Origin of the sequence: Pseudochrobactrum sp. B5, from assembly GCF_001939785.1 — a bacterium.
Classification (GTDB): Bacteria; Pseudomonadota; Alphaproteobacteria; order Rhizobiales; family Rhizobiaceae; genus Pseudochrobactrum; species Pseudochrobactrum saccharolyticum.
This window is the reverse complement of sequence record NZ_MOYL01000001.1, coordinates 1-56,191: the sequence shown is the minus strand read 5'-3', so window position 1 is coordinate 56,191 and position 56,191 is coordinate 1. Positions and strand designations below refer to the sequence as shown.

The window sequence follows — 56,191 nt, the reverse complement described above, 5'->3', positions numbered from 1 at the left end:
CAGTGCATGGACAACGAGACGGCTTTCGGATGTCGGGAACAGCCAGTCGCTGGAGAAGGATGCAACGAAAAAGCGGGTTTTGGTGCCGGTGAAAGCCGAAGCTAATAAGCCGTTATGTTCTGCTGCCATGTCGAAATAATCCATGGCACGGGTCAGATAGAGATAGGAATTGGCGTCAAAACGGTCAACGAAGCTGTTACCCTGATGGCGCAGATAGCTCTCAATCTGGAAATCAGCTTCAAAACCGAAGGTAATATTGGTGCGATCCTGCAGATTACGTCCGAATTTGCGATGCAGTGCGGCTTCCGACAAATAGGTGATATGCGCTGCCATACGCGCTACCGACAGGCCTTTACGCGGCACGGAGTCCGATTGGGTAAGATATTGACCGTTGAGCCACAGCGGATCGGCCATGACCGCCTGACGGCCAACCTCGTTAAAGGCGATATTTTGCGCTGACAAACGCGCGCCGCTGGCCAGAACCACAGCCGAGAAAACCTTGTCTGGATAGCTTGATGCCCATTGCAGCACTTGCATACCACCAACGGAGCCGCCGACAACAGCCAGCAGCTGTTCAATACCGAAATGTTCAACCAGCATCGCCTGAGCGCGCACCATGTCGCCGATCGTTATGATCGGCAGATCAAGCGCATAAGGTTTACCGGTTGCCGGATTAATGGATGCAGGGCCGGTTGAGCCCATGCAGCTGCCGATAACATTGGAACAGAGCACAAAATAACGGTCAGTATCAATCGGCTTGCCGGGGCCGACAAGTGAAGTCCACCAGCCGTCTTTACCGGTGAGCGGATTGGTGCTGGCAACATGCTGATCGCCGGTCAGGGCATGGCAGATCAGGATAGCATTGCTCTTATCGGCATTGAGTGTGCCATAGGACTGATAAGCGAGCTGAAACGGGCTCAGAACGGAACCGCTGTCGAGTTGAAGCGGTTTGTCTTCACCAAAATACACCACAGGACTGTTCGGCTGAACAGCTTCCTGATTGCGGTTGTCTGATAGGGCGGCAGTTTCAGCTGATATTGTCATAAAACATGTCTGCGTCAGAGCATTTTCAGGTCTGTTTGCAACAAACCCAATGCTCTAATTCCCTGATTTTACGCATAATCCTCTCCGAAAGCCGATTTGTTTTTCGGGATTATACGTTAGAATTTGTCCGGTGACCGGAACTGGATGCGGATATGCAGGCAATTTTTGCCTGTTTTGCGCATTTTTGACTAGCCGGCCGCGTTGGTGATTTCAGATATTTTTATCTGAAACTACTGCGATCTAGGGGCTAGAGGGGTTTAAAGTCAAGGTTTCTCTCGACTTGTTCTGCGATGCGGTTTATGCCGCTAAAGTCATTCGGTTTCAGTGGGAATATTTCGCTGGTCACAGACCGGCAAATGTTACTGCAATGCTGTTTCCGTACATAATCTCTATCAACAATACAGGCTCTTAATATTGGATAAGAATGATGAACGATTTCGCGAAAGCTCAACGCCCGACACCTAAAGCCGGCGTCATGGATATTGCTGCTTATGTTCCTGGCAAAGCCACCGTTCACGGTGTTGCCAAAGTGCACAAGCTGTCTGCCAATGAAAGCCCGCTGGGTGCAAGCCCGCATGCTGTTGAAGCCTATCGTGCAACCGATCATTATCTGAGCTCTTATCCGGACGGCGAAGTTATTGCGCTGCGTCAGGCCATTGCGGAAACGCAAGGCCTGAATATTGAGAATATTCTCTGCGGTAACGGTTCGGATGAATTGCTCGGCCTGCTGTGCCAGACTTATCTGGCACCGGGCGATGAAGCGATTTTCACCGATCACGGCTTTCTGGTCTATAAAATCCAGACATTGGCGGCTGGTGCAAAACCGGTGATCGTGAAAGAAAATGATACGCTGATTGATGTGGACGCGGTGCTTGCTGCGGTCACAGACAAGACCAAGGTTGTTTTCATCACCAATCCGGGCAATCCGACCGGCACGTATGTCCCGTTTGAGGAAGTGAAACGCCTGCATGCCGGCCTGCCGCCGCATGTTCTGCTGGTGCTGGATGCGGCCTATGCGGAATATGTGCGCAAGAATGATTATGATGCCGGTGTGGCGCTGGTCTCTGCGAGCGACAATGTGGTGATGACCCGCACATTCTCGAAGATTCACGGCCTGCCTGCGCTGCGTATCGGCTGGATGTATGCACCATTGCATGTCACAGACGCGGTGAACCGTGTGCGCGGACCTTTCAACATGAACAGCGCGGCGATTGCTGCCGGTACTGCGGCAATCCGCGACCGCGATCATGTGCAGAAAGCCTGTGCGTTCAACGCAGAATGGGCGCAGTGGCTGACAGACGAGTTCACCAAGCTCGGCCTGAAAGTTACACCTTCAGTCACCAATTTCCTGCTGGTGCATTTCCCTGATACACAGAACAAGTCTGCCGCTAAAGCTGACGAATATCTGCAGTCCAAGGGATATATTCTGCGTCGCGTGACATCCTATGGCTTCCCTGAAGCCCTGCGGATGAGCATCGGCTCGGAAGAAGCCAATCGCGGTGTGATTGCCGCTCTCACAGAATTTTTGAAGTCCTGATATGTCTGATATTCATTTTAATAAAATTGCGCTGATCGGTATTGGTCTGATCGGTTCGTCGCTGGCTCGTGTCATCCGCCGTGAAGGTCTGGCTGGTCATATTGCTATTGCTACTCGCAGTCCTGAAACGCTGAAACGCGCGGAAGAACTGGGGTTGGGCGACAGTTACACCACGGATAATGCGGTTGCGGTGCAGGATGCCGATCTGGTGATTGTCTCCGTGCCTGTGGGCTCGTCTGGTCTGGTTGCCAGCCAGATTGCCGGCAGCCTCAAAGCCGGTGCGATTGTTACCGATGTGGGCTCCACTAAAGGCTCGGTGATTGCGCAGATGCAGCCGGAATTGCCGGATCATGTGCATTTCATTCCGGGGCACCCGATTGCCGGTACCGAATATTCGGGGCCGGATGCAGGCTTTGCTGATCTGTTTATCAATCGCTGGTGCATTCTCACACCACTGCCGGATACGGATACAGACGCGCTGGCAAAGCTCAATGCGTTCTGGGAAGCCTGTGGTTCCAAGACAGATCAGATGGATCCGCAGCATCATGATCTGGTGCTGGCGATTGTTTCGCATCTGCCGCATATCATCGCTTATAATATTGTCGGCACGGCCAATGATCTGGAGAAGGTAACGGAGTCGGAAGTGATTAAATATTCCGCTTCCGGTTTCCGTGACTTTACCCGTCTTGCGGCATCTGATCCGACAATGTGGCGCGATGTTTGCCTGCATAATAAGGATGCTATTCTGGAAATGCTGGGGCGTTTTTCGGAAGATCTGGCTTCGTTGCAGCGGGCAATCCGCTGGAGTGACGGCGATGCCTTGTTTGACCTGTTTACGCGTACCCGCGCAATCCGCCGTGGCATTATTGATGCCGGTCAGGAAGTGGATGCGCCGAACTTTGGCCGCGAAGCTGCAAGCAAGCAAAAGTAATATGCGAAGCTGCAAACAAGCCAATAAATACGTGAGGCTGTTGCTTTGTTTAAATTAAAAATGAAAAACCCGCCATTCCGGCGGGTTTTTTGCATTAAAGGCGCGGTACGCGTCCCAGCGGGATAAAGCCTGCACTGATTTTTCCCTCTTTAATGATAACCGGAACAATCGTTGCTCCTGTTTCATCTTTCGGCATGGAGCCGAGTGCAAAAACCACTGTATTGATATTTTTAGCCTGATCGGGAAAGGCGGCCTGCAATGTCTGGCCGATTGCCGGAGCATTGGTCAGACGGATTTTCAGATCCGCATTGGCCAGCCCTTCGCTGTCGACTGCAAGCGGGCCGCTGATGCTGATGCTGGCGCCGGAAGGCAGCAGAAACAGCATCTGATTAAGCTGCAAGGATTTTCCGCGCAGCAGACTGCCGCTTTCATCCGGCTCTTTGAATGCCGCGAGGCTTGCCGGAGAGGTGATATCAATCAAACCGTCGAGCTCCGGCAGGGCAGCCAGAGATTTGTCGCCGGTGAGGCGCAGATCATCAAAGGTCATTTTGGCTTGAAGCGGCTCTTCAAGACTGTTGAGATCAAATTGCAGGCCGAGCAAAGAGAGTGTTGCCGGTGCAGCCGCATTTTCAGCGGTCACAGTTTGCACGCGCAGATTATCGGCACTGAGGCTGATATTCTGTGGCGAACGGCCGTCAATGCGCGCAGATGCTTTGAGATTGTCCCAATCTGCTTTCAACGGGTCAGCGCCGGACATCGCAAGTGCCGCAGGGCCGGTGAGCTGTGTCTGCACCGTGCGGAAAGAGAACAGGGAAGCGCCGACATTTACAGCACTGGTTGCAGCATTCAGCGTCTGATCTTTGTCACGGAAGTTAAAGCCGGAACAGCTGATATACATGGAGAAGGGATAGCCGCGTGCCGAGAGGGACTGACATTCCAGCGTTTCGCCCTGACCGGCAGTATTGGCTAGCTCAGTGCGAACGCGGTCTTTGGCCATGGAAGCGAGATAAAACCAACCCGCCGTGTATAAAATGACGATGACCAGAGCAAAGAGAATGCCCCATGTCATGCGTTTTGAGCTTTGCGGGTTAGGACGCGATTTAGCTACCATAGCTATGCCTCTCAGATTTCAAAGGGCATTCTGCTGACAGGGCAGAAGAGCTCTTCTATAATCTTTTTATTCACAATGCCGCGCTGACAACACATCATGCGGTATTGTTTTGCAGATAAAAGTCATTCGGCGGTACATTTTTCTACACAAAATCGTGCCGGAAAAATGTTTGCCTGTTGGGAAATGCGGGGCACAGGGTGTAAACTATATGCCTGTGCATTCTGTGCATTCTGTGCATTCTATGCATTCTATGCATTCTATGCATTATATGAATTTGGCGAGACAAGCAAAAGCAAACAAATGACCCCAATGGATAGTTCACACACGGATTTCGTGTTCCAGAATAATGTGGCTGATTCCGGTTCTGACTTCTGGGTCTTCGGTTACGGGTCACTGATGTGGCGGCCGGGTTTTGACAGTGCCGAGAATATTCCGGCGCTGCTGACAGGCTTCAGCCGGTCTTTATGCATCTATTCTCATGTTTATCGCGGTACGCCTGAATTGCCGGGGCTGGTGCTGGGTCTGAACAGCGGCGGCTTCTGCCACGGACAGGCATTTCGCGTGACAGCGGACAACAGATTGCCGGTGATGAACTATCTGCGTGAACGCGAACAGATCAGCGGTGTTTATGTGGAAAAATGGCTGACGGTTGAGCTGGCAGACGGTCGTGATGTCGAAGCGCTGGTCTATGTGGCCGATCCCTTGCATAAACAATATGCAGGCGGTCTCAGCGCTGAGGATATGGCTTTGCTTGTCCGGCGCGCCAGTGGTCAGGCCGGACCAAACCGCGATTATGTTGCCAATACTGCCCGTCATTTGCAGGCAATGGATATCTGGGATGAGCGGCTGGAAGCTGTTTTAAAGCTGCTGGATAATCATACAGGCTGACAGGATTGGTAGTTTTACCCGATCTTTGACTGACTTTTTCCGGTCTGTGATCTTGTGAATAGCAAGAGCGCTGTTTAAATGTGTCTCAACCTTTGCCCGTGCTGATTGAAGCACCGGTGCAATGAACAGTCCGACTGAGTAGGAGACATTTATGCTCGCAATTTTGCAAACCGTTGATCTGGCGCTGGATATTTATACCTGGATCATCATTGCCAGTGCGGTGTTTTCCTGGCTGTATGCTTTTAACGTGGTCAATTCACGCAACCGCTTTGTCGCCTCGATCGGTGAGTTTCTTTACAAGGTGACAGAACCTGCATTGCGACCTATCCGTAAAATTTTGCCGGATCTCGGCGGTATTGATATTTCGCCGATTGTTCTGCTGCTGGCGATCTTCTTTATCCGCCGCTTCATGTGGACGACATTGGCTCCGATGCTCTTAAGCTAATCAATAAAAAACCCGCTTGAAAGCGGGTTTTTTATTATCTGTGATTGAAAATCCGGCCACTTGGGAGACTGGCCAGTTTTGCAATTATTTCGCGTTTTTAGCGCGTTCGATCGCTTCAACGATGAATTTACGTGCGTAATCTTCATCGCCCCAGTCGCCGATCTTTACCCATTTGCCTGGCTCCAGATCTTTGTAATGTTCAAAGAAATGAGCAATCTGCTGCAGAGTGATTTCCGGCAGATCGGTGTAGTTATGAACTTTTTCATAACGACGGGTAAGCTTTGGTGACGGCACAGCGATGATTTTTTCATCTTTACCGGCATTGTCTTCCATCACCAGAACGCCGATCGGGCGAACATTGATGACACAGCCCGGAATCAGCGGACGGGTGTTGCAAACCAGAACGTCAATCGGGTCGCCATCTTCCGACAGAGTATGCGGAACAAAGCCGTAATTGCCCGGATAGGTCATTGGTGTGTAGAGAAAACGGTCGACGATCAGAGCGCCGGCGCTTTTGTCCATCTCATATTTGATCGGATGACCACCGACCGGTACTTCGATAATGACGTTAACGTCTTCAGGAGGGTTGGAGCCGATGGAAATGGCATCGATATTCATGGGCGTGTCCTTTCATTTGGCGTTCTGATATCGGTTTTCGTGAAACCGTGCAACAAAAACGCAATTTCAGATAAAGCGGCTTATTGTCATGTTCGTGAAATTCTGAGCGCTGTTATGCCTTTGTTTCAGCCTCATTGCGCTGCGTCTGCAATTCCGCGAGGCGGGCTTTGGCTGTCGGCGGCATAGGCGGCGCATTTTTATCCTGTGAGGCCTGTACCAGAAATTCGTCACAAGCTGTTTCTGTGGCTTCAATCAGGCGCTGCAAAAAGACTTCCTTATCCAGACCCGCTTCAATCGGCGGCAGAATACGGCAACGGATGGTGCCGGGATAGCGAAGGAACTTACGGCGCGGCCAGTACAGACCGGCATTATGGGCAATCGGTACGACCGGCAGGCCGAGATTGGCATAGAGATGGACGACACCATATTTATAGGCCGGCGGCGCACCGGGTGCGCGGCGTGTGCCCTCCGGATAGATCATGATCTGGCGCCCGTCAGCAATAGCTTCCTGTGTGCCGCCGGAAATGGAATGCAAAGCCTTGATCCCCGTACCGCGATCAACAGGGATCATTTTCATTTTCTTCAGATACCAGCCGAATAGCGGAATACGCATCAGGTCGCGTTTGAGAATATAAACCGGATCGGGCGTGTAAGACAAAAACGCATAAACATCCCAGAAAGACTGGTGTTTTGGTGCGCAAATATAGGCGCCTTCCGGCAGGTTTTCCGCTCCTTCGACCACAAAATCGGTGCCGACAATATATTTTTGCAGAAACAGATTGGAGCGTGCCCAGAATTTAGGGACGACCCATGCTTTTTTGCGCGGCAAAATCAGAGTGAGCGGTAAAAACAGGATCATCTGTATGATCAGACTGATATAGAAAGCCAGATTAAACAGCACTGACCGGATGACTATGATCATATCTTGTATCAGCCTTTTAATACGTGCATGACAGGTAAAATAGCTCGGTTTTAAACAGAGCGGTTCTTCAAATAGAAGAAAAATCAGCGCTTATCAATTCCGGACATCATTGCGTATCGATCAGCAACTTGTGTTTTAATCATTTTGGCTGAGACTGATATGCGCAAGAGCGCCAATATATTTGACATATTCGGTAAATAACACGCGCAGCGTATCGCCCTGACGCATCCAGTTATTGTTTTTCAGATCGCTGTTAATGACCGGATAGGGCAGGAGTTCGACATTACCGACCTGCCGTGACAATTCCAGAATTGAGCGTGGAATGTGGTAATTATTGGTTACAATGAATATGCGCTTGTAATTATGCTGTTTAATCCATTTGGCGCTTTCAACCGCATTGCCGATTGTGTTGAGTGCCGTACGATCAAGATCCACGCAGCAGGCAAATAAGGCCGGATCTGTTCTGGTAACCCGTTGCAAGGCCTCGCGTTTGGTAGACGGATGAACACCGCTGATCAGCAGCCGTTCGCCGCGTTTCTCTGCCAGCAGTTCCAATGCGACTTCAATACGGGATTTCCCGCCGGTCAGAACGATAATCGCATCGGCTTTCTGATCGGCAGGTGGTGCCTGCAAATTGCTGACATGCTCGCTGAAAATGACAAATCCGATGCCGAGAGCAACGATCAATGAGAACAGGACAACCGCGACCGGCGGGATGCGTCTGCGCAGGCGCTTCAGCCAATGGCGAATAAAGCCGTCTTTAGAGACATGCACGGATGCTTCGCGGCCGGTTGTTTCTGCCGGTCGTTCGTCATTCTGCCGGTTTTGTTCCGCAGTGTCTGAAGCATTGTTTTGCACATGCATTGCCGTTTGGCCTGTTCATTTTCTTGTATCAGCGCAGATTGCTGTAACCTGCGCAAATCAGTCTTATAGTATAGAGCAGACAGGACAGCGGAGGAAACTGCTTTGTCCGCTGACTGCCCTAATCTTTGCTGCCGCTGATACTGTCCATATCTTTGAGCTGCCGGATCACGGTCAGACGGCTGGTCAGCATTGTGAGAATGCTGACAATGATAATTGTGGCGGCAATACCGATATAGCCTTCGCGTCCGATGGCAAAACTGCCAAACAAAGCTGCCGCCTGATCGCCTTCCGGCGTTGCCAGATTGCGGCTGGTCCACCAGGAAACAATCAAAAATACCAGCAAGGCCGCCGCGCCGCCGTAGCAGGCACCTTTGAGTGCTGTACGGAAGAAATGCCACTCAAATTCACGGGCCACAAAGCGGGCTTCCGCACCGATAAAATGCAGCACTTCAATAATATGGCTGTTTCCTGCCATCGCGCCACGCGTGGCAAAAATCACGGTCAGCACTGTGGCAGACAGCATCAGAAACAAGACACCCATACCGATCAGCACGGTTGTGTGCGCCATGGACACCAGACGATCCACCCATGTGCGATGATCGTCAAAACTGGCGCCGGGAATATTCTTCTGCAACTCCGAGCGCAGAGTTTCAAAATCCGGTGGATTTTGCTCGTCAATTGTCACCACCACGAGGCGCGGTACCGGCAATTCGTCAATGTCCAGACCTGTACCGAGCCATGGTTCCAGCAGGCGTGCTGTAGCTGCACGGTCAACAATATTAGTACCTGTGACACCGGCAAAACCGGAAGCAATCTGACTGGCTTGTGCAAGGGCAGCTTCCATATCCTGACCGTCGACCGGCCGGATCTGAATTGTTGCTTCACGTGAAATCTGGCTCTGCCATTGGGCTGCTGATGCGCGCACCAGACTAACCCCGCCGATAGTGATGCAGGCGAGAAAGGTCATAATCGCGATAACGGTAATCAGCGTGGTACCGGAAACACTGACCGGCGGTACAATCGGCGTTGGTCCGCGTTTTTCCCGTTTGCGCTTGCCCAGCAGTTCGAGAAAAATCCCGTGATAATGATCAATCGTTGCACGCAGGTCAGCCATAAATATCCAGCCTTCCCTGATCAAGAATCATACGGCGCGCATCCACCTGATCCATCAATGTCAGATCATGGGTGGCGATAATCACGGCAGTGCCGGAACGGTTAAGTTCCGCGAACAAGCGCAACAGGCGGCGTGCCAGCGGCGGGTCCACATTACCGGTCGGCTCATCGGCCAGCAGAATTTCCGGCTGGTCAATCAGCGCCCGGGCAATAGCGGCACGTTGTTTTTCACCACCGGACAGAACCGGAGGCAGCACATGCATACGATCACCGAGACCAACCCACTGCATCAGTTCCTGCACTTCATGGCGGTAGGTTGCTTCTTCCTTGCCGCGAACACGCAATGGCAATGAAACATTCTCATAGGTCGTCATATGGTCGAGCAGGCGAAAATCCTGAAAGACGATGCCGATACGGCGGCGCAGCAGCGGAATTTCACTGCGCTGCATTGTGGAGATGTCTTTGCCGAAAATTGTAATCAGGCCGCGTGTCGGTTTCAACGCCATGAAAAGCAGGCGCATCAGCGATGTTTTACCGGCACCTGACGGGCCGGTCAGAAACTGAAAGGAGCGCGGCGGAATATGAAAGGAAACATCCCGCAGGATTTCCGATCCCATGCCGTACCGTAATCCTACATTTTCAAAGCGAATCACTGATTATTTTCCCGATGTTTTTTGCCGGTTTTCTTATGGTTGCCGAACATTGACCCTTGTGGTTAATCTCGCGTTAATCTGCATGCAAGTTTGGCATTTTGAGGTTGAAAAAAGAATAGAAATTTTATGGCTCTTTGTGCACAGACCTGCTGTGTGTAACCGGTTAAAACGCAGATTTGATGCGGAACAGGCGTAAATAATGTAAAACTGCCCTTTCAGCAAAAGGCGTAGTACTGTAACAGCTACTTTTTTCTTGCCGGAGATATTTCGGTTCAAGCAGTTTCAGGAAAAGTGGGAACCGCCTCGGCGGGGAAAACAATTCACCGGATTGTTTTCTTTTCCCGCTTCGATCCGTTAGAAACTGCGTAATATAAAATCCTAGTGCGGATTAAGACCGGAGACGTGTTTATGCCTTATGTAGGTGGCAGAAATCTTGAAGTTCTGTTCAGTGCGGAGCAGATTGCAGAACGCAATCGTGAACTGGCGCAAAAAATTGCCGAGCGTAAGCTGGAACGGCCGCTGGCAGTTTCTATCCTCAAGGGCTCATTCATTTTTGCAGCAGACCTGATCCGCGCCATGCATGATGCCGGTGTTGAACCGGATGTGGAATTCATCACTGTCTCCAGCTATGGCGCAGGCACAAAAGGCGGCGAGATCCGTCTGGTGCGCGATATCGACAGCGATGTTGAAGGCCGCGATATTCTGCTGATTGATGATATTCTTGAATCCGGCAAAACGCTGAATTTTGTGCGTGAACTGATGATGTCACGCGGCGCACGCAGTGTGAGTATTGCTGTGCTGCTGGACAAGCCGGGTCACCGTAAGCTTGATCTTTATGCGGATTTCACAGCTTTTGAATGTCCGGATTATTTTGTTGTCGGCTATGGCATGGATGTGGCGCATTCTTTCCGCCAGCTGCCTTATGTCGGCCGCGTTATGGATGAGCAGGAATAAGCTTCCGCCCATTCGCTGAATATAAAAAGCCGCTCATGATTATGAGCGGCTTTTTTATGAAATAGAGTAGTTCCAGTTAAGTCTGAATTTTTGGAACCGCTCTATCCTTTTGTTTTGCGCATTATCCAACGCAAAACCGCTTCGCACTTTTTCTGAAAATGCTTTATTGATCGCGTTTCAGCAGACGTTCCAGATAGTCTTTTTCCTGCTGCGGGCTCAGCGCATCGCCGAGTTTTTTGCGGATTTCATCAAGAATGCGGCGGGCTTTCTGGATATCAATCTGGTTCGGCAGCTGATTGCCGGTGCCTTCCGAACTGCCCTGACCGGTTTGACGCCCTAACGGATCCTGACCTTCGCCAGTCTGCTGCTCCTGACCTTCACCCTGCGCCTGCTGCAATTGCTGCATCATGGAGCGGGCACCGCGGCGCAAGGCATCAAGCGCCTCAGCCTGCTGATCTGTGGCCTGTCCGCTTTCGCCATTGCCCAGCGAGCGGCCTGCACGCCCCATGGAGTTCAGCGCCTGATCCATTTCTTTCGAGGATTCCAGCCCCTGTTGTTTTAGCTGGTCTGTCAGCGCATTCAGCTCATTTTGCAAGTCGCGCTGCTGCTGCTGTAAATCTTTCAGAGCCTGTTCGGTTTCCTGACGGGACTGGCCGTTTTGCGGGCGCTGCTCTCCTTCGCCGTCATAATTGAAATCATCAGACTGTTCCTGCAATTGCTGATCCAGCTTGAAAGTTTCATTCATCAGCTCCTGCTGACGGCGCATCAGATCACCGAGCTTGTTCAGCTGTTGCTGTGCGCCGCTACCTTGTCCCTGACCTTGGCCTTGACCGCTACCCTGACCTTGCTGAGCACTCTGACCAGGCTGAAGATTGTTAAGCATTTCCTGCAATTGCGACAGCATCTGCTGAGCTTCCGCATGATTGCCGGAACGGGCTAGGTCTTCAATCTGCTGCATCATCCGGTCAATATCGCGCTGGCTGAGCACGCGGGTATTGGGATTGTTCTGGGCGTTTTTATTCGGATTGGTTTGCTGGCGGCGTGCCATTTCGTTTAAGTATCGGTTCATGGCTTCGCGCAGTTCTTTCGTCAGTCGGGCAATTTCTTCCGGACTGGCATTATTCTGCAATGCCTGACTTAACGCCTCCTGCGCTGCACGCAGGGCTTTTTCCGCATCGGAAAGCTGACCATCTTCAATGCCGCGCGCGACATTCCACATGTAGCTGACAATCTCGCGCAGCTCCCCATCATTGCGTGCCAGTTTCAGACGTTCCCGCACAGAGCGCAGACCCAGAAAATGGCTGACATTGGCAATGGTGGTCTGCGGATGCATGGTCAGCGCATCCAGCATTTGCACAACAGGTGTTTTCTGATTGCTGTCGAGCGCCAGCACCTGACGCTGCTCGGCAACGGCGCGTGCCAGCGGATTGATGAACGGGCGTTGCGGCAGCACAAAACGGATTTCTTTGCTTGTGCCTGCCTGGCCTGCATCATCAATCGCCTGCAATTGCAGGGAGACATATTTGCCAGCCCACGGATGCATAGTCAGATCCTGAAGGGCTGTGGTCTCGTCCGTGCTGTTTTTGCCGCGCTTGGGTATAGTCAGCCGCAGTTCCGGCGCGTCTGTCAGCGATTGCGCGCCTTCTTCCGGTTTTTCCAGCAGTTTGATGACAGGCTGTAATTTAGTCACGCCATAATCATCATTGGCTTTATAATGCAGTTCCAGTGTGCCGTTCAGCGCATAGGTCGGATTACGGGTAAAATCGACGACAGGCGGCGTATCTGTCGTGATGTTAAACTGCCATGACTGACGACGTGAACCGGCCTGCAGGCTGGCGGCGACCGTTTTATTCAGAAGCAGTTCAAAATTAGTGCCGTCTTGTGTTTTCGCTGTACCGGAAGCCGGTTTGGCCTCAACTGAATAGGCTTTGCCGTCCTGACCGGTCATAGTCAGCTGATTACGTGTACTGCCGCTGATCTGAACGCTTAGAATACTGCCCTGAGGCACATCCAGCGGTTTTACATCTGTATTGGTACTCAGAAAGACGGGTGCTTTGCCCGTATAGGCGGGTGGCGTAATCCATGCATCAATGCGGCCTTCCGGCCCTGCAAAGCCTTCAGGCGGGTTCCACAGATCACTGATTTTACCGGAGGACGGGCTGAAGGAATAAGCCGCCGTTGAAGCAAACAGCAGAATGACAAATGTGCGCAGGGCATAAGGATCGCGCTGCGGAATATCGGGATGGGGCAGAAATCCGTGCAGCCTGTCCGTCAGCGCGGCCATACGCTTGCGGTGTTCCTGCCAGAGTGCCTGTGCCAGCGGATCGTCACTCTGTCCGGCAAGCTGGTCATCGCTCAGTTGCAACGGGCTGTGCTGCAAGCCGTTTTCACGCTCAATCCGGTTGTTGACCGTCTGATCGTCCGGCAATTGAAAATGCCGGAAACGGAAAAGCGCATAGGCATAGGCCAGTATAAAAACGGCAGACAGCGTGAAATGCAGCCAGCGCGGCATGGCCTGAAACAGACCGAGCCAGGCCAGGCTGGCCAATAATGCTGTTAAAAGCAGAACCGGTAATACCAGCGGCCATAAACGCTCAAAGCACAAGACCAATGCCGCTTTGATCCGCAGACGATAAAGCCTGCGGTCTGCGTTTTCAAAAGATCTGGTGTCCGGTTCAGGCATTCAATATCCGGTTCTGTATCTTAGCGCAGTTAAATTGACTGAATTTAACCTCAGCGAACATGCGGCTGCTCAAAAAATCTGAAGCGGACGCAGTGGATAGGTTGAAATGCGACCCGCTTTAAATCAGCTTATCCAGAATAAATGGTTTTTCTTCGACAGCTTTTTTATCCGGTTTGCGCCAGTCATCATGCACTGTCGCATTTGGCGGGGCTTCCAGTGCGCCACGACGGCCGCAGCCGGATACAATGCTGCCAACGGCAACAAGCATAATCACAGAGGTCATGAATACGCGGCTATTCATCAAAAAATATCCTGAAACTGGTGTTTGGCCGCAAAGCCGTGAGTAATTTTCGCTGACAGTTTTAGCTGAATTACGGGACAACGCAAACTGTTCGGAGACAAACACAAATCTTTGAAGGGATGCAGACCGGAGACGTGAACGGCCTCCGGTCTGTTGTATAGCGGGGCGGATCAGGCCTTAATAAGGCGTTTTTTCCAGTATTTGATCTGGCGGCGCACTTCCTGCGGTGCGGTGCCACCGAAAGACTGGCGGCTTTTTACCGATTTATCCACAGTCAGGAAACCGAACACTGCATCATTAATCTGCGGATGGATCGACTGCATGTCTTCCAGCGTCAGTTTGGACAGATCGACTTTCTTCGATTCTGCCAGTGCAACGGCACGGCCGGTCACATGATGCGCTTCACGGAATGGCAGACCGAGTTCACGCACCAGCCAGTCGGCGAGGTCAGTCGCAGTGGAATAACCGGAACCGGCAGCCTTTTTCATCGAGGCTTCAATCACAGTCAGATCGGAAACCATACCGCTCATGGCAGCCAGTGCCAGCTCAATGGATTCGGCAGCATCAAAAACCGCTTCTTTGTCTTCCTGCATATCTTTGGAATAGGCCAGCGGCAGACCTTTCATCACCATCAGCAGGCCGACTAGCGAGCCAGTGATACGGCCGGTCTTGGCGCGCACCAGTTCTGCGGCATCCGGATTTTTCTTCTGCGGCATGATGGATGAGCCGGTGGAGAAAGCGTCGGACAGGCGGATGAAATTGAACTGCGAGGTTGACCAGATCACAATTTCTTCGGCCAGACGCGACAGATGGGTTGCGCAGATCGAAGCAATCGACAGGAATTCCAGCGCATAGTCGCGGTCGGAAACGCTGTCGATCGAATTGCGGGTCGGTTCGCGGAAACCGAGCGCTTCGGCAGTCATGTGGCGGTCGATCGGGAAGCCGGTACCGGCCAGTGCTGCGGCACCGAGCGGAGATTCATTCATACGCTCAATCGCATCGCGCACGCGGGAGAGATCACGGCCAAACATTTCCACATAGGCCATGCAATGATGGCCGAAAGTCACCGGCTGTGCTGTCTGCAAATGGGTGAAGCCCGGCATAACCGTTGCTGCATGTTCTTCCGCACGGATAAGGAAGGCTTCGATCAGAATTTTTAGCGAAGCAGCAGTTTTTTCCAGCTCATTTTTGACCCAGAGACGGAAATCCAGCGCCACCTGATCGTTGCGCGAACGGGCAGTGTGCAGGCGACCGGCCGGTGCGCCGATCAGATCAGCCAGACGGGCTTCCACATTCATATGAATATCTTCAAGCTTGCGCGAGAAGGTAAATTTGCCATTTTCGATCTCGGCTAATATGGTATTGAGACCATCGGAGATCTGTTTGTGATCATCTGCAGAGATAATGCCGGTCTTGGCAAGCATGGCAGCATGCGCCAGCGATCCGGCAATGTCCTGAGCATAGAGTTTGCGGTCATAACCGATCGAAGCATTAATCTCTTCCATGATGGCAGAGGGTCCTGAGGCGAAACGGCCACCCCACATCTGGTTACTGGATTTTTCTGTCGTCATGCGCTTATGCCCTGAGCCGGAACTGTGAAGTAAAAGAACGATATTATGGCCGAAGATAATAAAGAGACAAAACCGAAAAGCGCAATCAGCCCGAAGATGATTTTGTTCGCCGGTATTGCCGGACTTCTGGCCGGTGCCCTTGCGGTATACGTGATGGAACCGCCTTCTGGCAATGTTGTTCCGACAGAGAATACGGCCAGTAATGCCGCAGCAGGCGGCGCAGAGGATGCAAAATGTGCGTTAAATCAGGAGCAGTTAGCTAAACTCTCCGCTGCTGCAACCGGTGAAGTTGCCGGAATGCAGCCATCGGATAAGCCTGCTTTGCTGACACATCTGCAATTTGATGCGCCGGATGGCTCCAAAACCACCATCGGGGATATGAAGGGCAAGACCCTGCTGGTTAATCTCTGGGCGAGCTGGTGCGCGCCGTGCCGTGAGGAAATGCCTGCGCTGGATAAATTGCAGGCCGAGCAGGGCAGTGACGATTTTGAAGTGGTGGCGCTGAATATCGACACCGGCGATATTTCCAAGCCGAAGAATTTCCTCAACGAGATCGGCGTTGAGAAGCTCGGTTTTTATCGCGATGCCAGTCTGACTGTTTTTAATGATCTGAAACGCAGAGGTTTGGCTTTTGGTTTGCCTGTAACTTTGCTGATTGATGAAACCGGTTGTCAGATTGCGGCAATGAACGGACCAGCACACTGGGCGGGGCAGGACGCTGTTAATCTGGTGAATACAGCCAAGAGCCTGCGTAACTGATTGGTCGCCAAATCCTGTATAATGTGATTTTACAGGATTTGGGTTTTCTGCTCTGCTGAAGATCTTAAGGGAGATTTTCTATGGGGCTGGATGTCTGGCTTGCCTTTACGGCTGCATCAATTGTTTTACTCGTGATACCGGGGCCAACAATTTTATTGGTGGTTTCCTATGCCTTGGGGCAGGGCTGGCGCACTGCCATGCCGATGGCGGCCGGTGTGGCGCTCGGTGATTTTTCGGCTATGACATTGTCGATGCTCGGCATCGGTGCGTTGCTTGCGGCCTCTGCCACAATATTTACAATCGTGAAATGGCTTGGCGCTGCCTATCTGATCTGGCTTGGTATAAAATTATTCCGTTCAGGTGCTACAATGCAGGCAGAGGCGCGGGATGCCGATGTATCACCTGTGAAAATGCTGGCGCATGCATGGCTGGTGACATCTCTCAACCCGAAAAGCATCACGTTTTTCGTGGCTTTCCTGCCGCAGTTTCTTGACCGGCATGGCGATTTCTGGACGCAGATGCTGATTTTTGAAGCCACATTTCTGGTGCTGTCTTTCAGCAATGCGTTTCTCTACGCTTTTGCAGCGCATCGTGCGCGCGCACTGTTTAAAAGCCCGCGGATTTTGCGTGCTTTCAACCGTACCGGCGGCACATTGCTGATCGGCGCCGGCGTAGCAACGGCAACAATGCGCTCTTCGTAATTTTTTTGTTATGCTGTGAAACCGTCGCGCTTCAACCGCACAATTGCGAGATCAAGTGCCGAGAGAAATGCGGAGCGGTCGCGGGCTGAAAACGGCTTTGAACCGCCGAATTGGCCTGATGAAACCGGATTGGCGGAGCGCAGCTCATCCATCAGATTGCGGGTGGCAAGAATATTGCCGATATTGGCCGCACTGAACAGGCGGCCGTCCGGTGCAAGCGCAACAGCTCCGGCGGTGACTGCACGATGTGCCAGCGGAATATCTGCCGTGATAACAACCGCACCGGCACGCGACCGCTCGGCAATCCAGTCATCGGCCACATCCAGACCGGCAGGGACGATCACACGTTCAATCAGCGGTTCATCACGCGGAATAGCGATGAAGCTGTTGGCGACCACAAAGGTTCTGATGCCATGACGCTCAGCAACTTTATAAGTCTCGTTTTTAACCGGACAGGCATCGGCATCGACATAAATGCAGATGGTTTTGTTTTCATCGGAGTGTGTCATTCATGCTTCATGGCAAAGCCAAATGTGAATGGCAAGCGTTTAACGCTTGGCGAGGCAGGGCGGCAGGGATAAGCCGGTTGTATAGTTCGTGGAACAGATCATGCCAGTCAAATATTTCCCTGCTTTATTCGTCTTTCTCTGGGCAACCGGTTTTATCGGTGCGGGGCTTGCTATGCCCTATGCTGAGCCGTTCTGGTTTATGACCGCACGGTTTTTCATTGCTGCTATTATTCTGGCGGTCTGGGCACTGGCAACCGGTGCCCGCTGGCCGGACAAACGCGGACTTGTGAACGCCGCGATTGTCGGCTGTCTCATTCACGGGATTTATCTCTCCGGTGTGTTCTGGGCGGTGCGCCATGGTTTGCCTGCGGGTATGACAGCGCTGGTTTCCGGCTTGCAGCCGCTGATTACCACGTTGATTGCCGCACTCTTCTTGCGAGAGACCGTGTTACCACGACAATGGCTGGGGCTACTGATCGGCTTTTGCGGTGTGGCACTGGTGGTTGCACCGAAATTTTCCTTGAGTTCCGGTGGGATTAATCCCGCAACATTAAGTGCGGCGCTCGCTGCTGTGATGGCGATCAGTATCGGCACGGTATGGCAAAAACGCTTTGCGGTGAAAATTGACCTGAGAACCGGTACGACCGTGCAATATATCGCAGCGGGTATTCTGACCGGCTTGTTGTCGCTGACTTTTGAAACGCAGACGGTGATCTGGTCACCGGAATTGCTGTTTGCAATGCTCTGGCTGGTGCTGGTTCTGTCAATCGGTGCAATTTTGCTGCTGCTGATCCTGATCGGGCAGGGCGAAGTTTCAAAAGTCGCTTCGTTCTTCTATCTGGTGCCGGGAACAGCGGCGATAATGGCCTATTTGCTGTTTGGGGAAACGCTGACGCTGGTGCAGATTCTTGGCATGGTGCTGACCACATTTGGTGTGGCACTGGCAACTTTACAAAAGAAAAAACCGGCAGCTTAAAGCCGCCGGTCTGATTATTATTCTGATGTGATTAGCGGCGCGGCAGCAGCTTTTTCACTTCATCGGCCGCATCGGCAAGGGCTTCTTCCGGTGTGGCCTTCTGTTCAACAACGCGGGACAGATTATCAACGATGGTCTGGGTTACTTTCACGCCGTTCGAGCCGGGGAAAGCATACCAAGGGATCATGATATTCATCTGGCTAAGACCGGCTTTGAACAGCGGGTTTTCGTCATAGAATTTGCCGAGATATTCGTCGGATTTTGCGGCCAATTCGTTATTCGGCACATAACCGGTGCCCGGTACGACGACTGATGCGCCGTAAGGGCCGGCTGCAAATTTGGCAAATTTCCATGCGGCTTCAATTTTTGCGTCGTCCGATGTCAGGATAACAACCGCATTGCCACCGGTTGGCAGGCGGCCTTTTTCCGGATTAAGCAGCGGAATTTTAGCGGTGCGCATGTCGAATTTGTCGCCGACATTCTTGATTGTATTGCGCAGGCCGCCGGTGGTCTGGAAAGCAAAGCCGACATTGCCTGCTGCAAAGGCCTGTTCACCGGCTTCTTTGGTAAAGACCGGCAGGCCGCCTTCTTTGACCATGCGGTCGAGCAGTTTGAAAGCCGCTTCACCTTCAGCACCGCTGAATGCGACTTGTTTTTCATCCTCTGAAAGCATCCGGCCACCGGCACCGAATAACAGGGCTGAGAACATCCAGTCATCACCCTGCCAGCGGAAATCAATACCCTGAACGCCGTTGCCGAGCGCTTTGATCTTGCCGCCGATGCGGATGACATCGTCCCATGTTGCCGGAGGCGTATCCGGGTTTTCGCCGACTTTTTTAAACAGATCTGCGTTGTAATACATGATCGGATTGGAGGTTGCGAAAGCCAGACCAACCTGACGGTCACCGATTTTGGCAAGGTTCAGAATGGTCGGAGTGAAACCCTGTGCTTCAAAATCAGTTTCTTTCTCGACCAGCGGTTTCAGATCAAGGCCGATATTGCGTTCACTTAAAATGCGCAGGCGGTTCAGGCCGGTAAAGGTGATGTCCGGCAGCTCCGCGGTGCCATTCTGACGCATAATCAGCTGAATGCCGTCTTCATAGGTCGCGGAAGGATTGACGAAATGGATTTTGATATCCGGATTTTCTTCCGTGAATTTCTTGGAAATATTGGCCATCACGTCCTGAAAAAAGCCCGGCATAGGATAATGCACATTGAGCGTGGTTTCAGCCAGAGCTGTGCTGCACAGACCGGAAAAAAGGGCAGCAGCGGTCAGAGTACGGGAGAAGAATGTCATTACAGGCTCCGTAAATGTTTGGGAGGAAGAGCGTTACAGACGTGAGGTTGCGATCAGCCTTTGAGGCCGGTCATGGTAATGCCCTCAATGAAGCGGCGTTGCGCTGCAAGAAAAGCAAGAACGAGGGGAAGGGTGATAATCAGCGTGGCAGCCATCAGTGCGCCATAGTCATCGCCGGCTTCGGCAGCACGGAAATACAGCAGCCCCAGAGGCGGTGTGGCCATGTCCATATTGGTGACAACAATCAGCGGCCAGAACAAATCATTCCAGTGTGCAACCACGGAAAAGATCGAAAAAGCAGTAATCGCAGGCCATGCATTCGGCACAATAACACGGGCGACAATGCCGGTTTCCGACATACCGTCAAGGCGGGCGGCATTAATCAGATCATCCGGCATCGACCGAAAAAACTGCAGAAACAGGAAGATGCCGAATACCGAGATGAAGAAGGGGGCGCTGATGGCGAAATAGGTGTTCAGCAGGCCTGTGCGCTCAAAACCTAAATAGAAAGGCAGAGCCGTGGCATGGATCGGCACCAAAAGGCCAAGCATCACCGCACTCATCATCACCTGTGCCGCACGGAAGCGCAGCTTGGCCATAGCATAGGCGCATGGAATGGCGATGATAACCTGAACCACCAAAATGAGTGCGCAGACCAGAACGCCGTTGAGCAGCAATTGCCCCATCGGCACACGGGAAAAGGCCTTGGTGACATTTTCGATCAGCGCCCAGTTTTGCGGAATGAGGCTGAGCGATGAGGAGAAAATATCGGATTGTGATTTGGCGGCCGTGGAGAGCATCCAGATATAAGGTGCAAGGAACAGCATCGCACCGAGAGACAAAATCCCGAGGCGGGTAAAGCGTAAGACTGACATGATTTCCGCCTCTTAATAATGCACGCGGCGGTCAAGCACGCGATATTGCAACAACATCATCACGATCAGCACCATGAGAAAAATAACGGTCATGGCCGAGGCATAGCCGACGCGCAGGAACACGAAGCCTTCCTGATAGATCGTATGCAGCAGCACTTCCGAGGCTTTGTTCGGCCCGCCCTGTGTGAGGGTTTTGACCGATTCAAAGACTTTGACGGAATTGATGACGCTGATAGTGAGAACAAAAAGTGTGGTAGGGCCGAGCAGCGGCCATGTCACCAGCCGGAAACGCTCCCATGCGCTTTTAGCGCCGTCCATTTCGGCAGCAGCATATAGTTCGCGCGGAATGGCGGTAAGGCCAGCCAAAAACAGCACCATATTGAAGCCGACCGATTGCCAGATGCCGATCATGGCAAGACTTGGCAGCACGGTTGAAGAACTGCCGAGCCAGTTGGGGCCGTCGATGCCTAACAGGCCGAGCATCGCGTTGACCGGCCCCATTGTTGGATGCAGCAGATATTGCCAGACAGTGGCCATGGCCACGAGCAGCGAGGCAACGGGCAGGAAATAAACTGTGCGGAAAAAGGCTTTGCCTCGTGTTTCACTCTCAATCAGCAGAGCTGCACCTAATCCGAGAAAAACGGAAAGCGGAGTGACGATCAGCGTATAGAGTGCGGTATTTTGCAAGGAAATACGGAAGGTACGGTCTTTGAAAAGTTCGATATAGTTTTCTAAGCCGACGAACTGATAATCCGTATATCCAAGTTCAAAATTGGTGAAACTGAGATAAAACACCGCCAAGGTCGGCAGTAAAATGAACAGAAGTACCAGCGACACAGCCGGTGCCATCAGCTTCCATGCCAGACGCTCTTCACGTTTGCGTGCGGCATTGGCTGCCTCACGCGCTGTCATTACAGGGGAGAAGCTTTGCGCAATATCAGACATGGCTGTCAGCCTTAATGCGGCTTGAAACTGTATGGGAAAGTTTGCGCAGGCGCTGACCTTCCGTATCAAACAGCAGTGCTTTATGCGGATCAAAAGTCAGAAAAACCGGCATATCCGGTTGTAGATCCGCTGCCATGGCCGGACTGCATCGTACAGTCAGTAATTCCTGAGCACCCGGAGCATTGAGATAGACCAGAGCTTCAGAGCCAAGAAATTCAATACGCGCTACTGTGGCTGAGATCGCCCTGTCCGCAGGTTTTTCGTGGGCGCGGCGGATTTGCAGGTCTTCAGGCCGGATCGCTACACTGAGTGCAGAGCCGGCATGAATGTCAATTTCGCTTAAAATTGATTTGCCGGCAAAGTGAATAATGCCCTGATCGCTGGCGCGGGCGCTCAGCACATTGATTTTCGGGCTGCCGATGAAGCGGGCAACTTCGATATGACGCGGATTATTGTAAATCTCGGACGGTGTATCGATTTGCAGCAGGTTGCCACCGATCATCACAGCAACACGGTCGGCCATGCTCAGCGCTTCGGACTGGTCATGGGTCACATAGAGGCTTGGCACACCGGCACGGCGATGCAGATCGACAATTTCAGCACGGGTATGCACGCGCAAATTGGCATCGAGATTAGAAAGCGGTTCATCCATCAGGAAGACCTGTGGCTGGCGCACCATGGCACGGGCAAGCGCGACACGCTGGCGCTGACCGCCGGACATTTGCGCAGGTTTGCGGTCGAGCAGATGGTCGATCTTGAGGCTCTGCGCAGTTGCCTGCACCTGTTGCTGAATGGCGGCACGTTTTGCCGCCTGACCCGGCATCCAGTTGCCGATCAGCGGCAGACGTTCTGTCATGGTCAGATCACGCATGGCCAGCGGTACGGCGATATTCTCCCGCGTGGTCAGATGCGGATAGAGCGCATAGGACTGGAACACCATTGCAATATTGCGGTCTGAAGGATGAGCGGCGGTAATATTGCGCCCGCCCAGCCAGATATTACCGTCATCGGCATGTTCCAAACCGGCGGCGATACGCAGGATGGTGCTTTTGCCGCAACCGGAAGGCCCGACCAGTGCAATGAATTCACCGTCTTCGGCTTCAATCGTCACATCTTTAAGAATGTGCTGATCGCCAAAGGATTTGGCGATATTTTTCAGTGCGAAATACGCCATTATGCCTGCTCCGTTGCATCGGCGCTGGTAATGGCGGCAGTGTGGCTCGACGGGTAAACTTCATGCACCACATCATCAAGCAGATAAGGACGCAACTGCGTCAGTTCGGTGATTTCGCTATGCACATTATCGGTCAGAGTGTGAATAACCGCACCGACAATACGCTCGCCCGGTAAATCACGTTCCATTGACCCGACGATAAAGCCTGATGAAGGCCCCCAGATCAGGGAAATGCCGTGATGATGGCCAGCCCATGCGCGGTGCAGATGACCACTGGCATAAAGGCGGACATTATGTGCGCTGAACAAATCCATCAGGCGTTTACGGTCTTTGGGGGAGGCGCCCCAGTAGCCACTGCCGCCTTCATCGGGGCTATCGACGAAAAGCGGTTTATGGGCAAAAATCGCAACCGGTCTGCCACCGGCACCGTTCAATACGTCTTCCAGCCATTGATATTGCTGTTCTTCTTCCTTATGGCCGCTGCCGATCAGCAGGCTGTTGAGGCCGATCAACCGCCAGCCGGACTGGTCATGCACCCAGCGGTCAGGGCCGACCAGATCGCGCCAGCGTGCAAGACGCTCATCATTGACCGGTTGCAGGGAGGAAGGCAGATGGCCGACATCATGATTACCCGGAACGCAGAGTACCGGCATGTTCAGTTCGCCCAGAAGATCAGCGCAGAAAGTCAGGTCGTCGTCAAAATCCGCACCATCCACGGCCAGATCGCCGGTATGGATCACGAGATCCGGTTTAACTTCTTCCAGCCATTCGGCGAGAGGCTGCCAGTTTTTAGTAAAATGTGTTTTGGACGGGCTGAAATGGGTGTCGGTAATCTGAACAATCCGCATGGATCTGCTCCTTCACTGTGTTGAAGAGAAGATGCGGATGTGTATTTCTAACGGGGGACACAGGCCGCTAATGCGCGTTTCTTACACTGTGTTGGTGACAGGCAGACCTCAGAGCAATGACAAAATTGTAACATTGGTCGCTGCCTATATTTTCTTAAGGCTCAGCAGGAATTGCCCGAGTATCAGGCGCTGACGGGTAGGGCGCAGACCAGCCTTTTGCAGAATGGGCCGGATAAGAGACGTATCCTGCATTTGCATCAGGCGTTGCATACGCATTTGCGCACGTATTTTTTCAGGTACTTCCAGCATGACATGACCCATTCTTCAGTTGCGAATGATTTTCACTTGCAAAATTATTGTAGACTCATTACGAAGAATGCAATTGACAATCATTTGCAAGTGGGATTTTCTACTTGCAATAAACGCAATTGGTATGGATCGAGGAGTTGAGGATGTTCAGCAAAATGAGGCGCGTGCTGCTGGCCGGTATTATTGGTACGGCTTTTTCTGCCGCGCTTGTGGTGGTGCCCGCTACGGCACAAGAAAAATTCAAGGCAGTGACAACCTTTACTGTGATTGCCGATATTGCCCGTAATGTGGCCGGTGATGCCGCGATTGTTGAATCCATTACCAAACCGAATGCCGAGATTCATGATTATCAGCCGACCCCTGGCGATATTATGAAGGCGCAAGGCGCACAGCTGATTTTCTGGAATGGTCTTAATCTTGAGCGCTGGTTTGAAAAATTCTTCCAGCATCTGAAAGATGTGCCAAGTGTTGTTGTGTCTGAAGGCGTTGAGCCGATGGGCATTACCGAAGGTCCGTATAGCGGTAAGCCTAACCCGCATGCCTGGATGTCTCCGTCTGCAGGTATGATTTATGTTGATAATATCCGCGATGCTTTCGTGAAGCATGATCCGAAAAACGCCGAAACCTATAAGGCCAATGCTGAAGCCTATAAGGCCAAACTCAAGGCACTGATTGATCCGATCAAGGATGAGCTGAAAGATATTCCGGAAGACAAGCGCTGGCTGGTGACCAGTGAAGGTGCTTTCAGCTATCTGGCACGCGACCTCAACCTGAAAGAGCTTTATCTGTGGCCGATTAATGCCGATCAGCAAGGCACGCCGCAGCAGGTGCGTAAAGTGATCGATGCCGTTCGCAAGAACAATATCAATGTGGTTTTCTCTGAAAGCACAATCTCTCCGGCTCCTGCTCAGCAGGTGGCTTCTGAAACCGGCGCGAATTATGGCGGTGTTCTGTATGTGGACTCGCTTTCAGAGCCGGACGGTGCCGTGCCGACCTATCTCGACCTGCTTCGTGTGACAACTGACACGATTGCGAAGGGTCTTAAATCCGGAGACGCAAAATAATGAATGCCCCGCTTAATGTCCGCCCAACGACAGTCCGCTCTCCCGCATCATCCGATGCGGGAGCAGGGCTTATGGTCAGTGGGGCGACAGTAACCTATCGCAATGGCCATACGGCTCTGCGTGATGCGAGTTTTGAAATTCCGACCGGTACCATCACCGCACTTGTGGGCGTGAACGGTTCCGGTAAATCCACCTTGTTCAAAGCACTTATGGGCTTTGTGCGGCTGGCAAAAGGCGATATCCGCATTCTCGGCCTTCCGGTGAAGCAGGCACTCAAGAGTAATCTCGTTGCCTATGTTCCGCAGTCAGAAGATGTGGACTGGAATTTTCCGGTTCTCGTTGAAGATGTGGTGATGATGGGGCGCTACGGTCATATGGGTATGATGCGCCGTGCCAAACCTGCCGATTATCAGGCCGTGACGGATGCGCTGGCACGGGTCGGCATGAGTGACTTCCGCAAGCGTCAGATTGGTGAATTATCCGGCGGTCAGAAAAAACGTGTCTTTCTGGCGCGTGCGTTGGCACAGGATGGCAAAGTCATTCTGCTGGATGAACCGTTTACCGGTGTGGATGTCAAAACCGAAGAAGCGATTATCAAACTCCTGCGTGATCTGCGCGATGAGGGGCGGGTGATGTTTGTCTCGACCCATAATCTCGGCAGTGTTCCGGAATTCTGTGATCGCACAGTGCTGTTGAACCGCACGGTTCTGGCCTATGGCGCTACGGAAACCATCTTTACACAGGCCAATCTTGAGAAAACTTTCGGCGGTGTTCTGCGCCATTTCGTGCTCAATGATACCGATAAAGGTAAAGCGCATCCGGTGAATATTCTGACCGATGATGAGCGGCCGCTGGTGCTCTATCAGGATAACCACGGTAAGGGAGCAGAGTAATGGAACTGCTGCTTGAGCCGTTCTCCTATCAATATATGATCAATGCCATGTGGGTTTCGGCGCTGGTCGGCGGTGTGTGCGCATTCCTGTCCGGCTATCTGATGCTCAAAGGCTGGTCGCTGATCGGTGATGCTCTGTCTCACTCCATCGTACCGGGTGTGGCGGGGGCTTATATGCTCGGCCTGCCTTTTGCGATTGGTGCATTCTTCTCCGGTGGCTTGGCTGCAGCCGCTATGTTGTTTCTCAATGAGCGTACCAAGCTGAAAGAAGATGCGATTATCGGTCTGATTTTTACATCTTTCTTTGGCCTCGGCCTGTTTATGGTGTCGCTGAAGCCAACAGCAGTCAGCATTCAGACCATTGTGCTCGGCAATATTCTGGCGATCACACCGGCGGATACGCTGCAACTGGCGATTATCGGTTTTGTGTCGCTGGCTGTGCTGTTGTTCATCTGGAAGGATCTGATGGTGACTTTCTTTGATGAAAGTCATGCCCGTTCTATCGGTCTGAACCCGACTGTGTTGAAAGTGATCTTCTTCACGCTGTTGTCGGCCTGTACTGTTGCGGCAATGCAGACTGTGGGTGCATTTCTGGTGATCTCCATGGTGGTGACACCGGGGGCCACAGCCTATTTGCTGACAGATCGCTTTCCGCGTTTGCTGACGATCGCTGTGATCATCGGAACGCTCACCAGTTTTACCGGCGCTTATATCAGCTATTTTCTCGATGGTGCGACCGGCGGGATTATTGTTGTGATGCAGACGCTGATCTTTCTGGCAGCGTTTTTCTTCGCGCCGAAGCACGGCATGCTGGCGGCAAGACGTCGGGCAGCTGAAACTCTCAAAGCAGAGGTGCAGTCATGAGCCTGATTGAAACTCTAATGATGCCGTTTCGCTTTGAATTCATGGTCAATGCTATGGTCATTGCCATGCTGATCGCGATACCGGCTGCATTATTGTCGTGTTTTCTGGTGCTTAAAGGCTGGTCGCTGATGGGGGATGCGGTTTCCCATGCGGTGCTGCCGGGTGTGGTGCTGGCCTATATCATCAATATTCCGCTGGCGATCGGCGCTTTCGTTGCAGGGATGTTCTGTGCGCTGGCAACCGGTTTTCTGAAAGAAAACAGCCGGATCAAACAAGATACCATTATGGGCGTTGTCTTCTCCGGTATGTTTGGTCTCGGACTGGTGATGTATGTGAAGGTGCAGTCTGATGTGCATCTCGACCACATTCTGTTCGGAGACATTCTTGGTATCGGCAAGCAGGATATGATTGAAACAGCGATCATTGCTGTGATTGTTACCGGTTTGCTGGTGCTGAAATGGCGGGATCTGCTGCTACATGCTTTTGATCCGGCGCAGGCGCAGGCCGTGGGGCTGCCAGTCAGATTGCTGCATTATGGTTTGCTGGCTATTCTTTCGCTGACCATTGTCGGTGCTTTGAAAGCGGTCGGTATCATTCTGGCCATTGCGATTTTGATTGCACCGGGGGCAATTGCCTTCCTGCTGACACGGAATTTCAGGTCCATGCTGGTTGTTGCGGTTGTTGTGGCAGTCGCTGCGTCAGGACTTGGTGTTTATGCCAGCTTCTTTATCGACAGCGCACCGGCACCGACAATCGTTCTGCTGATGACATTGATGTTTATTGCGGCGTTTATTATTGCGCGTCGTCGTGTTGCCCGTACAGAGAGGCAGGTTTTCTCCTCTTAACTTCATGCAAGAAAACGATTCTCTGCAGGCAAGGCGTCGCATGTGAGTGCGGCGCCATATTTTTTGAGCTGAAAATTATATTGCAGCGGAAATCTGAAAAGCAAAAAGCCGCGCAGTGCGCGGCTTTTGAAGGCTCAACCAAACTGGAGCGGGCGAAGGGATTCGAACCCTCGACCCCAACCTTGGCAAGGTTGTGCTCTACCCCTGAGCTACACCCGCTCGCGCCAGTTTGTTGGTTAGGCCTGCGCTATATGGCAAAAGCCTGAGTGATTTGCAACAGGAAAAATGCAAAAATCTGTAATTTTTTTAAAGGATTTAAGACGAAACGGAGAGGTGGCTTTGTCTTGGTAATAATACGGGGAAATTGCATCTGAAAAGCAAAAAGCCGCGCAGTGCGCGGCTTTTGAAGGCTTAACCAAACTGGAGCGGGCGAAGGGATTCGAACCCTCGACCCCAACCTTGGCAAGGTTGTGCTCTACCCCTGAGCTACACCCGCTCGCGCCAGTTTGTTGGTTAGGCCTGCGCTATATGGCAAAAGCCTGAGTGATTTGCAACAGGAAATCTGCAAAAACTTCAAACAGTTTTGTGTATAATTCCATAAGCCCTGAATACAGGCATTTTTCGCACGGTTGGATGACCTGATATATCGGAGACCACTGTTTTAAAGTGCATAAATCCTTGTAATGATTCGATCTTGAACCCTGCGAGCAGGATATTTTGAGCGCAAATAAATGAGTCGAAGCATGGTGCAGTCATTAATTTGAGGCTGTTGTCGTGAAAGCGGCGGCATTTTTGTTTCAAACGCATATCTTTGTCGTTTTCTTGCAGCTTTTTATGCTTGTCTTGTAAGAGATATGCAGCCTGCTTTGGAGGAGAAGACAAAATGCCTAAAACCACTGCTGATTTGCATGATTATCTCGATACGCTCGGGATCAAGGTACAAACCGTTACGCATCCGCCTCTGTTTACAGTTGCCGATTCTCAGAATTTGCGCGGGGAAATTGCCGGTGGCCATACTAAAAATCTTTTTCTGAAAGACAAGAAAGACAATTTCTTCCTTGTGACTGTTGAAGAAGATGCGGTTGTTGATCTCAAGACCATTCATACGCTGATCGGTGCTGCCAGTAAGGTCTCTTTCGGGAAACCGGAAAAGCTGATGGAATATCTTGGGCTTATACCAGGTGCCGTATCTGCATTCGGTGCGATTAATGATACGCACCATCAGGTCAGCATCATTCTGGACGAAGCATTGATGCGTCATGAGATTATCAATGCGCATCCGTTGACCAATGAGGCGACGACCTCGATTCACCGTGATGATTTGCTGAAGTTTCTGGAAGCCACCGGACATGAAGCGCGTATAGTCTCTGTCAGCACGGCAGAAACAGCTCCGGCTTAAAGCGGGGCTTGAAAGCGCCGCTGAAAATGCCGAATTAACATGGCAGAGATATTATATTCTGCCATAATTACAGCATGGCTCGCAGTCAGCTGAATTTATGATGTAATATGGCTACGGGAAGAACGGATTAAGGGACGACAATGAACAGCGCTAATAATCCTTATGGCGGTAACCCTTACGGGGCAACTTATGGCCAAGCCTCCGGTCAGGGTAATACCAGCGTGACCTATAATACGTCCGCTGAAACTGCAGCTCCGGCAGAGGCTGAAGACAGTGCCGGTGCGCTGTCATCGCTGGCGGGTTTTGGCAGTTCTGATTCCGCTGCCGGTTTGATTAAAGATACAACGACTGCGGGCTTTGCAGCGGATGTTATCAGTGAGTCCCGCAATCAGCCGGTGCTGGTGGATTTCTGGGCGCCGTGGTGCGGTCCGTGCCGTCAGTTGACACCGCTGATTGAGAGCGCTGTCAATGCTGCGCAGGGCACGGTCAAGCTGGTGAAAATGAATATTGATGACCATCCGGTCATTGCCGGACAATTGGGTATTCAGTCGATCCCAGCCGTGATTGCTTTCGTCAATGGGCAGCCGGTTGATGGTTTCATGGGTGCTTTGCCGGAAAGCAAAATCAAAGAATTTATTGATAAGGTTGCCAAAAGCGCCGGTGCAAAAAGCGGCCCTCAGGCTGCGATTGAAGAGGCACTGGCTGCTGCGCAGGAAATGCAGGAGCATGGCGAACCGGATCAGGCCGCACAGATTTATGCAGCGGTTTTGCAGAATGCGCCGGATAATGTGACTGCTCTTGCCGGTCTGGCCGAGTGCTTGTTTGATCTGGGCGAACTTGAAAAAGCACGCGAAGTGCTTGCTCAGGTGCCGGATAAACAGAAAGACGATGCGAAAATCCGCGCCGTTGAGGCGCGTCTCGCTTTGGCAGATCAGGTTGCGCATCTTGGCAATCCTGCTGAGTTGCAGGCACGACTGGCTGCCAATCCGGACGACCATCAGGCACGTTTTGATCTGGCGATGATTGCCAATGCGCTGGATAAGCGTGAGGAAGCCGCTGACGGTCTTCTGGCGATTATGAAAGCGGATCGTACATGGAATGATGATGGTGCGCGCAAGCAATTGCTGCAATTCTTTGAAGCATGGGGCTTTAAAGATCCGGCAACTTTGAACGGTCGCCGTAAATTGTCGTCGCTGCTATTCTCCTGAGCAGCGGGCACAGTTGTTAAATTATGATACAATACCGGAACAGTAATCCGGTATTGAGATGTGAGGTGAATTTATGCAGGCGGGCAATGTCCATTACCGAAAAGCGTCAGACTTACCGGAAGTGATTCCTGTATTTCCGCTGGTAGCCGGTCTGCTTTTACCCCGCGGGCAAATGCCTCTGAATATTTTTGAACCGCGCTATCTGGTGATGGTTGATGAGGCTTTGGCCGGTGACCGTGTGATCGGGATTATCCAGCCGCAAATCGTCAATGGTGTTGCGGTGCAAGATAAAGAAGGCGCCGCCAAAGGTACGGACAGGCCGGAACTGAGTGCGGTCGGCTGTCTCGGACGGATCACCTCCTATACTGAAACCGGTGATGGCCGTGTGCTGATTACATTGCAGGGCATTTGCCGTTTCCGGCTGGAGGAAGAACTGCCGGTGCCGCATCCGTTCCGTATGGCGCGGATCACACCTTATCTGCAGGATCTCGAAGAAGAGCAGGGCGAAAAAGAGGTTGATCGTGAAGCGCTGTTGCAGGCATTCCGCGATTATCTCGAAGCCAATGGTCTTGAGGCGGATTGGGAAAGCATTGCCAAGGCAGGCAATGAAACACTGGTCAATGCGCTGTCAATGATGTCGCCTTTTGGTGAGGCGGAAAAACAGGCTTTGCTGGAAGCGCCTGATCTGAAAACCCGTGCGGAAACTTTGGTTGCGATTACTGAAATTGCTCTGGTGCGCAACGGCGATGATTATGGTTCAGGCTTGCAATAGCCTGAGAATATATGGGTCTGAAGTATGCATGATCAGGATAGTATAAAGCAGATCGATCCGAAAATGCTTGAATTGCTGGTTTGCCCTCTGACCAAGGGTGTGCTGGATTATGACCGCGAGCACAGTGAGCTGATTTCTAAAAAGGCAAAACTGGCTTATCCGGTTCGGGAAGGCATACCGATTCTGCTGGCATCGGAAGCCCGCTCTTTAGATTAAAATACATCTCTCAAAGCGATAAGCGTCTAAGCGGCAAAGCAGACGGAAGTATTTTCATCCATGGCTGCATGCCGTTTAGGATTATTGCGAGAATCGCAAAAATATGAGTCAAATCTTGCGTTTGACACTTCCCCCTCTCTGAGATTCTGGGCTATGAATAACGCGAATTTTTCGCGTGAGCGCTTTGCCTTTGAGATTAATTGCGGGGGAGGGTGCTCTGAATTTAAAGAAGATCGCTGGCGGGAACAGACCGTCCGGCGATCTGAAAAAAGGCATGGCATTATGGCGACCAGAAAACTGTTTCTTCTGCCCGGCGACGGCATCGGCCCTGAGTCAATGGCGGAAGTCCGCAAAATCATCACTTATCTGAATGAAGAAAAAGGCCTCGGCTTCGAGACAGAGGAAGGTCTTGTGGGCGGCTCCGCCTATGATGCCCATGGTCAGGCGATTTCAGAAGGCGATATGGAAAAAGCGCTCGCCGCTGATGCCGTGTTGTTTGGTGCTGTTGGTGGCCCGAAATGGGACAGCGTACCTTATGAAGTGCGTCCGGAAGCTGGTCTGCTGCGTCTGCGTAAAGATCTGGCGCTGTTTGCCAATCTGCGCCCTGCAATCTGCTATCCGGCACTGGCTGATGCCTCGTCGCTGCGCCCAGAAGTCGTTGAAGGTCTGGACATTCTGATCGTTCGCGAACTGACCGGCGGTGTGTATTTCGGTGAGCCTAAAGAAATCATCGATCTGGGCAATGGTCAGAAGCGCGGTATCGATACGCAGGTTTATGAAACCTATGAAATCGAGCGCATTGCCGGTGTGGCTTTTGAACTGGCGCGGACACGCGGCAACAAAGTCACCTCGATGGAAAAGCGCAATGTGATGAAATCCGGCGTGTTGTGGAACGAAGTTGTCACCGCAACTCATAAAGCAAAATATGCGGATGTGCAGCTTGAGCATATGCTGGCGGATGCCGGTGGTATGCAGCTGGTACGCTGGCCGAAACAGTTCGACGTGATCGTAACCGACAATCTGTTCGGTGATATGCTGTCTGATGTTGCTGCTATGCTGACCGGTTCACTTGGTATGCTGCCATCCGCTTCGCTCGGTGCACCGGATGCAACAACAGGCAAACGCAAAGCACTGTATGAGCCTGTGCATGGCTCGGCACCGGATATTGCAGGTAAAGGCATTGCCAATCCGATTGCAATGATTGCTTCTTTCGCAATGTGCCTGCGTTATTCTTTCAACCTGATTGAAGAAGCAGATCGTCTGGAAGCTGCCATTGCTGCGGTTCTTGATGATGGTATCCGTACCGGTGATATCTGGTCGGAAGGCTCGAAGAAAGTCGGCACTGTTGAAATGGGCGATGCGATCCTCGCCAAGTTCAAAGCATTGTCTGCTTAACATCTATAATAACCGATTGATCATAAAAAACCGCCGGAGCATTGCTGCTCCGGCGGTTTTGTTTTGCAGCAGAGCTTTTTACTCTACGTGATTGAGGTCACGGTCTTTGGTTTCACGTACAAAGATCAGACCGATAATCAGAGTCATCAGAGCGATAATGATCGGATACCAGAGGCCATAATAAATATCACCTTTGGCAGCGCTCATCGCAAACACGGTTGCCGGAAGCAGACCACCGAACCAACCGTTACCAATGTGGTAAGGCAGTGACATACCGGTATAACGGATGCGGGTCGGGAACATTTCCACCAGAATAGCGGCAATCGGACCATAAACCATCGTCACATAGATCACCAGAATGGTGAGGATTAGAATGGTCAGCGGCCAGTTTACTTCATCCGGATCGGCAACCATTTTGAAGGTGCCTGCATCAGGAATGGTATAAACTTTCTGCTCGCCGATTGTTGCGGCATCAGCTGCCGGAACCAGTTTGGCAGCAACCATCTGATCAGCTGTCATGCTGACGGATTCACCGGCGCGGATCGTATCTGCATTCAGTGACAGTTCCGGATTGGCGGCAACAAATGCATCCAGCTTGGCATCCGGTACTTTGGCAGCATTACGCACCAGAGGGAAGCCTGCTTTTTGCAGAGCCAGATTCACATCATGCACAAAAGCCGGTGCACGTGTTGCGGCATCCGCACCGGTCGCATCATAGGATGTGATGGTGCTTTCACCGATTTTCACACTTGCTGGTGTACCTGCTGCGCCGGTTTCAACCGTATAAGGAACGGAAGAGCGGGACAGGAAGGCGGTTGCCACGTCACAGGATGTGGTGAATTTGGCTGTGCCGACCGGATTGAACTGGAAAGTACAATCGCCCGGTGCTGCGGTGACGGTTGCGCTGATGGTGGCTTCTGCACGGGCAAGCGCCGGATTGGCGGCTGCTGTGAGAGCTTTAAACAGCGGGAAATAGGTGAAGATTGCCAGTGCCAGACCTGCCATGATGATCGGCTTACGGCCGACTTTATCCGACAGCCAGCCCCAGAACAGGAAGAACGGGGTTGCGATCAGAAGGGCAATAGCAATCATGATATTGGCCGAGATGCTTTCAACCTTCAGCACGTTTTGCAGGAAGAACAGCGTATAGAACTGACCGGAATACCAGACCACAGCCTGACCGGCGGTGAGACCGAACAGGGCAATCAGAGCAATCTTGGCGTTTTTCCAGTGACCAAAAGCTTCTTTCAGCGGAGCCTTGGACTGTTTGCCTTCTTCTTTCATTTTCTTGAAAGCAGGGGATTCACTCATCTGCATACGGATCCAGACGGAAATACCGAGCAGAACGACGGAAATCAGGAACGGAATACGCCAGCCCCATGCTGCAAATTCTTCAGCTGTCATGGAGTTCTGGATCAGCAGAATCACTACCAGAGACAGGAAGAGACCGAAAGTCGCGGTAGTTTGAATCCATGAAGTATAGAAACCGCGGCGTCCGTTTGGTGCATGTTCAGCCACGTAAGTGGCCGCACCACCATATTCACCGCCAAGTGCGAGACCCTGCAGCATACGCAGACCAATCAGAATGATCGGTGCGATAATGCCGATAGATGCCGAGCCCGGCAACAGACCGACGAGGAAGGTGGAAAGTCCCATCACCACAATGGTGACAAGGAACGTATATTTACGGCCTACCAGATCGCCGATACGGCCAAAGAACAACGCACCGAACGGGCGTACAAGAAAGCCCGCCGCAAAAGCCAGCAGCGCGAAAATATTACGGGTTGTTTCAGGATATTCACTGAAGAAGGCAGCACCGATATAAATTGCCAGTGAGCCGTAGAGATAGAAATCATACCATTCAAATACTGTACCAAGAGACGAGGCAAAAATAACTTTGCGCTCCTCCTTGGTCATTTTAGGGGCGCGTTCACGCGCACCATCAATTGCTGCCATAATTTGTCCTCCCGGATAAACCCTGCGGCAGTTCCCTTATTGCCACCGGGTGTTGATTATTCTCAGCCTTTCAATATGCGGAATTCGTCTCGTGGCCGGTATGGCCGGAGGTGCCTGCAGTCGCGCGGTTTCTATTGCCGCCTGGCAAAGCAGTCGCAGACAGAATGAACTGAAAACGGGATTTGCGTCAGTATTCTTTAGTATAATAATGGTGAAATATTTTTCTGCGTGGCGCGGATGCAAACGCAGCTTATTGGAAATTTGGTATTTTCTTAAACATTTGGCGGCTTTGACGACATAAACGGCAATTGACTCTTGGCAAAATCGCGTTAAAAGCAGCAGTGAATTAGGAGACACCGCGTGGAATCCCTCGCTTTGCCATCAGTTTTGCCAGCATTTTCCGGAGATTTCTCCGGCGGCGGAGCTATGGGTGTAGCTTCTCCTGCATTCGGTATTACCAAAACGGCCATGATTGCCCTGAAGACAATCACCTCGAAAACGACCACCAAAACGGTCTGATCCCTTGGCCTGCTCACCCTCTCCCGGGTTAGGCCCGGGGCGGAGAACCTGCGTGGCCACGGGTTTTCTGGTGTGAAAGCGGAGAGGGACAGGAGATTTTTCACATGGGTTTCAAAGTTGCTGTTGTCGGCGCCACAGGTAATGTGGGTCGCGAAATGCTCAATATTCTCGAAGAGCGTGGTTTTCCGGTTTCTGAGGTGGTGGCACTTGCTTCCCGCCGCAGTCAGGGTTCGGAAGTGTCTTACGGCGATAAGACACTGAAAGTTAAAGCGCTCGACACCTATGATTTTTCCGATACTGACATTTGTCTGATGTCGGCCGGTGGTAATATTTCCAAGGAATGGTCACCAAAAATCGGCGCGCAGGGTTGCGTGGTTATCGATAATTCTTCCGCATGGCGCTATGATGCCGATGTGCCGCTGATCGTGCCGGAAGTCAATCCGGATGCGATTGACGGTTTCCGCAAGCGCAATATCATTGCCAATCCGAATTGCTCGACTGCCCAGCTCGTTGTTGCTCTCAAGCCTTTGCATGATGCGGCCACCATCAAGCGTATTGTTGTTGCAACCTATCAGTCGGTTTCCGGTGCCGGTAAAGAAGGTATGGACGAGCTGTTCCAGCAGTCTCGCGCGGTTTTTGTTGCTGATCCTGTCACAGCACAGAAATTTACCAAGCGCATTGCTTTCAACGTTATCCCGCATATTGATTCCTTCATGGAAGACGGCTCCACCAAAGAAGAGTGGAAAGTCATGGCCGAAACCAAGAAAATGCTGGATCCGAAGATCAAAGTTTCCTGCACTGCCGTGCGTGTACCGGTCTTTATCGGTCACTCTGAAGCTGTGAATATTGAATTCGACAAGCCGATCAGCGCTGATGAAGCCCGTGATATCCTGCGTGATGCACCGGGTTGTCAGGTTGTTGATAAGCATGAAGACGGTGGATACATCACGCCTTATGAAAGCGCCGGCGAAGACGCAACATTCATTTCGCGTATCCGTGAAGACATCACACTGGAAAACGGTCTTTCCATGTGGATCGTGGCGGACAATCTGCGCAAAGGCGCAGCACTGAACACGATCCAGATCGCTGAATTGTTGCTGGAGCGTAATCTGATCAAACCGAAATCAGCTGCCTGATTTTGAGAAAATAATAAAGAAAAAGGCGCGGTCTCCGCGCCTTTTTTTATCCTTATTGCTGTTCGCGATTGCGGTATTGCATGATAGCGGCGTTGATTTCTGCGCCAATGATGAAAATCGCGGCAATAATATAGAGAAACACGATCGCCACCATGATCGATGCCAGACCGGCATAGGTGGTGACATAGCTGGCAAAGCTTTCAAGATAACGGGCAAAAGCGGTTGCTCCGGCCAGCCATGCAATCAGTGTCAGCGCAATACCGGGCAGAATATCCAGCAATGATCTTTGTCCGGCCGGCAGCCAGATATGCACGACAAATAATCCGAAAACCAACACTGAAAGCGCAATTGCATAGCGCCAGAAGCCGAATGAAATCGACATGGTTTCCAGTGCGGGAACCCATTGTTCTGCAAGACGGATGGCCAGCGGCGCAAGCACCAGCAGGAAGCTGATGGCCATGATGCTGAGCGTGGCGATAATCACAAAGCCAAGGCTTTGCGCACGGCAAAACAGAATAGAGCGGGTATCTGTCACGCGATAGGCGCGGTTGAGCGCCACACGCAGTGCTTCCACGCCGTTGGAGGCAAAATAGGCTGCGGCAATCACACTGAGAGTCAGGAGGTCGCCGCGCGGAATCGTCAGAACATTTTGCACTTCACGGGCAATCGGGGCAGCAATGGCGGGTGGCCAGGTATCAAAAATCACATGTACCGCTGTCTCAGCAAAAGCATCCGCACCAAGAAAACTGGCAAGCGCTGTTGCAAAAATCAAAAACGGAAACAGCGCCATCAGGCCGGAGAGGGCGATATGAGATGCAAATGCCCAGCCATCATCGGATATAAAATGGCCGATTGCATCGGTAAGGGTCTGTCTGAGGAAACGGATTATTTTTCGCATAGACAGAAAATTCCTTTATTTCGGCTCATTCGTTTTCGTCTGTGGCAGAGCTGATTACAAGTTTGTGTGGTATAACCGACCACAAGTCAAAAATTCAACGTGTATAAAAACTCTGCGGACAGGAATTGCAATGATATCAGCCCGCAAACCAACGGATAAAGATCAGCATATGGCCAAAAATGTGCAAATTCCATCTGCGCAGCAAAGAACTATTTTAATCACCGGTTGCTCCAGCGGTATTGGTGCCTATTGTGCGCAGGCTCTCAAAGAGCGTGGCTGGCGGGTTTTTGCCACTGCCCGTAAAGACCAGGATCTGGCCTATTTGCGGGAACAGGGTTTTGAAGCTTTTTATCTGGATTATTGCGAGCCGGAGTCGATTGCGGCAGTAGCAGAGAGCGTGCTGAATCTGTGCAATCATCAGCTTGATGCGCTGTTTAACAATGGCGCTTATGCACAACCGGGTGCGGTGGAAGACTTACCGATGGAGGCACTGCGTTTGCAGTTCGATGCCAATTTCTTCGGTTGGCAGGATCTGACACAGCGGCTGATCCCTGCAATGCGGGCGCGTAAACAGGGGCGTCTGGTGCATTGTTCGTCTATTCTCGGTCTGGTGCCGATGAAATGGCGCGGAGCTTATGTCTCCTCCAAATTTGCGTTGGAAGGACTGATGTTGGTGCAACGTATGGAACTCGAAGGTTCCGGCATCTCTGTTTCCATGATCGAGCCGGGGCCGATTACCAGTAAATTTGCAGCCAATGCTGCGGCCTATGCGCAAAGATATATCGATATGGACAATTCTGTTCATGCCGAAGATTATCGGCAGCAATTCGCCAAGTTACAAAGCGGCGGTACGAAATCCTCGGTGAAACTGGGGCCGGATGCTGTTTATGAGGTTCTTTTGCATGCGCTGGAAAGTGATCGTCCGCGCCCGCATTATCCGGTTACCCGTCCGGCAAAGCTCGGTATACTTGCCAAACGCCTGCTGCCTGCACGCTGGCTTTATAAAATGCTGGCCGATCAGTCATAGGGAAAGCCGTTAGGTGCTTTTTTTCTGGAGATGTCGGTTTGTTTAGTCGCATTGTCCTTACGCAAAACCGCTACACACTTTTGCGGGAAATGCTGGTTTGTTTAGGCGCATTGTCCATACGCAAAACCGCTGCGTACTTTTGCGGGAAATGCTGGTTTGTTTAGGCGCATTGTCCTAACGCAAAACCGCTGCGCACTTTTGCGGGAAATGCTCTATCTGCCGCAAAAAGCTTCTGTTACACATTGAGCGGGAAAGACGGAGGATTGCTGAAAAGCAATCGGGAGGAAAGAATGGACAGCGGTTTTAAATTTGCAGCGATCATTGCCATGATTGCCGTGGCGATTGTTCTGTTGCTGGGCTTGCGCAATATGATGCGTAACGGTGATGGCAACACATCCAACAAGCTGATGCGTCTGCGTATTATGTTTCAGTTCATTGCCGTGGTGCTGATGGTTGGTGCATTATATTTTGCCCGCCGCTAATTGCACTTGTATGAGCAGTAACCGGTGAGGCATTTTTGGTTAAGCTGAATAAAATTTACACGCGTACCGGCGATGACGGTACAACAGGTCTGGCCTGCGGCCCGAGACGCAGAAAAGATGATCTGCGCATCGTGACCTGTGGTGATATTGATGAGCTGAATGCATCGATCGGTATGGCACGGCTTTATACCGCGCTGATCCTGCCGGATGTTGATGCTATGCTGACAAGGGCGCAAAATGATCTTTTTGACCTCGGTGCTGACATTGCCACCCCCGCTGCTGTTTCAGATCCTGCCTCCGGCACTGCTGCAGATCTCGGCTATGAGCCTTTGAGGATTGTGGACAAGCAGGTTGACCGGCTGGAACAGGAAATTGATGTGCTGAATGCACAACTGGAACCGCTTCGCTCCTTTATTTTGCCCGGTGGTTCACCGGCCGCCGCGCATCTGCACATGGCCAGAACGATTGCACGACGTGCAGAGCGTGCCATGGTAGCACTGGCGGCGCAGACTGATGAGCAGGTTTCAGGCGCTGCCCTGCGTTATATCAATCGTTTGTCTGATCTGCTTTTTGTGGCTGCCCGTATTGCGAATAATCAGGGGCGGGATGATATTTTATGGATACCGGCGCTGACACGCTAAGAGCATGTCGCGGAAAAGTGGGCACCGGTTTTCCGATAACGACATGCGTTAAAACAAAGGATAGAGCGAGCGCAGTGGGTGGAATTAAATGCGACATGCTCTAAGAGCGCATTCTGGAAAGTGAATGTACCTTCGCGGGGAAATCAGTCCACCGGATTGATTTCTTATCCCGCTACGATCAGATCAAAATGCGCGTTAATCTTTGTATATTTGCGACATCATCCGTCATGTTTCGAAGATAGTTATGATGATATTTCATAGCCCTTCTGCCGGTTATGATTGACCTCTCTATGGTTCAGAATTACGGTCTTATGAAATTTCTGAAATCTCCGTCAAAAATTGACGGTGCATCAGGCGTGTTTGCGATAGAGTTTTGGTATGTCGGCTTCAGGCAAGTTGTTTATGAGGCCATGCTTTAAAACTGTATCTGACTGAGAGGCAGGCGGACACAGGCAAGAAAAGGGCTTATGTCCGGTCGAAGAGAGCAGCAAATGCTGCTCAAGTGGAGAGGATCTTAACCGAATGAAAGTTCTGGTCGCAGTTAAGCGGGTTGTTGATTACAACGTCAAAATCCGGGTGAAAAGTGACGGTTCAGGCGTTGAGCTGACCAATGTCAAAATGTCGATGAACCCGTTTGATGAAATCGCGGTTGAAGAAGCGCTGAAACTTAAAGAAGCCGGTAAAGTTTCTGAAGTTGTGGTTGTGTCTATCGGACCTGCACAGGCGCAGGAAACCTTGCGTACCGCTCTGGCTATGGGCGCAGACCGCGCTATCCTCGTGAAAACCGATGATGCTGTCGAGCCGCTTGCCGTTGCAAAGATTCTGAAAGGCGTTGTTGCCGCAGAAGAGCCGAAGCTGGTTATTCTCGGCAAACAGGCGATTGATGATGATGCGAACCAGACCGGTCAGATGCTTTCTGCATTGCTTGGCTGGGCACAGGCAACTTTTGCCTCGGAAGTACAGCTCTCAGACACTTCTGCCAATGTGACCCGTGAAGTTGACGGTGGTTTGCAGACGATTGAAGTCAAGCTGCCTGCGATTGTCACGACCGACCTGCGTCTGAACCAGCCGCGCTATGCTTCTCTGCCGAATATTATGAAGGCGAAGAAGAAGCCGCTGGATGAGAAGGCACCGGCTGATTACGGTGTTGATACTGCGCCGCGTCTGAAAATCCTCAAAACCGAAGAGCCTTCCGGCCGTAAAGCCGGTGTGAAAGTGGCTTCCGTTGCTGAGCTTGTTGACAAGCTCAAAAACGAAGCAGGCGTATTGTAAGCGGTCAGGACAGGAAAACGATTATGGCTATTCTTCTTTTTGCAGAACACGATAATGCAAGCCTCTCTGACCAGACTGCAAAGGCTCTGACTGCTGCACTCGCTATCGGCGGTGATGTGGATGTTCTGGTTGCGGGTAAAGGCGCCAAAGCTGCTGCTGATGCTGCGGCCAAGCTGAAAGGCGTACGCAAAGTCCTGCTCGCTGAGAGCGATGCACTGGAAAATCGTCTGGCAGAACCAACCGCAGCATTGCTGGTTGCTCTTGCCGGTTCCTATGACACTGTAATTGCTCCGGCGACCACTTCGGGTAAAAACGTACTGCCACGCGTTGCAGCACTTCTCGATGTGGCACAGGTTTCGGAAATTACCGAAGTTGTGTCTCCGACAGTCTTCAAACGTCCGATCTATGCGGGTAATGCGATTCAGACTGTTGAAACCACAGATGCCAAGAAGGTTATCACCGTGCGTACCGCTTCTTTTGCGGCTGCCGGTGAAGGCGGTTCAGCTGCAGTTGAGAGTGTGGATGCAGGCAATGATCCGGCTGTGTCGAAATTTGTTGAGGCAAAAATCTCCGGCGGTGATCGTCCTGAGCTGACTTCAGCGAAAATCATCATCTCCGGTGGCCGTGCACTCGGTTCTGCTGAGAAATTCAATGAAGTGATCACACCGGTTGCTGACAAGCTCGGTGCTGCAATCGGTGCGAGCCGTGCAGCGGTTGATGCCGGTTATGCACCAAATGACTGGCAGGTTGGTCAGACCGGTAAAGTGGTTGCGCCACAACTGTATATCGCTTGCGGTATTTCGGGTGCGATCCAGCATCTGGCCGGTATGAAGGATTCCAAAGTGATCGTTGCGATCAACAAGGATGAAGAAGCACCGATTTTCCAGGTTGCTGATTACGGTCTGGTTGGTGACTTGTTCACTATTTTGCCGGAGCTTGAAAAAGCACTTTAATCAGGATCATGACAATCAGGCATGATTGTCTCTGATATTATAACGCGTCCGGATATTTAATCCGGGCGCGTTTTGCTTTAATCAGGGATAGACTTATCTGCATGAGACTGCTCATGTAGGCGGAGAAAAATTGGCGTTATTGCTGTAAATTTATTGATACGAAGGGATCGGGGCGGATCATGAGTTTTACAATCAAAACAGTGGGTATCATCGGTGCAGGGCAGATGGGCAATGGTATTGCTCATGTTTGCGCGCTGGCAGGTTACGATGTGCTCCTGCATGATGCTTCGCTTGAGCGACTGGAAAACGGTATTGCCACCATCAGCGGTAACATGGCGCGTCAGGTTGCTTCGGGCAAGCTGGCTGAGGAAGCACGCATTGCCAGTCTTGCGCTGATTAAGCCGGCCAAAACCATGGCTGATCTGGCACCTTGCGATCTGGTGATCGAAGCAGCAACGGAAAATGAAGCTATTAAGAAGCAGATTTTTGCGCAGGTCTGCCCGCATCTGCACAGCAATGCTATTTTGGCAACCAACACATCTTCGATTTCAATTACCCGTCTGGCTGCTACCACTGATCGTCCGGAGCGTTTTATCGGTATTCATTTTATGAATCCGGTGCCGGTGATGAAACTGGTTGAACTGATCCGCGGTATCGCCACAGAAGAACCGACTTTCGCCGTTGCACAGGATTTCGTGCAGAAGCTGGGCAAGACCATCACGGTTTCTGCTGACTTCCCTGCTTTTATCGTCAATCGTATTTTGCTGCCGATGATTAATGAAGCGATTTATACGCTTTATGAAGGCGTTGGCACTGTGGATGCCATTGATACAGCCATGAAGCTTGGTGCCAATCATCCGATGGGGCCGTTGCAGCTGGCCGATTTCATCGGGCTGGATACTTGTCTTTCGATTATGCAGGTACTTTATGAAGGACTGTCGGATTCAAAATATCGCCCATGCCCACTGCTGGTGAAATATGTTGAAGCCGGTTGGCTCGGACGTAAAACCGGTCGCGGTTTCTATGACTATCGTGGTGACGAACCGGTGCCGACCCGTTAATATTTTGAGTGCATAAATTGCTGAAAACCCTGCATTTGGTCAAGAAATGCAGGGTTTTTTGTCGGGTTAATAAATAAAAGGTTATTTTTAATCGCTCATTAAGCATGTGAATTCACTTCGTGTTCACCTTTCTTCGCTAATATTTACCTTAAATTCACTGTTGTGATTTGTGCTTCAGCAAAAATAATAATGTTAAATTAATCAGGGTGTAGTGTGATGGGTCTGATCGTTCAGTTTCGTCAAATTTTTAAAGTTATTCGCGAGTTTCTGGCACCAAGCTATCGTCCGGAACGCCATTATATGCGTGGCCCGGGTCCGGCCTGTGCTGCCCGTCATTCGCACTAAAGCGATCCCTGTGCGCCCGCTGGGTGCATGGCGCATTGACTTTACTGTTTTCCGGATAGCTCCCAGATCCGGTCAACTGAAAATGAATAAAGCCGGCTCATGAGCCGGCTTTTGTATTTCAGAACTGTTTGCCGATCAGGCGATCCAGCGACAGGCGTCCGCTGCCAGCTACGCTCAGATACATGAAGACACCGAACCAGACGGTAGAAAGCTGGAAACCGCTGCCGCGCGGGATCATCACCATCACCAGAATAACAATCATCTGTATGAAGAGCATGAAAGCGAGGGGGCGGGTGAACAGGCCGATTGCTATGGCTATGCCCCCTATAAATTCAAGAATACTGGTGAAATAGGCCAAAGGGATTGCCGGTTCCAGCCCCAGTTGCTGAAACAATTCGATATCGCGTGGCATGTCGCCGTTGAAAAGCTTCTCCCAACCGAAGAAAGCCATGATACCGCCGCTGGCCGCACGCATCACTGCATAGGCAATATCATGAAAACGGGCATAAACAGGCGCCAGAAATGGCAGCGTTAAAGATGGTTCAGAAAGTTTGTCTGTCATAGATCAGTTGCTCTGCGCTTGGATTGTTTGCGTTTCACGTGAAATCTTTTTTGTATTTTCCTGAAGTAAACGAACTGAAACATAGGTCAAGTGTATTAAACCGTACGGTTCGATTCTTGTTTCCCATTTAACAGAACCGGATATTTTTCTGATATGAATTTTGCGTGATGAAAGAGACTGCATCTGAGAGACCAGTGCCTGATCTGCTGAATCGGGCATGGGTGACAAAGCATTCGTTTGTTGTGGTTTTATATTTACCGGAACGCTTTTGAACCGGAACCCAAAGAGCGACATAAAAAAACCGGCACGATTGCGCCGGTTTTATCGCTGATGGTGTTAAGCAGGCAAATCAGGCATCAAGCCCGTCGAACAGAGCGGTTGAGAGATAACGCTCGGCAAAGGACGGAATAATAACGACAATGTTTTTGCCTTTATTTTCCGTACGTTTGCCGACTTCCACTGCAGCTTTCAGTGCCGCACCGGAAGAGATACCGACCGGAATACCTTCAACTTTGGCGATCTGGCGTGCAAACGCGAATGCATCTTCATTGGCGACCTGAATGATCTCATCATAAACACCGGTATCCAATGTTTTTGGCGCGAAGCCTGCGCCGATGCCCTGAATTTTATGAGGCCCCGGATTGCCACCGGAAAGCACCGGCGAATCCTTTGGTTCAACCGCGACGACCTTGAATGACGGCTTGCGGGCTTTCAGCACCTGACCAACACCGGTGATCGTGCCGCCGGTACCGATGCCGGAAACCAGAATATCCGCTTCACCATTGGTGTCATTCCAGATTTCTTCCGCTGTTGTTTTGCGGTGAATTTCCGGATTCGCGGCATTTTCAAACTGCTGCGGAATAATTGCGTTCGGATTGCCTGCAGCCAGTTCTTCCGCTTTGGCAATCGCACCTTTCATGCCTTTTGCGCCTTCGGTCAGCACCAGTTCCGCACCCAGCAATTTGAGCAATTTACGGCGCTCAATCGACATGGTTTCAGGCATGGTGAGAATCAGGCTGTAGCCTTTGGCGGCGGCGGCAAAAGCCAGTGCGATACCGGTATTACCGGATGTCGGCTCGATAAATACGGTTTTACCCGGAACAGCTTTGCCTTCAGCTTCAAGGCTTTCAATCATAGCCAGACCAATACGGTCTTTGACACTGGCCAGCGGGTTAAAGAATTCGAGTTTAACGAGAAGATTGGCGACCACGCCGTTTTCGCGGGCAAATTTATCCGCACGGACAAGCGGTGTGTTGCCGATTGTATCAATAATAGAAGAATAAATACGGCCGCGGCCTGGTTTGTTAGAATCGCTCATACCAAATCTCCTGATCTTTTCGCAAAGCATAGAGCCTGACCGTTCAGGATTATAGAAGCAGGCTTCCAGAATGCAGGGGTAACTTAGAATATTATTCTATCAATGTGAAATATTAGAATTATTTTATAGCATGAGGGCGGGGCGGGAGTCGCAGTTCAGCAAATTCCATATAGTTTTCAGGCTTTTTCCGATGCGGGAAATCACAATCATTTTGATCCTGATCAATGTAATTTGGCCTGTTCATTCTTAGATTTATATTATGATGTGTCTCACAGGAGTCTATTCTGAATATTGCGTGTTTGTGGCAATGCCGATTGAAAAACCGGAACAGAAACACACATATAATAGACAGGGTGCATTCCGGCGGATGCTGTAAAAGGGAAAGACGAGAACATGTATAAACATATTTTAGTGGCGACTGATGGTTCGGAGCTTGCCAATAAAGGGCTGGAACAGGCAATTGGTCTGGCCAAAGAACTTTCCGCTAAAATTACAGTGCTGACTGTAACGGATCTGTTTCCGAGCTACGGCATTGTTGTAGCGCCGGGTCTGAGCACTTCACCTGAAATTTTTGAAGAATACCGCACCTCCATGGCAGAGCAGGCCAAAGCCATTGTGCAGCAGGCGATCGCCAAAGCGCGCGATGCCGGTGTGACTGTTGAAGGTCTGCATATTGAAAATCAGTCACCGGCTGTGGGTATTGTTGAAGCTGCCGAGACCCATCAGGCTGAACTGATTGTGGTTGCATCGCATGGCCGCCGTGGCATGAACAAGCTTTTGCTGGGCAGTCAGGCAGCAGAAGTTCTGTCACTGAGCAAAATACCGGTTCTGGTTGTTAAATAACCGGCCTTGAGTTCTTCAGGGAATAAAAAAACGGCGCTTTAAGCGCCGTTTTCTTTTTAAGCAAGATTACATGCCTTTGGACTTCGAGAAACGCTTGCGTTCATTCGGATCCAGATAGAGTTTACGCAGACGGATGGATTTTGGTGTTACTTCCATCAGTTCGTCATCCTGAATCCAGGACAGAGCGCGTTCCAGAGTCATGCGGATCGGCGGGGTCAGCTTAACAGCTTCATCCTTACCGGATGCGCGCATGTTGGTCAGCTTCTTGCCTTTCAGCACGTTAACTTCCAGATCGTTGTCGCGGGTATGAATACCAACGATCATGCCCTGATAAACTTTGGTACCGGCGTCGATAATCATCGGGCCGCGGTCTTCAAGGTTGAACATTGCATAGGCAACCGATTCGCCCTGATCATTGGAGATCAGCACGCCGTTGTTACGTCCGCCGATTTCGCCTTTGTGCTGCTGATATTCGTGGAACAGACGGTTCATGATCGCTGTACCACGTGTGTCAGTCATCAGTTCAGACTGATAACCGATCAGACCGCGGGTCGGTGCAAAGAATACCAGACGAACGCGGTTGCCGCCGGATGGACGCAGCTCAACCATTTCCGCTTTGCGTTCAGACATTTTCTGAACAACAGTACCGGAATATTCTTCGTCAACGTCGATAACGACTTCTTCTACCGGTTCCAGCAGATTGCCGTCTTCGTCTTTGTGCATCACAACGCGCGGACGGGAAATGCTCAGTTCGAAGCCTTCACGACGCATGTTTTCGATGAGAACAGCCAGCTGCAATTCGCCGCGGCCGGAAACATAGAACGAATCTTTGTCTTCGGATTCTTCGATGCGCAGAGCAACCGAACCTTCAGCTTCTTTCAGCAGACGGTCGCGGATAACACGGCTGGTAACTTTGTCACCTTCGGTGCCGGCCAGCGGGCTGTCATTCACGATGAAGGACATGGTAACGGTCGGCGGATCAATCGGCTGAGCCTTCATGGCTTCGTTGATTGAAGGGTCGCAGAATGTGTCAGCCACGGTGCCTTTGGAAAGACCGGCAATAGCAACGATATCGCCTGCCACACCTTCTTCAATGGCAGTACGTTCCAGACCACGGAAAGCGAGGATCTTGGAAATACGACCGTTTTCCAGCAGTTTACCGTCCTGACTGAGCACTTTAACCGACTGGTTCGGCTTCAAAGTACCGGAATGGATACGACCGGTAATGATGCGGCCGAGAAACGGATCAGATTCCAGAATGGTACCGATCATCGAGAACGGGCCTTCAGCAACCTTTGGTGCCGGAACGTGCTTGACGATCAGATCGTAAAGCGGTGCCAGACCCTGATCGCTTGGACCTTCCGGATTTTCTGCCATCCAGCCGTTACGGCCTGAACCGTAAAGGATCGGGAAGTCGAGCTGTTCGTCAGTCGCATCGAGCGCTGCGAACATGTCGAAAACTTCGTTGATGACTTCTTCATGACGGCCATCCGGACGGTCGATCTTGTTGATCGCAACGATAGGACGCAGGCCAAGCTTCAGGGCTTTACCGACCACGAATTTGGTCTGAGGCATCGGGCCTTCAGCGGAGTCAACGAGAACAACAACACCGTCAACCATCGAAAGGATACGCTCAACCTCACCGCCGAAGTCGGCGTGGCCCGGAGTATCAACGATATTGATGCGTGTATCTTTCCAGACAGCGGAAGTTGCCTTGGCAAGAATGGTGATGCCGCGCTCGCGCTCGATATCACCGGAGTCCATCATGCGTTCGGTAACGCGTTGATTGTCGCGGAATACACCGGACTGTTTCAGAAGTTCGTCAACCAGGGTCGTTTTGCCGTGGTCAACGTGTGCGATGATCGCGATGTTGCGCAATTGCATTGAGTTATCACTCTGAATAGGGGGTTGGGACGCTTAAGGATATCCCTCGTGAACGCCGCAGATAATGGGGCGCTCTTACAGGTTTTTCGCCAATTTTAAAAGGGGGCGGGCTGATTTTAGCATATTGCATATCTCATTGCTGCTGTGCACTGACTGCATAAAAAGCCTGACGGACATTTTCAGCATAAGAAAAAGGCCGGAAAATTCCGGCCTCTTCCGAGCTTAAAGCAGTGTTCCGGTGAGGAAAATAACCGCAACACTGAAATAGATGACCAAGCCCATCACATCGACAAGTGTGGCCACAAAAGGTGCAGAGGCGCTGGCCGGATCAAGACCGAGACGCTGCAGAACAAACGGCAGCATCGAGCCGGAGAGAGAGCCGAACAGCACAATACCGATTAGGGCCACGGCAATTGTGATGCCAATCAGCACCCAATGCTCACCGTAATCATAGAGGCCGGTTTTCTGCCAGATTGCGATACGGACAAAGCCGATCAAGCCTAGCATGGAGCCCAGCGCCAGACCTGTTGGTATTTCGCGCAGTGCCACACGCCACCAGTCACCGAGTTTGAGATCCTGCAATGCTAAGGCACGGATCAGCAGGGATGTGGCCTGCGAGCCGGAATTGCCGCCGGAGCTCATAATCAGCGGAATGAACAGTGCCAGAACGATGGCTTTTTCCAGTTCCACTTCAAAATGCTGCATGGCACTGGCCGTAAGCATTTCACTCAAGAACAAAATGCAAAGCCAGCCGCCGCGTTTACGCAGCATTTCAAAGAAGCTGATCTGCATATAAGGCTTGGTGAAAGCCTCCATACCACAGAATTTATAGGCATCTTCCGAAGTTTCTTCGGTCATGGCGTCCAGCACATCGTCCACGGTGACAATTCCGATCAGATGGTGCTGTTCGTCCACAACAGGAATTGCCAGAAGATCGTGCTTGCGGAACAGACGTGCGACTTCTTCCTGATCCATCATTGGCGGAATTGTCAGCGGTTCCTGATCACGGCCGACTTCTGCAATGCCGGCTTGCGGATTGGCGGTGATGAGACGGCGCAGTGATACCACATGCTGTAAAATGCGGGTTTCCGGATTTTCAACATAGATGGCATAGACCGTTTCACGGGAGCGCTCGACCTGCCGGATATGAGCTAAAGTCTGTTCGACTGTCCATGTGGATGGCACAGCGATAAATTCCGTTGTCATCAGACCACCGGCGGTATCGGCCGGATAGCCCATCAGTTTTTTAAGCGCGGTTTTGGTTTCCGGTGAAAGAACTGAAAACAGACGGTTGCGGGACGGCCAGTCCAGATCATGGAAAATATCAGTGGCGCGGTCTGCAGACATGCCGTTCAGGATCTCTGCGGCGCGTCCGTTATCCAGACTGTCAATGATTTGGTCTGCATAATGCAGTTCCGGCTGATCCAGAAAAAGAACAGCCTGTTCGGTTGAAATGCTGCGGAATAAAGTGACCTGATCGTCGAGATCAAGCTCGTTAATCAGTTCAACAGCATCACCAGTACGCAATTGGCCGATCTGCTCAAGCAGCGCGGAGATTGCAAGATTCGTTGTATCGAGAGCAGCACGGAAGGTGCTGTTATTGTTGTTCATTGGTTTGCCTCTCTGTCGATCCGCCGTCATGGCAGATCGTGACAAACCAATCGCTCCTGCGATCAGGTCAGATCTGCCATTGACGGCATAAACAATCGACTGTGACTGTCGCTGGGCATAAGAGTAAAACTCCGGTTAAAATCAGACCTGATGGTCTGGGCGTGTTTTGTGCTCTCGGGCCGCGCTTGTCAACCCTGCTGTTTTTGCCTGACAATTCTATGAGAGTCTGACTTTACCGGTCTGCAGATTTTTCAGGGGTAATCGGATGCTCCAAAGTAGGGGCCAGAGGCAGTTTGAACCTGTTCCACATTATATAGCTGATTAATGACAGTAATCCCATCAGCGGCAATAATGTTGCCATGGCGATAACCGGATCGCCCATAGAGGCCGAGATGATGCCGCCGACCAGACCACCGCCCATCTGGAAGAAGCCCATCAAAGCGGAAGCCGAACCGGCAATTTTCGGAAAAGGTGCCATGGCTGCCGTTGTCATCTGCGGCGTGAGAAAGGCAATGCCCATCACGTAAAGCCCCATCGGCAGCATTACCAGCAGATAGCCCGGTTCATAAATGCGCAGCAACACAGCGAGCAGGATACTGGCGGAGCCGGTGCAGAGCAACCCGATGCAGGACATCTGGAAAACGGTCACGCGCTGCATCAGGATGCGGTAAATAATGCCGCCTGAAATATAGAAAGCAGTTTGTAACAACATCCCCATGCCGAAAGTGCTCGGTGACAGTCCCACACGCGTCATAAGAATAAAGGGCATGATGGTGGCTGATGTATAGAGCGCACCGGTAGCGCCGGTAAGCACCAGACTGGCAAACAGGAAATGCGGGGTTTTGAGCAGGCTGAAATAGGATTGCACAAGTGCCCGTGGCCGGACACGGGAAGGATCGGGCTTGCCGGTTTCCTGTACAAACAGCAACATCATGAGAATGACGGCTGCCCCTTGCAGGATCATTACCAGAAAGATCGCATGCCAGCCGAGAAATTCCAGGGTCAGCCCGCCAAGTGTCGGGCCGATGGCAGGGCCGACGGACAGCACGATGCCGATCAGGTTCATCACCCGCGCCGAGCGGTCGCTGGTAAACAGATCGCGGACAATCGCGCGGGACATGGTAACGCCGACCGCTGCACCCACTCCCTGTAACAGGCGTGCCAGCACCATGATCTCAATCGTCGGAGCAAACAATGCCAGCACACTGGCTGCCAGATAGACAGACATGAAAAGAATAGTGATCGGTTTTCGGCCATAGCCGTCTGATAAGGGGCCGCAGATCAGCTGGGCAAAACAAAAGCCGCCGAAATAGGCGGTCAGGGTCAGTTTAACTGCTGCTTCTGTGGTGCCGAAATCCGAGACAATTTCCGGCATCGCCGGTGTATAAAGTGACATTGCCAGCGGGCCGATGGCGGCAAGAAAGCCGCCGATAATGCCAACGCGGCGCTCGGACATAATGACAAGCGGGGATGTTTTTTCGCGGGGTGATGAATCGGGCATAGCGGCATGCTTTATGGTTGGGAGCTAAATTGCGGATAACCGGGTCAGCTTTTCCGGTTTTCCTGATTGAGTTGTCTTAAATGTGCGCGGACGGTCAGAAGATTATTCAAAAATCTCTGCCACTCTTCCGGCGGCAGCGCCTGTGAAGCATCGGCGATGGTTTCTTTCGCAATACGTTTCAGCTCATCCAGAACCGGCACGGCTGTATCATTGAGAAAAATCAGTTTGGCACGACGGTCATCGGGATCAGGCTCACGGCGCAGCAAGCCACGATTTTCCAGCCTGTCGAGATAGCCGGACAGGGTCATCGCTTCAATATTCATACTCTCGGCGAGGACAGACTGGCGGGCTGGCTGATAACGCGCAACATGAACCAGTGTCCGTGACTCGAAAGCCGTGAGTTCAAGACCTGCGGCAACGATCTTGCGTTCGCGCTCAAGGCTGAAAAGCCGGCTGATATCATAGACAACGAAACCGAAACTATCGGGATCGTAGGATTTTCCTGCAAACATTGTAAGTCATCCTTATAATAAGGTTTCCTTACTATTTATTTTCAAACCGGTCAATTATCCGCATAAATCACTTGTGGCGGATAAGCGGGCTGCTTAAATGTTTGAAATGCAATTCTGCAAACCGGAGACCGCGAAACATGCCGCAGGACAATCAGATGACGCCCGCCTATTCAGCACTCAGCCAGTGGAGCGGTCCGCTTGGTTTGCCGGATTTCAGTAAATTCAGTGATGCGGATTTCAAAGCGGCTTTTGATATCGCTTTGGAAAAAGACTGGGCGGATGTGGAAGCCGTTCTGCAGAATCCTGATGCGCCGACAATTGAGAATACGCTGAAAGCTTTGCAGCTTTCCGGCCGTGATCTTTCCCATATTGCCGCGATTTTCTGGATGCGCACCGGTGCCCATACCAATGAGGATATTCAGGCGCTGGAGCGTGAAGTCGCGCCGAGAATGTCCCGCCATCACTCGCGCATCATGATGAATGAAGCGCTGTTTGCCCGCCTTGATGCGCTTTATCAGAGCCGTGCCAAGCTTGGGCTGGATACAGAAACTCTGCGTGTGCTGGAAAAGAGCTGGAAAGGCTTTGTGCGTAACGGCGCTAAACTGAATGCACAGGACAAGGCACGACTGGCCGATATTAATGAAAAGCTCGCCGGTCTTGGTGCCGGTTTTGGCCAGAATGTGTTAAAAGACGAAGCATCATGGGCGTTGTTTATTACTGATGAGGCAGAGCTTGCCGGTCTGCCGGAGCAGTTGCGGGCTGCGATGAAAGCGGCGGCTGAAGAGCGCGGCCGTGAAGATGCATGGGCGGTTACGCTTTCCCGCGCGATTGTTGAGCCGTTACTGACCTTCTCCTCTGTTCGTCATTTGCGTGAAAAAGCCTATGAAGCATGGGCAAAGCGCGGTGAAAATGGTGGTGAGACTGATAACCGGACTTTGGTAACAGAGATTGTTGCCTTACGTGATGAAAAGGCAAAGCTGCTCGGCTATGCAAATTTCGCTGCGTTCAAGCTTGATGACACAATGGCCAAAACACCCGATGCGGTGATGGATTTGCTGATGCCGGTTTGGGATAAAGCCAAACAGCGCGCATCGGAAGAGCAGGCTGATCTTGAAAAGCTGATTACCGGTGAGGGGCTTAATCATCCGGTAGCCGGTTGGGACTGGCGTTATTATGCAGAAAAACTGCGTGCCGAGCGCTTCGCTTTTGATGAAGGCGATCTCAAGCCGTATCTGCAGCTCAATAAAATTATTGAAGCAGCTTTTGATGTGGCAACACGTCTGTTCGGCCTGACATTCAAAGAACATCAGGATATTCAGACATGGCATCCGGATGTGCGTGTGTGGGAAGTATTCAACGCGGATGGTTCACGACGCGGCCTGTTCTTGGGTGACTACTTTGCCCGTCAGAGCAAACGCTCCGGCGCATGGATGAGCGCTTTGCAGTCGTCTCATCGTCTGGATGGTGGTCAGCCACCGATCATTTATAATGTGATGAACTTCGCCAAGCCGCCGAAAGGCGAGGTGGCACTGTTGTCGCTCGATGATGCGCATACACTGTTCCACGAATTCGGCCATGCCCTGCACGGATTGCTGAGTGATGTGACATGGCCAGCGATTTCCGGCACTGCAGTCTCACGTGATTTTGTCGAATTGCCGTCCCAGCTCTATGAACATTGGCTGACAGAGCGTCCGGTGCTGGAGAAATTCGCTACTCATTATAAAACCGGTGAGACAATCCCGCAGGATCTGATTGATAAAGTGCTGAAAGCCGCCACTTTCAATGCCGGTTTCAACACGGTGGAGTTCACCTCATCGGCGCTGGTCGATATGGCATTCCATACCAGTGACAAGCCTGTGACTGACCCGCTGGTTTTTGAAGCGGAAGTTCTGAAAAAACTGGATATGCCGGACGCGATTATTATGCGCCATCGTACCCCGCATTTCCTGCATGTGTTCAGCGGTGACGGATATTCGGCCGGATACTATTCTTATATGTGGTCGGAAGTGCTGGACGCCGATGCTTTTGCGGCTTTTGAAGAAAGCGGCGATGTGTTCAATGCCGATCTGGCAGAAAAGCTGAAGACCCATATTTATGCGGCGGGTGGTTCCAAAGATCCGGAGGAATTGTACAAAACATTCCGTGGCCGGATGCCAAGCCCGCAGGCTATGATCGAAAAGCGCGGCCTTTAATACGTGTAAATTAAGCCCCTGCAAGATATGCAGGGGCTTTCATTTTTAGAAGCTGCCGAGTTTGATATCCGGCGAATATTCATGACCTTCAACGGTCTTGGTTACAGCCTGACCGCAATACATCTTCTTTTCTTCGGCATTATAGCTGTGGCTTGGTGAGCCATAGAGCATCCAGCCTTTGTTCAGGGCTTCAGTAACGCGATGACAAAAGGAAGAATCATCCGGACCGGTGAGGAAACGATAAAGCTGCATAGGAAACTCCTGTAGTTTGCAGAAAGAAGAATCAGCGCGCACGCGCAAGGACGCGTTCTGCCTGACGAATATGTAATTGCTCGACCATAGAGCCATTCAGAGAGATGGCACCTTTGGCAGCATTTTCCGGCAGATTAAAAGCAGCAATTACCTGATTTGCCCATGCGGCTTCTTCGGCAGTTGAGGAATAGCTGTTCAAAGCGGTTTCAATCTGGGAAGGATGGATCAGTGTTTTGCCGTCGAAACCAAGCATTGCTCCTTGTTCGCACTCGGCTTTGAAGCCTTCCTGATCCTGAAAATTATTATAAACACCGTCCAATACATCAATACCACCCGCACGGGCTGCGAGAATAATCTGCATCATCCATGGCAGTAATGCGCTGCGCTGGTTGGTGGTTTTAACGCCAGTGCTCAGAGCAATATCATTGGTGCCGACGATGAAACATTTGAGGCGTGCAGCGGATTTCTGCGCCAGCCGTGCAATTTCATCCGCATTGAGAATACCGCGCGGCGTTTCAATCATTGCCCAGATGCCGAGGGGCTCCGGTGCATCATAATCATCAAGCTTGCGGGCAGCATCTATCACCTGTTGCGGCGTTTCTGTTTTCGGCAGAACAATAGCCTCAGTTTTGAGTTCTGCTGCCAGTTTCAGATCATCCTCACCCCATTGCGTGGCAAGACTGTTGATACGGATAGCTTTTAGCGGGCTTTGTTCTGTTTGGTGTTGTTCCTGAAAATGTGCGCGCAGATTATCACGCGCTTCATGCTTCATTTGCTCGGCAACAGAGTCTTCAAGGTCATATATAATGGCATCGGGCTGTAGTTGTGTGCTTTTGGCGAGGGCTTTCTGATGGCTGGCCGGAACATAAAGCACGGCACGGCGCGGCTGATAAAGTGTCACTCAGAATTTCTCCCTGACAAAGATGTTCGTGTTATTTTTGATCTGAAAACCAGCCAAAAATGACAGGATATTGTTTGAATTGAATATCATAGGCAATCAATGAAAAGGTAGTTGCCTTTGGGGTTGAGGGGCGCATTATTGTCATGGTGCGGCACTTCGCTTGGATTTCAGGCCTTTGACTCTGCAAAAAGCTGGTGTAAAGCACAATGAGAAAAGCATTTTGACTTACAGGTTACGAGACCGATGGAAAAATTTACCAAGCTTACCGGCGTTGCCGCTCCGTTGCCGATCATCAATATCGATACGGATATGATTATCCCTAAGGATTATCTGAAGACAATCAAGCGTACAGGTCTTGGTAAAGGTCTATTCGCGGAAATGCGTTTTAATGAGGACGGTTCCGAAAATCCGGATTTCGTTCTGAACAAACCTGCTTACCGCAATGCACAGATTCTGGTGGCCGGTGATAATTTTGGCTGTGGCTCATCCCGCGAGCACGCGCCTTGGGCTTTGCTGGATTTCGGCATCCGCTGCGTGATCTCCACATCTTTTGCGGATATCTTCTATAATAACTGTTTCAAGAACGGCATTTTGCCAATCAAAGTTTCTCAGGAAGATCTTGATAAGCTGATGGACGATGCTTCGCGTGGTGCCAATGCCACGCTGACGGTTGATCTTGAGGGGATGGCAATTTCCGGCCCAGACGGTGGCTCAATTGCTTTTGAGCTGGATGAGTTCAAACGCCATTGTATGCTCAATGGTTTGGATGATATCGGCCTGACAATGGAAAAAGCGGATAATATTTCAGTTTTCGAGAAGAAGAATTCTGCAAGCCGTCCGTGGGCCTGAGCCTTTAAAATAAGGCTCACTTGGCATTTACAGGATAAATGCCTATATCAGTTTTGAAACCACGCTGCAGATGGCTGTCAGCGTGGTTTTTTTATGGAATCAATTTTGGACTACCTGCTGTATAATAAGCGGGGCAGAAAGACGGGAACAATGGTTCAGACTGATCTGAGCGGAGATTGGGCAACACGGCTTGCCCCGTCTGTAGACGAACTGAAATCACTGGCATTGAATGCGTATGCGCATATGCCGGATGAGTTTCGTGCGCTCAGCCCGCAGATTCGTATTGAAGTGGCCGATTTTCCGGATGAACAGGTTATGGAAGATCTGGATCTGGATACGCCTTATGACATTCTATGTCTCTTTGAGGGGCGGGGTGTCGGAGAGCGGTTTCATTTGCGCGCGCAGGAAGGCCCAGAAGTGCTGACATTATATCGTCGCGCTATTCTGGATTACTGGAGCGAGAATACGGAAACGCTCGGCGAGATCATCGGTCATATATTGCTGCATGAGATCGGCCAGAGCTTAGGTCTGTCGGAAGCGGAGATGGAGCGGCTCGGCAGCCAGCATTAATATGCTCTGCTATATATAAATAGAATCTCCATTCCACAACCACCCAATCATTGGTTAATGATTGCATAAAATTCGAAGTTTTCCCTGTGGAAAGAAAGTTTGCGATTTGTGTAATTTTTTTGAAAAGTCGTGTTGACAGTTTGGGAGAGTGGGGTCTATATAGCGACACAACGAGGGCGGCGGCGCTGCTAGCGGCAGAGAGCTTCGCCCCTGAGATTGGTTG

At 51.4% G+C, this 56,191-nt stretch carries 58 protein-coding genes and 2 tRNA genes (1 of these 60 cut by a window edge); 30 read left to right on the top strand and 30 right to left on the bottom strand.

What is annotated here, in order from left to right; translation table 11 throughout:
* Positions 1 to 1,044, bottom strand: partial view of a homoserine O-acetyltransferase gene (locus BKD14_RS00285; protein WP_022709660.1) — the 5' portion only. 138 nt of this gene lie to the left of the window's left edge; 1,044 of the gene's 1,182 nt are visible here — the first part of the coding sequence; the start codon lies at positions 1,042 to 1,044; its stop codon lies beyond the left edge, outside the window.
* Between the two features lie 427 nt (positions 1,045 to 1,471).
* On the opposite strand from BKD14_RS00285, the gene hisC reads away from it, so the two are divergent.
* Together hisC and BKD14_RS00275 are read left to right on the top strand one after the other, a co-directional pair.
* Positions 1,472 to 2,581: a histidinol-phosphate transaminase gene (hisC, locus tag BKD14_RS00280; protein ID WP_075654695.1), complete on the top strand. Its 1,110-nt coding sequence runs from the start codon at positions 1,472 to 1,474 to the stop codon at positions 2,579 to 2,581.
* Position 2,582: 1 nt separating this feature from the next.
* Complete coding sequence (locus BKD14_RS00275; protein WP_075653852.1) at positions 2,583 to 3,512, top strand: prephenate/arogenate dehydrogenase family protein; 930 nt, start codon at positions 2,583 to 2,585, stop codon at positions 3,510 to 3,512.
* A gap of 94 nt (positions 3,513 to 3,606) precedes the next feature.
* Here the strand turns inward: BKD14_RS00275 and BKD14_RS00270 are convergent, their stop codons facing one another.
* Complete coding sequence (locus BKD14_RS00270) at positions 3,607 to 4,623, bottom strand: DUF2125 domain-containing protein (protein WP_083646725.1); 1,017 nt, start codon at positions 4,621 to 4,623, stop codon at positions 3,607 to 3,609.
* Positions 4,624 to 4,971: 348 nt separating this feature from the next.
* Here BKD14_RS00270 and BKD14_RS00265 point away from each other — a divergent pair, with 348 nt between their 5' ends.
* Positions 4,972 to 5,511 (top strand): gamma-glutamylcyclotransferase, encoded by a 540-nt coding sequence (locus BKD14_RS00265; RefSeq protein ID WP_075654694.1) that lies wholly within the window; start codon positions 4,972 to 4,974, stop codon positions 5,509 to 5,511.
* A gap of 151 nt (positions 5,512 to 5,662) precedes the next feature.
* On the top strand, positions 5,663 to 5,956 hold the full coding sequence (locus BKD14_RS00260) for a YggT family protein (protein WP_075653848.1): 294 nt from the start codon (positions 5,663 to 5,665) through the stop codon (positions 5,954 to 5,956).
* An 84-nt stretch (positions 5,957 to 6,040) separates the two neighbouring features.
* Here the strand turns inward: BKD14_RS00260 and ppa are convergent, their stop codons facing one another.
* The 5 genes from ppa to ftsE all read right to left on the bottom strand — a co-directional run bounded on the left by ppa (position 6,041) and on the right by ftsE (position 10,126).
* Positions 6,041 to 6,574: an inorganic diphosphatase gene (gene ppa, locus BKD14_RS00255; protein WP_022709655.1), complete on the bottom strand. Its 534-nt coding sequence runs from the start codon at positions 6,572 to 6,574 to the stop codon at positions 6,041 to 6,043.
* 112 nt (positions 6,575 to 6,686) lie between these two features.
* The gene (locus tag BKD14_RS00250; protein ID WP_075653846.1) at positions 6,687 to 7,496 is read right to left on the bottom strand and encodes a 1-acyl-sn-glycerol-3-phosphate acyltransferase; all 810 of its coding nucleotides are present in this window, start codon (positions 7,494 to 7,496) and stop codon (positions 6,687 to 6,689) included.
* A gap of 135 nt (positions 7,497 to 7,631) precedes the next feature.
* Positions 7,632 to 8,354, bottom strand: a complete 723-nt coding sequence (locus tag BKD14_RS00245) for a YdcF family protein (RefSeq protein ID WP_245293535.1) — start codon at positions 8,352 to 8,354, stop codon at positions 7,632 to 7,634.
* Between the two features lie 124 nt (positions 8,355 to 8,478).
* The gene (locus tag BKD14_RS00240; protein ID WP_022709652.1) at positions 8,479 to 9,474 is read right to left on the bottom strand and encodes an ABC transporter permease; all 996 of its coding nucleotides are present in this window, start codon (positions 9,472 to 9,474) and stop codon (positions 8,479 to 8,481) included.
* Complete coding sequence (gene ftsE / locus BKD14_RS00235) at positions 9,467 to 10,126, bottom strand: cell division ATP-binding protein FtsE (RefSeq protein ID WP_033315839.1); 660 nt, start codon at positions 10,124 to 10,126, stop codon at positions 9,467 to 9,469. Before ftsE ends, BKD14_RS00240 begins: the two co-directional genes overlap by 8 nt.
* A 408-nt stretch (positions 10,127 to 10,534) precedes the next feature.
* Here ftsE and hpt point away from each other — a divergent pair, with 408 nt between their 5' ends.
* Complete coding sequence (hpt, locus tag BKD14_RS00230) at positions 10,535 to 11,080, top strand: hypoxanthine phosphoribosyltransferase (RefSeq protein ID WP_022709650.1); 546 nt, start codon at positions 10,535 to 10,537, stop codon at positions 11,078 to 11,080.
* A gap of 163 nt (positions 11,081 to 11,243) precedes the next feature.
* Here the strand turns inward: hpt and BKD14_RS00225 are convergent, their stop codons facing one another.
* The 3 genes from BKD14_RS00225 to argH all read right to left on the bottom strand — a co-directional run bounded on the left by BKD14_RS00225 (position 11,244) and on the right by argH (position 15,635).
* Positions 11,244 to 13,763 (bottom strand): TIGR02302 family protein, encoded by a 2,520-nt coding sequence (locus tag BKD14_RS00225; RefSeq protein ID WP_075653842.1) that lies wholly within the window; start codon positions 13,761 to 13,763, stop codon positions 11,244 to 11,246.
* Positions 13,764 to 13,881: 118 nt separating this feature from the next.
* Complete coding sequence (locus BKD14_RS00220) at positions 13,882 to 14,064, bottom strand: lipoprotein (RefSeq protein ID WP_022709648.1); 183 nt, start codon at positions 14,062 to 14,064, stop codon at positions 13,882 to 13,884.
* A 170-nt stretch (positions 14,065 to 14,234) separates the two neighbouring features.
* The gene (argH, locus tag BKD14_RS00215; RefSeq protein WP_075653840.1) at positions 14,235 to 15,635 is read right to left on the bottom strand and encodes an argininosuccinate lyase; all 1,401 of its coding nucleotides are present in this window, start codon (positions 15,633 to 15,635) and stop codon (positions 14,235 to 14,237) included.
* Between the two features lie 45 nt (positions 15,636 to 15,680).
* Between argH and BKD14_RS00210 the strand changes: the two genes are divergently transcribed.
* Together BKD14_RS00210 and BKD14_RS00205 are read left to right on the top strand one after the other, a co-directional pair.
* The gene (locus BKD14_RS00210; RefSeq protein WP_075653838.1) at positions 15,681 to 16,394 is read left to right on the top strand and encodes a TlpA disulfide reductase family protein; all 714 of its coding nucleotides are present in this window, start codon (positions 15,681 to 15,683) and stop codon (positions 16,392 to 16,394) included.
* An 80-nt stretch (positions 16,395 to 16,474) separates the two neighbouring features.
* Positions 16,475 to 17,095, top strand: coding sequence for a LysE family translocator (locus tag BKD14_RS00205; protein ID WP_075653836.1), 621 nt, complete (start codon positions 16,475 to 16,477; stop codon positions 17,093 to 17,095).
* A gap of 8 nt (positions 17,096 to 17,103) precedes the next feature.
* Here BKD14_RS00205 and BKD14_RS00200 read toward each other — a convergent pair whose 3' ends face one another.
* Positions 17,104 to 17,604, bottom strand: coding sequence for a YaiI/YqxD family protein (locus tag BKD14_RS00200; protein WP_075653834.1), 501 nt, complete (start codon positions 17,602 to 17,604; stop codon positions 17,104 to 17,106).
* Between the two features lie 100 nt (positions 17,605 to 17,704).
* Between BKD14_RS00200 and BKD14_RS00195 the strand changes: the two genes are divergently transcribed.
* Complete coding sequence (locus tag BKD14_RS00195) at positions 17,705 to 18,580, top strand: DMT family transporter (protein ID WP_075654693.1); 876 nt, start codon at positions 17,705 to 17,707, stop codon at positions 18,578 to 18,580.
* 31 nt (positions 18,581 to 18,611) lie between these two features.
* On the opposite strand, the gene BKD14_RS00190 is transcribed toward BKD14_RS00195, so the two are convergent.
* From BKD14_RS00190 to BKD14_RS19245, 6 genes are all read right to left on the bottom strand, one after another.
* Entirely contained in the window at positions 18,612 to 19,877 is a 1,266-nt protein-coding gene (locus BKD14_RS00190; RefSeq protein ID WP_075653832.1) for an ABC transporter substrate-binding protein, read from the bottom strand.
* 53 nt (positions 19,878 to 19,930) lie between these two features.
* Positions 19,931 to 20,752: a carbohydrate ABC transporter permease gene (locus BKD14_RS00185; RefSeq protein WP_075653830.1), complete on the bottom strand. Its 822-nt coding sequence runs from the start codon at positions 20,750 to 20,752 to the stop codon at positions 19,931 to 19,933.
* Between the two features lie 12 nt (positions 20,753 to 20,764).
* The gene (locus tag BKD14_RS00180; protein ID WP_075653828.1) at positions 20,765 to 21,697 is read right to left on the bottom strand and encodes a sugar ABC transporter permease; all 933 of its coding nucleotides are present in this window, start codon (positions 21,695 to 21,697) and stop codon (positions 20,765 to 20,767) included.
* Entirely contained in the window at positions 21,690 to 22,871 is a 1,182-nt protein-coding gene (locus BKD14_RS00175; RefSeq protein WP_075653826.1) for an ABC transporter ATP-binding protein, read from the bottom strand. Before BKD14_RS00175 ends, BKD14_RS00180 begins: the two co-directional genes overlap by 8 nt.
* On the bottom strand, positions 22,871 to 23,719 hold the full coding sequence (locus tag BKD14_RS00170; RefSeq protein WP_075653824.1) for a metallophosphoesterase: 849 nt from the start codon (positions 23,717 to 23,719) through the stop codon (positions 22,871 to 22,873). Before BKD14_RS00170 ends, BKD14_RS00175 begins: the two co-directional genes overlap by 1 nt.
* 144 nt (positions 23,720 to 23,863) lie before the next feature.
* Positions 23,864 to 24,028: a hypothetical protein gene (locus BKD14_RS19245; RefSeq protein ID WP_175576045.1), complete on the bottom strand. Its 165-nt coding sequence runs from the start codon at positions 24,026 to 24,028 to the stop codon at positions 23,864 to 23,866.
* 143 nt (positions 24,029 to 24,171) lie between these two features.
* Here BKD14_RS19245 and BKD14_RS00165 point away from each other — a divergent pair, with 143 nt between their 5' ends.
* Genes BKD14_RS00165 through BKD14_RS00150 form a run of 4 tightly spaced genes read left to right on the top strand, consistent with a single transcriptional unit; the run spans position 24,172 to position 27,693 of the window.
* Entirely contained in the window at positions 24,172 to 25,092 is a 921-nt protein-coding gene (locus BKD14_RS00165) for a metal ABC transporter substrate-binding protein (RefSeq protein WP_075653822.1), read from the top strand.
* Entirely contained in the window at positions 25,092 to 25,985 is an 894-nt protein-coding gene (locus tag BKD14_RS00160) for a manganese/iron ABC transporter ATP-binding protein (protein ID WP_075653820.1), read from the top strand. The genes BKD14_RS00165 and BKD14_RS00160 overlap by 1 nt, the downstream gene beginning before the upstream one ends.
* Entirely contained in the window at positions 25,985 to 26,848 is an 864-nt protein-coding gene (locus BKD14_RS00155; protein WP_075653818.1) for a metal ABC transporter permease, read from the top strand. Before BKD14_RS00160 ends, BKD14_RS00155 begins: the two co-directional genes overlap by 1 nt.
* Positions 26,845 to 27,693: a metal ABC transporter permease gene (locus BKD14_RS00150; RefSeq protein WP_075653816.1), complete on the top strand. Its 849-nt coding sequence runs from the start codon at positions 26,845 to 26,847 to the stop codon at positions 27,691 to 27,693. Before BKD14_RS00155 ends, BKD14_RS00150 begins: the two co-directional genes overlap by 4 nt.
* Positions 27,694 to 27,837: 144 nt before the next feature.
* On the opposite strand, the gene BKD14_RS00145 is transcribed toward BKD14_RS00150, so the two are convergent.
* The 3 genes from BKD14_RS00145 to BKD14_RS00135 form a co-directional block, all read right to left on the bottom strand.
* Positions 27,838 to 27,912 (bottom strand) — tRNA-Gly (locus BKD14_RS00145).
* 202 nt (positions 27,913 to 28,114) lie between these two features.
* Positions 28,115 to 28,189: transfer RNA gene (locus BKD14_RS00140), tRNA-Gly, on the bottom strand.
* Positions 28,190 to 28,266: 77 nt separating this feature from the next.
* A complete protein-coding gene (locus BKD14_RS00135; RefSeq protein WP_139316297.1) occupies positions 28,267 to 28,590 on the bottom strand; it encodes a hypothetical protein in 324 nt (107 codons plus the stop codon).
* Here BKD14_RS00135 and BKD14_RS00130 point away from each other — a divergent pair.
* From BKD14_RS00130 to leuB, 5 genes are all read left to right on the top strand, one after another.
* Positions 28,577 to 29,092, top strand: coding sequence for a prolyl-tRNA synthetase associated domain-containing protein (locus BKD14_RS00130; protein ID WP_075653812.1), 516 nt, complete (start codon positions 28,577 to 28,579; stop codon positions 29,090 to 29,092). The two genes, BKD14_RS00135 and BKD14_RS00130, sit on opposite strands and share 14 nt — an antisense overlap.
* 140 nt (positions 29,093 to 29,232) lie before the next feature.
* Positions 29,233 to 30,300 carry a thioredoxin gene (gene trxA, locus BKD14_RS00125; protein ID WP_075653810.1) on the top strand — a complete coding sequence of 356 codons (1,068 nt, stop codon included), beginning with the start codon at positions 29,233 to 29,235 and terminating at the stop codon, positions 30,298 to 30,300.
* Between the two features lie 73 nt (positions 30,301 to 30,373).
* Positions 30,374 to 31,072: an LON peptidase substrate-binding domain-containing protein gene (locus tag BKD14_RS00120; protein ID WP_075653808.1), complete on the top strand. Its 699-nt coding sequence runs from the start codon at positions 30,374 to 30,376 to the stop codon at positions 31,070 to 31,072.
* Between the two features lie 24 nt (positions 31,073 to 31,096).
* The gene (locus BKD14_RS00115) at positions 31,097 to 31,288 is read left to right on the top strand and encodes a Trm112 family protein (RefSeq protein ID WP_022709272.1); all 192 of its coding nucleotides are present in this window, start codon (positions 31,097 to 31,099) and stop codon (positions 31,286 to 31,288) included.
* Positions 31,289 to 31,570: 282 nt separating this feature from the next.
* Positions 31,571 to 32,683, top strand: coding sequence for a 3-isopropylmalate dehydrogenase (gene leuB / locus BKD14_RS00110; RefSeq protein ID WP_075653806.1), 1,113 nt, complete (start codon positions 31,571 to 31,573; stop codon positions 32,681 to 32,683).
* A gap of 78 nt (positions 32,684 to 32,761) precedes the next feature.
* Here the strand turns inward: leuB and BKD14_RS00105 are convergent, their stop codons facing one another.
* Positions 32,762 to 34,639 (bottom strand): MFS transporter, encoded by a 1,878-nt coding sequence (locus BKD14_RS00105; RefSeq protein ID WP_075653804.1) that lies wholly within the window; start codon positions 34,637 to 34,639, stop codon positions 32,762 to 32,764.
* A gap of 360 nt (positions 34,640 to 34,999) precedes the next feature.
* Here BKD14_RS00105 and BKD14_RS19425 point away from each other — a divergent pair, with 360 nt between their 5' ends.
* Both BKD14_RS19425 and BKD14_RS00100 read left to right on the top strand, forming a co-directional pair.
* Complete coding sequence (locus tag BKD14_RS19425) at positions 35,000 to 35,158, top strand: hypothetical protein (protein ID WP_210215493.1); 159 nt, start codon at positions 35,000 to 35,002, stop codon at positions 35,156 to 35,158.
* A gap of 104 nt (positions 35,159 to 35,262) precedes the next feature.
* A complete protein-coding gene (locus tag BKD14_RS00100) occupies positions 35,263 to 36,294 on the top strand; it encodes an aspartate-semialdehyde dehydrogenase (protein WP_075653802.1) in 1,032 nt (343 codons plus the stop codon).
* A gap of 52 nt (positions 36,295 to 36,346) precedes the next feature.
* On the opposite strand, the gene BKD14_RS00095 is transcribed toward BKD14_RS00100, so the two are convergent.
* Positions 36,347 to 37,192, bottom strand: a complete 846-nt coding sequence (locus BKD14_RS00095; protein ID WP_022709357.1) for a YihY/virulence factor BrkB family protein — start codon at positions 37,190 to 37,192, stop codon at positions 36,347 to 36,349.
* A 187-nt stretch (positions 37,193 to 37,379) separates the two neighbouring features.
* Between BKD14_RS00095 and BKD14_RS00090 the strand changes: the two genes are divergently transcribed.
* The 7 genes from BKD14_RS00090 (at position 37,380) to BKD14_RS19640 (ending at position 42,973) form a co-directional block, all read left to right on the top strand.
* Positions 37,380 to 38,219 (top strand): SDR family oxidoreductase, encoded by an 840-nt coding sequence (locus BKD14_RS00090; RefSeq protein ID WP_175576071.1) that lies wholly within the window; start codon positions 37,380 to 37,382, stop codon positions 38,217 to 38,219.
* Between the two features lie 290 nt (positions 38,220 to 38,509).
* Positions 38,510 to 38,701, top strand: a complete 192-nt coding sequence (locus BKD14_RS00085; protein ID WP_022709359.1) for a twin transmembrane helix small protein — start codon at positions 38,510 to 38,512, stop codon at positions 38,699 to 38,701.
* A 35-nt stretch (positions 38,702 to 38,736) separates the two neighbouring features.
* On the top strand, positions 38,737 to 39,342 hold the full coding sequence (locus tag BKD14_RS00080) for a cob(I)yrinic acid a,c-diamide adenosyltransferase (RefSeq protein WP_075653800.1): 606 nt from the start codon (positions 38,737 to 38,739) through the stop codon (positions 39,340 to 39,342).
* A gap of 522 nt (positions 39,343 to 39,864) precedes the next feature.
* Positions 39,865 to 40,614, top strand: a complete 750-nt coding sequence (locus tag BKD14_RS00075) for an electron transfer flavoprotein subunit beta/FixA family protein (protein ID WP_075653798.1) — start codon at positions 39,865 to 39,867, stop codon at positions 40,612 to 40,614.
* A 23-nt stretch (positions 40,615 to 40,637) separates the two neighbouring features.
* Complete coding sequence (locus BKD14_RS00070; protein WP_075653796.1) at positions 40,638 to 41,567, top strand: electron transfer flavoprotein subunit alpha/FixB family protein; 930 nt, start codon at positions 40,638 to 40,640, stop codon at positions 41,565 to 41,567.
* Positions 41,568 to 41,746: 179 nt separating this feature from the next.
* Positions 41,747 to 42,628, top strand: coding sequence for a 3-hydroxybutyryl-CoA dehydrogenase (locus BKD14_RS00065; RefSeq protein WP_022709364.1), 882 nt, complete (start codon positions 41,747 to 41,749; stop codon positions 42,626 to 42,628).
* A gap of 216 nt (positions 42,629 to 42,844) precedes the next feature.
* Positions 42,845 to 42,973 carry a hypothetical protein gene (locus BKD14_RS19640; RefSeq protein WP_022709365.1) on the top strand — a complete coding sequence of 43 codons (129 nt, stop codon included), beginning with the start codon at positions 42,845 to 42,847 and terminating at the stop codon, positions 42,971 to 42,973.
* 118 nt (positions 42,974 to 43,091) lie between these two features.
* On the opposite strand, the gene BKD14_RS00060 is transcribed toward BKD14_RS19640, so the two are convergent.
* Together BKD14_RS00060 and cysK are read right to left on the bottom strand one after the other, a co-directional pair.
* Positions 43,092 to 43,535 (bottom strand): DoxX family protein, encoded by a 444-nt coding sequence (locus BKD14_RS00060; RefSeq protein WP_075653794.1) that lies wholly within the window; start codon positions 43,533 to 43,535, stop codon positions 43,092 to 43,094.
* Between the two features lie 349 nt (positions 43,536 to 43,884).
* Positions 43,885 to 44,853 (bottom strand): cysteine synthase A, encoded by a 969-nt coding sequence (gene cysK / locus BKD14_RS00055; RefSeq protein ID WP_075653792.1) that lies wholly within the window; start codon positions 44,851 to 44,853, stop codon positions 43,885 to 43,887.
* 393 nt (positions 44,854 to 45,246) lie between these two features.
* Between cysK and BKD14_RS00050 the strand changes: the two genes are divergently transcribed.
* Complete coding sequence (locus BKD14_RS00050) at positions 45,247 to 45,696, top strand: universal stress protein (RefSeq protein WP_022709763.1); 450 nt, start codon at positions 45,247 to 45,249, stop codon at positions 45,694 to 45,696.
* Between the two features lie 66 nt (positions 45,697 to 45,762).
* On the opposite strand, the gene typA is transcribed toward BKD14_RS00050, so the two are convergent.
* The 4 genes from typA to BKD14_RS00030 form a co-directional block, all read right to left on the bottom strand.
* Positions 45,763 to 47,580: a translational GTPase TypA gene (gene typA, locus BKD14_RS00045; protein WP_075653790.1), complete on the bottom strand. Its 1,818-nt coding sequence runs from the start codon at positions 47,578 to 47,580 to the stop codon at positions 45,763 to 45,765.
* 222 nt (positions 47,581 to 47,802) lie between these two features.
* Positions 47,803 to 49,191 carry a magnesium transporter gene (gene mgtE, locus BKD14_RS00040; protein WP_075653788.1) on the bottom strand — a complete coding sequence of 463 codons (1,389 nt, stop codon included), beginning with the start codon at positions 49,189 to 49,191 and terminating at the stop codon, positions 47,803 to 47,805.
* Positions 49,192 to 49,423: 232 nt separating this feature from the next.
* Positions 49,424 to 50,692 (bottom strand): multidrug effflux MFS transporter, encoded by a 1,269-nt coding sequence (locus tag BKD14_RS00035; RefSeq protein ID WP_022709450.1) that lies wholly within the window; start codon positions 50,690 to 50,692, stop codon positions 49,424 to 49,426.
* A gap of 44 nt (positions 50,693 to 50,736) precedes the next feature.
* Positions 50,737 to 51,204, bottom strand: a complete 468-nt coding sequence (locus tag BKD14_RS00030) for a MarR family winged helix-turn-helix transcriptional regulator (RefSeq protein WP_022709451.1) — start codon at positions 51,202 to 51,204, stop codon at positions 50,737 to 50,739.
* 155 nt (positions 51,205 to 51,359) lie between these two features.
* Between BKD14_RS00030 and BKD14_RS00025 the strand changes: the two genes are divergently transcribed.
* Positions 51,360 to 53,396, top strand: a complete 2,037-nt coding sequence (locus BKD14_RS00025) for a M3 family metallopeptidase (RefSeq protein ID WP_075654691.1) — start codon at positions 51,360 to 51,362, stop codon at positions 53,394 to 53,396.
* A 45-nt stretch (positions 53,397 to 53,441) separates the two neighbouring features.
* Here BKD14_RS00025 and BKD14_RS00020 read toward each other — a convergent pair whose 3' ends face one another.
* Positions 53,442 to 53,648, bottom strand: coding sequence for a DUF1737 domain-containing protein (locus BKD14_RS00020; protein ID WP_022709608.1), 207 nt, complete (start codon positions 53,646 to 53,648; stop codon positions 53,442 to 53,444).
* A gap of 31 nt (positions 53,649 to 53,679) precedes the next feature.
* Positions 53,680 to 54,549, bottom strand: a complete 870-nt coding sequence (locus BKD14_RS00015; RefSeq protein WP_075653786.1) for a CoA ester lyase — start codon at positions 54,547 to 54,549, stop codon at positions 53,680 to 53,682.
* Between the two features lie 243 nt (positions 54,550 to 54,792).
* Between BKD14_RS00015 and leuD the strand changes: the two genes are divergently transcribed.
* Positions 54,793 to 55,398, top strand: a complete 606-nt coding sequence (leuD, locus tag BKD14_RS00010) for a 3-isopropylmalate dehydratase small subunit (protein WP_022709609.1) — start codon at positions 54,793 to 54,795, stop codon at positions 55,396 to 55,398.
* 150 nt (positions 55,399 to 55,548) lie between these two features.
* A complete protein-coding gene (locus tag BKD14_RS00005) occupies positions 55,549 to 55,968 on the top strand; it encodes a metallopeptidase family protein (RefSeq protein ID WP_022709610.1) in 420 nt (139 codons plus the stop codon).
* Positions 55,969 to 56,191 lie beyond the last annotated feature (223 nt).

Bases quoted from the DNA above. Each gene is read 5' to 3' on its own strand.
- hisC (WP_075654695.1), top strand. From the start codon at position 1,472: ATGAACGATTTCGCGAAAGCTCAACGCCCGACACCTAAAGCCGGCGTC.
- BKD14_RS00275 (WP_075653852.1), top strand. From the start codon at position 2,583: ATGTCTGATATTCATTTTAATAAAATTGCGCTGATCGGTATTGGTCTG.
- BKD14_RS00270 (WP_083646725.1), bottom strand. From the start codon at position 4,623: ATGGTAGCTAAATCGCGTCCTAACCCGCAAAGCTCAAAACGCATGACA.
- BKD14_RS00260 (WP_075653848.1), top strand. From the start codon at position 5,663: ATGCTCGCAATTTTGCAAACCGTTGATCTGGCGCTGGATATTTATACC.
- ppa (WP_022709655.1), bottom strand. From the start codon at position 6,574: ATGAATATCGATGCCATTTCCATCGGCTCCAACCCTCCTGAAGACGTT.
- BKD14_RS00250 (WP_075653846.1), bottom strand. From the start codon at position 7,496: ATGATCATAGTCATCCGGTCAGTGCTGTTTAATCTGGCTTTCTATATC.
- BKD14_RS00240 (WP_022709652.1), bottom strand. From the start codon at position 9,474: ATGGCTGACCTGCGTGCAACGATTGATCATTATCACGGGATTTTTCTC.
- hpt (WP_022709650.1), top strand. From the start codon at position 10,535: ATGCCTTATGTAGGTGGCAGAAATCTTGAAGTTCTGTTCAGTGCGGAG.
- BKD14_RS00225 (WP_075653842.1), bottom strand. From the start codon at position 13,763: ATGCCTGAACCGGACACCAGATCTTTTGAAAACGCAGACCGCAGGCTT.
- BKD14_RS00220 (WP_022709648.1), bottom strand. From the start codon at position 14,064: ATGAATAGCCGCGTATTCATGACCTCTGTGATTATGCTTGTTGCCGTT.
- argH (WP_075653840.1), bottom strand. From the start codon at position 15,635: ATGACGACAGAAAAATCCAGTAACCAGATGTGGGGTGGCCGTTTCGCC.
- BKD14_RS00210 (WP_075653838.1), top strand. From the start codon at position 15,681: ATGGCCGAAGATAATAAAGAGACAAAACCGAAAAGCGCAATCAGCCCG.
- BKD14_RS00205 (WP_075653836.1), top strand. From the start codon at position 16,475: ATGGGGCTGGATGTCTGGCTTGCCTTTACGGCTGCATCAATTGTTTTA.
- BKD14_RS00200 (WP_075653834.1), bottom strand. From the start codon at position 17,604: ATGACACACTCCGATGAAAACAAAACCATCTGCATTTATGTCGATGCC.
- BKD14_RS00195 (WP_075654693.1), top strand. From the start codon at position 17,705: ATGCCAGTCAAATATTTCCCTGCTTTATTCGTCTTTCTCTGGGCAACC.
- BKD14_RS00190 (WP_075653832.1), bottom strand. From the start codon at position 19,877: ATGACATTCTTCTCCCGTACTCTGACCGCTGCTGCCCTTTTTTCCGGT.
- BKD14_RS00185 (WP_075653830.1), bottom strand. From the start codon at position 20,752: ATGTCAGTCTTACGCTTTACCCGCCTCGGGATTTTGTCTCTCGGTGCG.
- BKD14_RS00180 (WP_075653828.1), bottom strand. From the start codon at position 21,697: ATGTCTGATATTGCGCAAAGCTTCTCCCCTGTAATGACAGCGCGTGAG.
- BKD14_RS00175 (WP_075653826.1), bottom strand. From the start codon at position 22,871: ATGGCGTATTTCGCACTGAAAAATATCGCCAAATCCTTTGGCGATCAG.
- BKD14_RS00170 (WP_075653824.1), bottom strand. From the start codon at position 23,719: ATGCGGATTGTTCAGATTACCGACACCCATTTCAGCCCGTCCAAAACA.
- BKD14_RS19245 (WP_175576045.1), bottom strand. From the start codon at position 24,028: ATGCTGGAAGTACCTGAAAAAATACGTGCGCAAATGCGTATGCAACGC.
- BKD14_RS00165 (WP_075653822.1), top strand. From the start codon at position 24,172: ATGTTCAGCAAAATGAGGCGCGTGCTGCTGGCCGGTATTATTGGTACG.
- BKD14_RS00160 (WP_075653820.1), top strand. From the start codon at position 25,092: ATGAATGCCCCGCTTAATGTCCGCCCAACGACAGTCCGCTCTCCCGCA.
- BKD14_RS00155 (WP_075653818.1), top strand. From the start codon at position 25,985: ATGGAACTGCTGCTTGAGCCGTTCTCCTATCAATATATGATCAATGCC.
- BKD14_RS00150 (WP_075653816.1), top strand. From the start codon at position 26,845: ATGAGCCTGATTGAAACTCTAATGATGCCGTTTCGCTTTGAATTCATG.
- BKD14_RS00130 (WP_075653812.1), top strand. From the start codon at position 28,577: ATGCCTAAAACCACTGCTGATTTGCATGATTATCTCGATACGCTCGGG.
- trxA (WP_075653810.1), top strand. From the start codon at position 29,233: ATGAACAGCGCTAATAATCCTTATGGCGGTAACCCTTACGGGGCAACT.
- BKD14_RS00120 (WP_075653808.1), top strand. From the start codon at position 30,374: ATGCAGGCGGGCAATGTCCATTACCGAAAAGCGTCAGACTTACCGGAA.
- BKD14_RS00115 (WP_022709272.1), top strand. From the start codon at position 31,097: ATGCATGATCAGGATAGTATAAAGCAGATCGATCCGAAAATGCTTGAA.
- leuB (WP_075653806.1), top strand. From the start codon at position 31,571: ATGGCGACCAGAAAACTGTTTCTTCTGCCCGGCGACGGCATCGGCCCT.
- BKD14_RS00105 (WP_075653804.1), bottom strand. From the start codon at position 34,639: ATGGCAGCAATTGATGGTGCGCGTGAACGCGCCCCTAAAATGACCAAG.
- BKD14_RS00100 (WP_075653802.1), top strand. From the start codon at position 35,263: ATGGGTTTCAAAGTTGCTGTTGTCGGCGCCACAGGTAATGTGGGTCGC.
- BKD14_RS00095 (WP_022709357.1), bottom strand. From the start codon at position 37,192: ATGCGAAAAATAATCCGTTTCCTCAGACAGACCCTTACCGATGCAATC.
- BKD14_RS00085 (WP_022709359.1), top strand. From the start codon at position 38,510: ATGGACAGCGGTTTTAAATTTGCAGCGATCATTGCCATGATTGCCGTG.
- BKD14_RS00075 (WP_075653798.1), top strand. From the start codon at position 39,865: ATGAAAGTTCTGGTCGCAGTTAAGCGGGTTGTTGATTACAACGTCAAA.
- BKD14_RS00070 (WP_075653796.1), top strand. From the start codon at position 40,638: ATGGCTATTCTTCTTTTTGCAGAACACGATAATGCAAGCCTCTCTGAC.
- BKD14_RS00065 (WP_022709364.1), top strand. From the start codon at position 41,747: ATGAGTTTTACAATCAAAACAGTGGGTATCATCGGTGCAGGGCAGATG.
- BKD14_RS19640 (WP_022709365.1), top strand. From the start codon at position 42,845: ATGGGTCTGATCGTTCAGTTTCGTCAAATTTTTAAAGTTATTCGCGAG.
- BKD14_RS00060 (WP_075653794.1), bottom strand. From the start codon at position 43,535: ATGACAGACAAACTTTCTGAACCATCTTTAACGCTGCCATTTCTGGCG.
- cysK (WP_075653792.1), bottom strand. From the start codon at position 44,853: ATGAGCGATTCTAACAAACCAGGCCGCGGCCGTATTTATTCTTCTATT.
- BKD14_RS00050 (WP_022709763.1), top strand. From the start codon at position 45,247: ATGTATAAACATATTTTAGTGGCGACTGATGGTTCGGAGCTTGCCAAT.
- typA (WP_075653790.1), bottom strand. From the start codon at position 47,580: ATGCAATTGCGCAACATCGCGATCATCGCACACGTTGACCACGGCAAA.
- mgtE (WP_075653788.1), bottom strand. From the start codon at position 49,191: ATGAACAACAATAACAGCACCTTCCGTGCTGCTCTCGATACAACGAAT.
- BKD14_RS00035 (WP_022709450.1), bottom strand. From the start codon at position 50,692: ATGCCCGATTCATCACCCCGCGAAAAAACATCCCCGCTTGTCATTATG.
- BKD14_RS00030 (WP_022709451.1), bottom strand. From the start codon at position 51,204: ATGTTTGCAGGAAAATCCTACGATCCCGATAGTTTCGGTTTCGTTGTC.
- BKD14_RS00025 (WP_075654691.1), top strand. From the start codon at position 51,360: ATGACGCCCGCCTATTCAGCACTCAGCCAGTGGAGCGGTCCGCTTGGT.
- BKD14_RS00020 (WP_022709608.1), bottom strand. From the start codon at position 53,648: ATGCAGCTTTATCGTTTCCTCACCGGTCCGGATGATTCTTCCTTTTGT.
- leuD (WP_022709609.1), top strand. From the start codon at position 54,793: ATGGAAAAATTTACCAAGCTTACCGGCGTTGCCGCTCCGTTGCCGATC.
- BKD14_RS00005 (WP_022709610.1), top strand. From the start codon at position 55,549: ATGGTTCAGACTGATCTGAGCGGAGATTGGGCAACACGGCTTGCCCCG.